This window comes from Bacillota bacterium (assembly GCA_012842395.1).
In the GTDB taxonomy this organism is placed as follows: domain Bacteria; phylum Bacillota; class SHA-98; order UBA4971; family UBA4971; genus UBA6256.
Map to the genome: position 1 here is coordinate 1 of DUSX01000034.1, position 57,671 is coordinate 57,671.

The window sequence follows — 57,671 nt, forward strand, 5'->3', positions numbered from 1 at the left end:
CGGGACTTTGGATGGCAAACACTTTGGGGCGTCATATCCTGTGCGAGGCGTACGAGTGTGACCCTGAGGTGCTTGACAACATCGAAGCCGTTCGGGAGATCATGGTAGACGCTGCTTTGCGGGCAGGAGCTGAGATCCGCGAGGTGGCGTTTCATAAATTCAGCCCTCAGGGCGTGAGTGGTGTGGTGGTCATATCCGAGTCACACCTGGCCATCCACACCTGGCCCGAGCACAGGTATGCTGCAGTCGATGTGTTTACGTGTGGGGAGAAGGTGGACCCCATGGTCGCGTGCCGCTACATTCGTGACCAGTTCAAGGCCCGCCGAATCATAGCTTCCGAGGTGAAAAGGGGGATCTTCGACGAGCACGACGTGACGAAGATCTCCCCAGGGTAGCATCGTTCGAGGGCATCAAGCAGGCACATCGGATGTGCCGAAAGGAGTCCCGTCGGGGAACGAGCGGTTCGTTCCCCGTTTTTTTTGCCAGGGTGGCGTGCCAAGAACGTGTCCTGCCGTATAGGCCATGGGCAAAGCAGGATAGGACTGAGAGGTGGCGAACTAACCAGGAGAAACGGCATGCGGCGGGCACGCCCCGCCAGCTTGCGGAGGAGGGTTTGCGCCGATGGATGCAATTGCGAAGATGCTCAAAGAGCTCTCAGAGGCCCCCGGTGTGTCAGGCTATGAGAGAGAGGTACGGAAGATCATCAGAAGGTATGTTGAGCCGTACGCTGCGATCGAGCAGGACCGGCTGGGGAGCCTCGTGGCGCGCCGCACGGGAACGGGAGACCGGCCCAGGGTGATGCTGGCCGCCCACATGGACGAGATCGGGTTCATGGTCAAGTCCATTACCCCCGAGGGCTTTTTGCGGTTCCTGCCTCTCGGCGGGTGGTTCGACCAAGTCATGCTAGCGCAGAGGGTCGTTGTCAAGACCGCGTCCGGTGACGTGCCCGGCATCATCGGCTCGAAGCCGCCTCACCTTCTCACCGAAGAGGAGCGTAAGAAGGTCGTTGAGAAAAAGGAGATGTTCATAGACGTAGGGGCCACGAGCTTCGATCAAGCCACGAACGAGTTCGGCATCCGTCCGGGAGATCCCGTGATCCCGGAGAGCGGTTTTCAGATCCTCAAGAATGAGAAAGTATACATGGGCAAAGCGTGGGACGACAGGGTCGGTTGCGCAATCCTCATTGACGTGCTCAGGAATCTCCATGCCGCGACCCATCCCAACACGGTCTACGCCGTGGCCACAGTGCAGGAAGAGGTAGGGCTGCGTGGCGCCGAGACCAGCTCAGACGTGGTCGACCCCGATGTCGCGTTCGCACTCGAGGTTGGCATCGCCAACGATACTCCGGGAGGCGACAAGGAGAAGGTCCAGGAGCGGATGGGCGCGGGTCCCGTCATCCTCATATATGACCGGTCTCTAGTCCCCAACATCAAGCTTCGCGACCTCGTCATCGATACCGCAAAAGCCCACGACATCCCGTACCAGATAGACTTCATGGAGGGAGGAGCGGCCGATACCGGCAGGATCCACCTACACGGTCGCGGTGTTCCGTCCGTGGTCATCGGCGTCCCGTCGCGCTACATACACAGCCACGCTTCCCTCATAAACCGAGACGACTACGATCGCACCGTGGCCCTTGTCACGGAGGTCATAAAGCGGCTCGATGCCGCAACAGTGGCTGAGCTCGTGAGCTAGGCCTACGTCCGCGCCGGACGTCGCATTCCGAGTCTTGGAGTCTGAGTCTTGGAGTCTCGAGGGGGGATCAACGTGAGGGGTCGAAGGCGCATTTCCATTCTCCCGCTCCTTGCGGCCGCAGCACTTGTGTTCCTCGCGCTTGGAGGGCCTTGCGCCGCAGGCGCCCAGAGCCCGGCGCCCGTTGCCAAGGATGCGGGCGCGAGCGTAGAGGTCGGTCCTGAGCAGCAAAGAAACGTGTCCCTCACCATCTACGATAACCTCGCCCTCGTGCGCGACGAGCGTCTCGTGCCGCTGAACCAGGGTACGAGCGCAGTGAGGTTTTCCCAGGTCGCGCGGGAACTGGACCCATCCTCGGTCCGCTTGGTTTCACTGACTGCGCCCGGCGACCTCAAGGTGCTCGAGCAAAGTTTCGAGTACGACCTGGCGAGCAGAGATAGGGTCCTCAAGAAGTACATCGGGAAAGAAATCGAGGTCAACCAGGACGGTGTCATTCTTCCGGCACGCCTCCTTGCCGTGGACTCCCAGGGCCAGCTCACCGTGGAGATGTACGATGACCGGATCGTATTCGTGCCACCGAGCAATGTCAGGCTTCCCGAGTTGCCATCGGGCCTCGTCCTTCAGCCCACCCTCGTGTGGTACGTGGACGCGCGTTCGACGGCCGACCACATTGTTGAGGCCGACTATCTCACAGGCGGGATAAGCTGGCGCGCGGACTACATCTGCGTGCTGGACGCGAAGGAAAAGTTCGCGTCCGTCGACGGGTGGGTTACGCTTGATAACAAAAGCGGGGCCACATACCCGAACGCTTCGCTGAAGCTCGTAGCGGGCGAAGTGCGCACTACGCAGGATCAGGCCGCCTTCAAGGCTGTGCAGATGCGCGCGCCCACCGTGCTCGCGGAGGCTGGCGTCGAGGAGCAGCCCGTTTTCGAATACCACTCGTACGAGCTCGCACGCCGGACCACGCTTGCCGACAATGAGCAGAAACAGATCGGCCTCCTCTCGGCAGCGAGCGTGCCCATAAGCAAGTCATACGTCTTCGAGGTTGCAGACGGGCATTATGGGTACGAAACATACGCCGGAAAGAAGGAAACCGGGGACGTCAAGATCATCGTAGAGTTCCAGAACAAGGCCGCCGCGGGGCTGGGCATCCCGCTTCCAGCGGGAAAGGTGCGTGTGTACAAAGCCTCGGCCGACAAGAGAGTCGACTTCGTAGGAGAGGATACCATCGAACACACCCCTCGCGACGAAACCGTGCGCCTGTACGTGGGGAACGCTTTCGACCTCGTGGGGGAACGCACGGTCACAGATTACAAGAAAACTGGGACCAATTCATACGAGGAGGCGTGCTGCATCAGACTTCGGAACCACAAGGACGAGGACGTCGAGATCACGGCCCTCGAGCGGTTTGCGGGGGAATGGACGATCCTGAGCTGCGTTCCGTCCTCGTACCAGAAACTGGACGCGAGCACTGCCGCGTTCAAGGTCAAGGTGCCCAAAGGGAAGGAAGTCGAGATCCTCTACCGGGTCCGGGTCATCGGCGGCTAGCCCGCGAAATAGGATAGTAGCGGGAGCAGCGCTTCGAGGTCCAGGCGCGAAACCGCTGGTCGGTGGACGCCAGACGCTGGGAATGAGATCAATCAGGGAGGGATGGCCATGACCTACTATCTGATTGACGATGTCGAGGGATTTCGGCAAAGCGTCGTGGGCACCGTCATCGTGGACGTGGATGTCCGGACAAGCGAGGCAGGGCCGCAGGACCCAGGTTATTGGGAAGAAGTTCTCATTACCCTCGACTCCGGTTACGTGATCCACTTCTCCAGCACGTTCTCGGAGGAGTTCAAGCAGAAGCATCACATAGGGGGTTTTCCGCGCGGCGCGGATCACAATTACCATTGAGAGAGCCACCCTCGGGCTTCATAGAACGGACATGGGCGGCGCCGCACATGCGTCGCTCTGTGGAGCCGTCGGGCGGGGTCGGTCGCGTGGGGGCCGGCTCCGCCCGCGGGCTTTTCGGAGAAAGAGGGTTGTGGGCAGCGACCGCGAATGGCTTGCCCGGTGAGCTGGCGTTGTTGTGCGGCCGCGCTTGTATGAGTAATGAGTGACACGCTTGGGAGACAGGCGCGTGTGGATGGAAAGGGGAGATTGCCGGGGTGAAGACCACGCCGAGACCTGCCGACGAGCTTCTTGGGGAGGGAGATTACTACGTCGCAGAGCGCGCGTTTCCCCCAGCGCGCGTTTCTGTGGACGACGTGCGGGACAGGCTCCGTCGCAATCTCAAGCTTGTGCGGGGAATCGGGCCGAAGACCGAGGAGAAACTGAAGGCTCACGGGTACGAGGATCTTGCGTGCTTGTCGGGGCACCGGCGCTTCGGCGAGGCGGCGCGCGGTGTGCTTGCGGCGATCGAGAGACGCGACTGCGAGTTCCTTGCTAGGTGCGGCGCCTCGGAGCTCGATCTCCTCGGGTTCTACCCCGTGACAGACATCGCGCTTGTTGACATCGAGACAACCGGCCTCTACAGCACGCAGCCGCTCTTCCTTGTGGGCGTCATGCGCTTTGTGGACGACGGAAACCTTCTGCTGCGCCAGTACCTTGCAAGATCGTACGAAGAGGAAGCCCATGTGCTCGTGGTGGTCCGTGAGGAGCTTGGGAGGCTCCCCGTGATCACGACCTACAACGGGCGCAGGTTCGACATCCCGTACATGCGCGACCGCATGGCCTTCCACGGAATCGAGTACGGGCCGTGCCAGCTGCACCTGGACCTGCTCAGAATCGTTCGGCGTCTCTACCGCCAGGCGCTGCCCGACTGCAGGCTCGTGACCGTAGCGGAACACCTCGTTGGCCACGTGCGCCACGGCGACATCCCGGGCTACATGATCCCCGAGGTCTACCACGAGTTCGTGAGGACCAGGAATCCCATCCTGATACGCCCGATCCTCGAGCACAACGCAATGGACCTTCGCGCGCTTGCGCTCATCCTCGGGAGCATCATAGCTGACCGCGCGCAGGCGGGAGGATGAGCGCCGGCATCGGAGGGCGCCCCGGCGCCGGCCGGGGTGGCGCGGATGCTCAAAGGGAAGCTGATATGAGGGGGTACGCGCAATTGGACGAAGCAAGGATTATGAGGGCGGTACGGGACATTCTCGAGGCGATCGGAGAGGACCCGGACCGCGAGGGCCTGCGGGAGACTCCGCGACGGATCGCGAAAATGTGTGAGGAGATATTCTGCGGGGTCGGCAAGGACCCGCGCGAGCTTCTCACGCCGGTGTTCAACGAGCACCACGAGGAAATGGTCATCATCAAGGACATCCCGTTCTATTCCGTGTGCGAACACCATCTCCTGCCATTCCATGGCAAGGCCCACGTGGCGTATTTGCCGAAGGGGGGACGTGTCGTCGGCCTGAGCAAGCTCGCGAGGGTGGTCGAGACCGTCGCGAGACGGCCGCAGCTCCAGGAAAGGCTCACGAGCGAGGTCGCTGACATGATCGACGACGCGCTCAAGCCCCACGGTGTGGTGGTGGTGATCGAGGCCGAGCACATGTGCATGTCGATGCGCGGCGTGACCAAGCCGGGCAGCATCGCAGTGACATCCGCGGTGCGCGGCCTGTTCCGCAAGGACGTCGCCGCGAGAGCCGAGGCCTTCTCCTTGATCAAGGGCCAGGCGTAAGTGCGGGCGCAGGAGACCGTCGAGCTTCTCCAGGGGCCTCGCGGGCCAGGTCGTGCCGAGGCATCGCGCTCGGGGCCCCGTTTCTGAGCGCGCCACCGACCGGCAGCAGACGGCGTTGCGGGTTCGTCCGCCGTTTTCGAAGCCTGGGTAATAATCATCTCCTCCGGTCATATACATTATTCTGAAAGCCGGGTGCGACCCGGTGCCGGGGGAGGGAGCCGGTATGGAGACGTTCGATATCTTCCAGGACATCGCGACACGTACAGGCGGCGACATCTACATTGGAGTGGTCGGGCCGGTCAGAACGGGGAAGTCCACATTCATCAAGCGTTTCATGGACCTCCTGGTCCTCCCGAGGATCGCCGACGTGTACGACAAACAACGCTCGGTGGACGAACTGCCGCAAAGCGGGGGCGGCAGGACCATCATGACGACCGAGCCGAAATTCGTGCCGAGCGAGGCCGTGGAAGTCGAGATCGAGGACAACGTCAAGGTCCGGGTGAGGCTCGTTGACTGCGTCGGTTATACTGTGAGGGGAGCGCTCGGATACGAGGATGAGGCCGGCCCCAGGATGGTCGTCACGCCCTGGTTTGACCATGAGATCCCGTTCGAGGAGGCGGCGGAGTTCGGGACGCGGAAGGTCATAACTGACCACTCAACAATCGGCCTCGTAGTGCTCACAGACGGATCGATCACGGAGATCCCGAGAGAGAATTACGTCCCCGCGGAGCAACGAGTCATCGCCGAGCTTCGCGACCTTCACAAACCTTTCGTGGCAGTCCTCAACTCGGCGGCGCCATGGTCGAGAGAGGTCCAGAACCTTGCGTCGGAGCTGGCCGACAAGTATCAGGTACCGGTCATCCCCCTCGATTGCATGCGGATGGACGTCGAGGACGTCAAAGGGGTCCTGCGTGAAGTGCTATACGAATTCCCCGTCCGCGAGGTAAACGTGAGGCTGCCCGTATGGCTCAGCGAGCTTGCGGAGGACCATTGGCTCAGGCAGAGGTTCCAGCAGGCTGTGGTGGGCACGGTGAAGGAGGTCAAGAGAATACGCGACATACACGCGGTTGTCGATAAGCTGTCCCAGGAAGAATTCGTCTCAGAGGCGAATCTCACCACCATGGAGCTTGGCACGGGCACCGTGGTCATCGACCTTGAGGCCCCGAGAAGCCTCTTCTTCCAGGTAGTGCAGGAGGTGAGCGGCCTCGAGGTGGAGGGCGATCACCACCTCCTGCGCCTCATGAAGGAGCTCTCGGTTGCGAAGAGGGAATACGACAAGGTGGCGGACGGTCTGCGAGACGCGCGCGAGCTGGGGTACGGCATAGTGATGCCGCTCCTCGACGAGCTCACGTTCGAAGAGCCGGAGCTCATCAGGCAGGGGAGCCGATTCGGCGTGAGGCTCAAGGCGTCGGCCCCGTCCATCCACATGATCCGGGCGAACATCGAGACGGAGGTCACGACGAACGTAGGCACCGAAAGGCAAGGAGAGGAGCTTGTCAGGCGACTGTCAGAGGAATTCGAGAAAGACCCCGACCGCATCTGGAACACCGACTTCCTCGGCAAGTCCCTGCATGAGCTGGTGAAGGAAGGCATCGAGAGCAAGCTTTATCGGATGCCCGAGAACGCCCAGCAAAAGCTGCAGGAAACCCTCCAGAAGATCGTGAACGAGGGCAGTGGAGGACTCATCTGCATAATCCTGTGAGGCCTGCTGAAGCTCACGTGAGGCCGGGCAAATGGCACGCTTCGGGCAGAGAGAGCCAAGGCCGCCGCGGAGACGACTGCGGGCTTGCCAAATCCTCGACGCCCGGCTGTTGTGCGAGCACCGACAATCCCGGTGCGCTCACGTAAAGGGATGAAAACTCGTGTCACCATCCCTGGGACTGGGATGAGAAGGCCGGCACGAACGGCGAAGGCGGGCCGCATGAGGCGGCCCGCCTTTATAAATCCTGCTTGAAGTGGGCAACATACCTGCGAAAGGAGGTTTCCGGAATGACCAAGACTGAGCTGGTTGACAAAGTTGCAGCCAAAACCGGTTTCACAAAGAAGGACTCCGGGCGAGTGGTCGACGCGGTGTTTGAATCCATCTCGGAAGCCCTTGCCGCAGGGGAAAAGGTGTCTCTCGTGGGCTTCGGGAGCTTTGAAACACGAAAGAGGGCGGCCAGGGCAGGCAGAGACCCAAGAACTGGCAAGACCATCCGAATCGCGGCGAGGACGGTGCCGGTTTTCAAGGCCGGCAAGACTCTCAAAGACGCCGTCGCCAAATGAGGCCGGCTTGAGCCTGCCTCATCCCGATCGAGCTCGACCCGCCCCGAGCCCCATGGTCAAACTCGGGGTTGCGGCCACGCCATCGATCTGGTATAATTCTCTTGGACCGTGAAGACGCGGGCAAGCTAGAGTTTGGTCGGGGCGTGGCGCAGTTTGGCTAGCGCGCCTGAATGGGGTTCAGGAGGTCGCGAGTTCAAGTCTCGCCGCTCCGACCAGTTTTATGTACCCAATAGCCCTCACGGGTCGGGGACCGGCGTGTGGGCGAAGGGGCACTGAGGCACGTCGAGAGCCGCCGTGGCAGGGTTGCCAGGCGGCTCTGTTTTTCCGAGGCCGGCTCGCGCCCCGCCGGCCCCGTGTTCACGCTCGGACGAAACGAGGGCCGACGGTGACGGCTGAGTTGAGGTGGGAGAGGCAAGTTCACAACATGGTGAGAAATGGCTCTCTCCTTCAGAATATGGCCTTTGCCATAATCCCCTCGCATCAACCGTGGGACCGTCGGCAGTTATAGTCATGCCCGGGGCTTGAAGGTTTTACTCACGTCCGTGCAGAATTCCACGCTGAACATTATGGGATTACAACCATTAAAAGGCAGAGACGGCGACATATGGTAGGGATGGGTAGAGGTCAGGACAACGGTACGAGCCGGGGCAACGAGCCGAACGGCAATGACTGGCAATGGCTGGGGGACGCCATGAGGGTAGAGGTGACGCTCACCGGGAGGGTCCAGGGAGTCGGATTCCGGGGGTTCGCTCAAAGACATGCGATGTCCCTCGGCCTCCGCGGGTGGGTAAGAAACCGGTATGACGGGGCGGTGGAGGTCGTGGCTGAGGGAGAGCGATACAAGCTCGAACGCTTCATCGCGCTCCTCCGGGAGGGACCGCCTTGGGCAAGGGTCGACGACGTGGAAGTCCGGTGGTCTGAATACCGGGGAGAGTTCGCGTCCTTCGGGGTGCGGGGATGACGCGGAAGGCAGGCGGACGGGGACCGACGGGGACAGCGGTGGTCAGCCGTCTGCATTCGACCAGGGGGCCCGCGCGGCACACGTGACGTGATGAGAGGTTGCGCAAGGAGGACAGAAGACTGATGTCGGTCGGCGAAGATGCCGGGTCCAGATGTTTGTGCAAGCGCGGCGTAGGTCTCGCCCTTGGTTCCGGAGCAGCAAGAGGGCTCGCCCACATAGGCGTGCTGAAGGTGCTGGAGCGCGAGGGAATCGAGGTCAAAGCTATCTCCGGGGCCAGTATGGGCGCCCTCGTCGGCGGGCTCTATGCAGCGGGGATGCCCCTGTCTGAGATGGAAAGATATGCGCTCGCCGTGACGAGGCGGTCCGTGCTTGCATGGATAGATCCAATACCCCCGAAGCAAGGGTTCATCATGGGCAAGAAGATCGAGGAGCTCCTGCGCTCGTTCATTGGGGACGTGGATTTCTCCGAGCTCAGAATCCCGCTGGCCGTGGCTGCGGCGGACATCCTCACGGGTGAGGAGGTCATCCTCCGCGAAGGAGATGTTGTTGACGCCATACGCGCCAGCATCTCCATCCCGGTGGTGTTCGTGCCCGTCCAGTTGGGCCGCAGGATGCTCGTGGACGGCGGGGTCGTCAATCCTGTGCCAGTCGACTACATCCGCATGCTCGACAGATCCGCCGTCTCGGTTGCCGTGAGCGTGCTTCCCAAGCTCGAGCGCAAGCAGGTGGAGAAGCCCGGCACGGTCGACATAATCCTCAACACCCTCGACATCATGCAGATTCGGCTGTTCGAGGCAAGGCGGGGAGAGGCGAAGGTGGTGATCGAGCCGGACGTCGCGTTTGCCACGGGCGTGGAGTTTTGGGAAGCCCGCCAGATCATCGCAAGGGGCGAGGAGGCAGCTCTCGACGCGCTGCCTAGCATCAGGAAAGCTCTCGGCGGGCTCCCGTGGTAGAGCTAGGACTCTCACCGGCACCGCCAGGGCGGGGGCGGTGGCGGGCGCGGGCACGGCGGGCATCTCACGTCGACCGTCCAGGCGCCCGTTCGGCGCCCGGCATCATTGACCTTGCCCCAGTCATCTGCTAGAATACGTTGTGAAGGCAGCGACGGGGCGCGGAGGAGCCCGCCCAACCGGGTACGCCGCGCAACACAACAACCCAGGAGAGTCACAGGTTTACGGTGCGAGAGTGGCGGAACGGCAGACGCGCCAGACTTAGGATCTGGTGGGTAATCCCCGTACGGGTTCAAATCCCGTCTCTCGCACCAACATTTGTCAACCCACAGCTATCCGGCAGTTTCAGCCCTTCCTGCCCAATCTTTCCGCAGCGGGTTTTCCATCTCGAAAAGGCGGATGTTGTGGGCCAAACCAAGTGTGCAAAACCACGTCAGGGAAGAATCCACCGGGCCCGCCAAGTGGGCCCCCAAGTCTCCTCCTTTCGCGTGCAACCTCAAAGGCGAGGAGCGGCCGGACGAAGGCGCAACGCAGCGGCCGTCCGCTCCTGGCGTTCACTCCGCACCCACGAAGTAAAGCTCCTGCCACCTCGTTTCCCTGATGGGATTGAGGGAGCTTGCAATTACGATCCTGAACGTGGTGACATTGGCGATCGCGCTCGCATCAAACGCAAGAGCGTATGCCTGGGTCTGGCCTGGACGGATCACGAAACCGACCGGCTCGATCGCTCGGATCGAGACGCTCGTCGACGTGGCCAACTCATCTCCGTCAGGACCGTACGCGTGGCCGACGATCCCGGCATAATGCACGTCGGCGCCCCCGATGTTCGTGATCTTGCCCTTGAGAACGGCGCTGCCGCTCCCGTCGTTCGGGATGTACGTGACCTGAGTCCACAGAATGCTGGGCCCCGTGTTCACGGTACAGCCGGCCACAAGGGCAATCGTGCAGAACGCCACTGACGCAAGTGCGCAAATCCTTGTCGAGGGTCTCCATCGCATGAGTCGCATGAAACGTGTCCTCCTTTTCTGGTCTGTCTGGGAGAAATGCGCTTCCTTAGAGTATTCTGCATGCATGTGCTCGGCCCTCCCGATAGGCGGGCGGGGTTCTCGCAGATGTCACTCGCCAACATAGTGCAATGCGCCCGGGCTGTCCCCCGCGCGGGGGCGCCTTCTTGGCACGACACGTCTAAGTATGTCGCCAAACGCTCGGGCTACTCTTCGGCGGTGGGCCTGGCTAGGGCCATCGGCCTCGCCCTCCGGGGACGGCGCGCTTGCGGTGTGCCTCGCTCGAATTCGGCGCGGGAGACATCCGAATTCTCCACGTCTCGTCGTGCAACCACCCGCAACCCTGACTCCGTCGAGAAAGGAGACGAAGACTCATGGCGCCATGCTTAGACCAGGCATGTGCTCCATGCAGCGTGCCACCACTCACCGCTCGCAGACGCCGCGCGGCCCGAATGGCCGCCCACCACGGCTGCCGGCACACGCGCCATGCCGAGAGACAGACGCCTGGGCGTGCCCACCGCGGCTATTCGCTTGAATGTGTCCGGCACCCTCCTGGATGGTAGAAAAGCCTCGGTGGCAGAAAAGCCGGTATAGAAGGATTCCGGGGTGACGTGGCGAAATACCTGACTTGTTTAAGGCGACGCAGCAGGCGGTCACGGGCCGCACGCTGGCAAAAGGCTCCCGGGGAGTGCGCTACGTCCCCTTTCCCGCAGCGGCAAGAGGGCAATGCCTCGGAAGCAAGAGGCCGCGCCCAGCGGCTCCCGCCCAAGACGCGTAAGGCAGGGGGTGAAAAGAGCCTGAGAGATACAACAGCAAAAGCCTGACTTGCCTGATGGAGAGTGTGTCCCGAGCAAGAGAAGGTCCGAGAAGAGATGGGCCCGGCCCGGACAGCTCGCGTGCCGGTCCCGGAGCAAAGGAGGAGCCATCACCGTGAGAAGGTCGATTCAGGCAGTCTTGGGAGTAACCCTCTTGGTCCTCTTGACTTCCATCGCAGCGTTCGCACAGAGCACCGAGCCCATCAAGATCGGCGTTTACGAGCCGATGACCGGTGCGATGGCCGCCGGTGGTCAGATGACCTGGGAAGGCATCGCGCTCGCCCAGGAGATGCAACCGACTGTCCTCGGGAGACAGATCAAGCTGATTCTCGTGGACAACAAGAGCGACAAAGTTGAATCCGCGAACGCGGTAGCCCGCCTCGTCGAGCAGGAAAAGGTCGTCGCAATCATAGGGAGCTACGGGAGCTCCAACTCCATCGCCGGCGGTGATGTCGCTGAGAAGGCCGGCATCCCAATGGTGACCGACTCCGCCACGAACCCCCTCGTGACGCAGGGCAAGAAGTACGTGTTCCGCGCATGTTTCATCGACCCGTTCCAGGGCGAAGTGATGGCCAAGTACGTGTTCAACAACCTCAAGCTAAAGAAAGTGGCCATCCTGAAGGACGTTGCCCAGGATTACTCAGTAGGGCTCGCCAACTACTTCAAGAAGACGTTCACGGCACTGACGGGTGACCCGAAGAGCATAGTCGCCGAGGTCGCATACCAAACGGGTGACCAGGACTTTACGGCCCAGCTCACCCAGGTGATATCGGCCAAGGCCGAGGCTCTCTTCGTCCCGGGTTACTTCGGTGACGCGGCGCTCATAGCCAAGCAGCTCCGACAGCTCGGCAGCAACATTCCCATCCTTGGCGGCGACGCTCTCGATGCACCGGAGCTCATGAGCATCGGCGGTAAGGCGGTGGAGGGCCTCACGATAAGTTCCTTCTACAGCGCCGAGGCACCTGCCAACGAGGTCGCGAAGAATTTCGTGGCAGCTTACAAGAAGAAGTATGGGAAAGAGCCCAACGCCAACGCGGCCCTGGGCTTCGACACGTACAACATGGTGGTCGACGCCATCCGCCGGGCAGGCTCCACGAACCCGAAAGCGATCAGGGACGCCCTCGCCACCACAAAGGGCTTTGTGGGCGTGACCGGAACCATTACGATCGATGAGAACGGCAACGCCACCAAGGACGCTGTCATCCTCAGGGTTCAGAACGGCGTCTTCCGTTACGTGACTACGATCCATCCGTAGCGCCACGGCACGCAGGCCGTTGGCATCACCGCGTTCTGGAATGTGGAATGCGTTCTCTGACGGGCTGCCGGCAATCCCTTGAAATCCGCCGAGAGGGGTCAGGATCAGGCCGCTTGCTGCACGGGCCGAGCCCCGACAAAGCACGGCCAGCCTGGGGCGTCGGGCGCCCCCTCCCCGGGCCCGACATCGGTGAGCCGGCAACCGCTCGAAATGTGGCAAGGACGAACGCGGCCTTGCACGGTGCTCCGGGGGCGGCGGCCTCCGCCCCCGGGTGGCATCGCCCATCGTCCGGTAGCGAGGTCGCCCGTCGTCTGTTCGGGAGGTGGAGCTTTGACCTGGGTCGTGTTTCTTCAAAACGTGGCTAACGGCCTTTCACTTGGCAGCCTTTACGCGCTCGTGGCCATCGGGTACACTATGGTCTACGGTATCCTGCGGCTGATCAACTTTGCTCACGGCGACATCTTCATGCTGGGCGCGTACGCCCTTTTCTATCTCGTGCTCGTGTTCACCCTCCCTTGGTGGGTGTCGTTTGCAGCCGCCATCGTGATAACCGCGATAATGGGCGTCCTGGTGGAACGGGCGGCGTACCGTCCCCTCCGGAACGCGCCTCGCATCTCGGCTCTCATTTCAGCCATAGGCGTGTCGTTTTTCCTGGAGAACGTGGGCCTCGTAGTTTTCGGCGGCCGCCCGAAGCCGTTTGCCGTGCCGCAGTTCTTCACTCAAGACCACAGCATAGGCGCGGTGCGCGTCATGAACCTGACGTGGGTCATCCCGCTTCTCTCAATGGTTCTTCTACTGGGCCTCATGTACCTTGTGTACCGCACCAAGGCCGGGCTTGCGATGAGGGCCATATCCTACGACATGGAGACGTCCAGGCTCATGGCCATCGACGTGAACAAGACGATCTCCCTGACGTTCGCGGTGGGCTCAGCGCTTGCGGCAGCGGGCGGGATCATGTGGGCGCTCAAGTACCCCCAGATCAACCCACTGATGGGCATCATCCCTGGCCTGAAGGCGTTTATCGCGGCGGTGCTTGGCGGCATTGGCAGCATCCCCGGTGCGATGCTCGGCGGGTTTCTCCTCGGGATGATGGAGATTATGCTGGTCGCGTTCCTGCCGGCTTTATCAGGTTTTCGCGACGCGTTCGCGTTTCTCGTCCTCATAGTGATTCTGCTGGTGAAGCCCTCAGGGCTGATGGGCCAGGAAGTAAAGGAAAAGGTGTGAGCAATGGTAGGAGATGTGGAACACGCCTTCTCGTATCGTGACCCTTCAGTCGTCGCCAGGCGCGCCCGTCTGAAGCTCGCTTGCAACCTGGTCAGCCTGGCGCTGGCGGCGGCGCTCATCCACTGGCTGCAGCGCAACCTTGGCGACTACCCCCTCCGGATCCTCAACCTTGCCGCCATCAACGTGATCCTCGCAGTGAGCCTCAACCTCATCTACGGCTTCACCGGGATGTTCTCTCTCGGTCACGCCGGGTTCATGGCTGTGGGCGCGTACGTCGCCGCTCTCCTGACACTGCCGCAGGCGACCAAGGACGTCATCTTCCTCATGGCCCCCCTGGCATGGCCGTTCAACGTGCTGTCGGCGCCGCCACTCGTCGCCGTGATTGCAGGGGGGCTTGTGGCAGGCGTTGCCGCTTTTCTCATCGGGCTCCCGGTCCTCAGGCTTCGCGGCGATTATCTGGGCATAGCCACCCTCGGATTCGCTGAGATAATCCGGGTGGTAGCCAACAACATCCCCTCGGTCACCAACGGTGCGCTCGGCCTCAAGGGTATCCCGGGCTTCGCCAACAACCTTTGGTGGACGTGGGGATGGGCGGCCTTTACCGTCTGGTTCATTTCAAGGCTCGTCAGCTCCGCGCACGGCAAGGCCTTCCTCGCGATCCGCGAGGACGAGGTGGCTGCCGAGATAATGGGCGTTAGGGTCACCTATCACAAGACTGTTTCCTTCGTCACCGGCGCCGTGTTCGCGGGCATCGGCGGAGCCCTCCTCGGGAGTCTTACGAGCACCATAGACCCGAAGACATTCGGCTTCATGCTCACGTTCAACATCCTCATAATCGTGGTGGCCGGCGGGCTCGGGAGCATAACCGGGTCGATAGTGACCGCCTTGCTGTACACGGTTCTCCTTGAGGCTCTCCGGCCGATCGAGGCCGGGTGGAGGCTGGGTCCTCTTGTGGTCCCGGAGATCCCCGGCTTGCGCATGGTAGTGTTTTCGTTGGTTTTGCTCGTCATAATCCTCTTTTATCAAAGAGGCCTTTTCGGCGGCAGGGAGTTTTCGTGGGACTGGCTGGTGAACAGGCTGGAACGACGGGCCCGAGCCACCACCCGCGGGGAAACGCCGTCCGCCCTGCGTGCCCGGCAGCCAGAACCGTACAGGCCGAGCACTCGTGCCGACACGCGCGATAAGTCGATGTCCCATGGCATGGGGCAGGCAGCAAGCGGGCAGGGCGGCACGAACGACGACCGTGATGCGCTGACTGACGAGGCCGGGAGAGACGCCTCCGGGCAGCAGTCGAAACTGACTTGAGGGAGGGACGTGAGAGCTTTGGCGGCCACTGACGTGCTTCGTCTAGACCACGTAACGATGAGGTTCGGGGGCCTTGTCGCCGTCAGCGATTGCAATCTAGCCCTGACCCGCGGCGAGTTGGTGGGGCTCATAGGTCCAAACGGCGCCGGAAAGACCACGGTGTTCAACGTCATCACTGGGGTTTATAGGCCGACGCAAGGGCACGTGTTCTTCGAAGGCCGGGACATCACGGGGATGAGGCCGGACCTCGTGTGCGCGCTGGGGATCGCGCGCACTTTCCAGAACATCCGTCTCATGAAGTCGCTGAGCGTTGTGGACAATGTGCTCATCGGGCATAGGTGCCATCTGAGATCCTCGCTTGCCGCCGCGGTCCTCCGCTTGCCAGGATACGTGCGCGAGGAGAACCTGCTCTACGAGGAGTCCCTCAGGCTCCTCGATGACCTCGGTTTGCTCAGATACAAAGACGCTCCGGCAGGGAGCCTTCCATACGGGGAACAGCGCAGGGTGGAGATCGCCCGCGCGCTCGCGACCAGACCGCGCCTGCTCCTGCTCGACGAGCCAGCGGCGGGCATGAATCCAAATGAGAGCCAGGCGCTCGTGAGGTTCATCAGGGACGTGCTCGCGAGGTTCGACCTCACCATTCTCCTCATCGAGCACGACATGAGCGTCATCATGGAGGTGTGCGACCGTATCATGGTCCTCGACCACGGCGAGACCATCGCCGAGGGCACATCGGCGGAGATCCAGGCGAACCCGCGCGTTATCGAGGCCTACCTGGGGGTCGGGTACAAACATGCTGGAAATTACTGATCTGAACGTGTTTTACGGTGGTATACACGCGGTGAAGGACGTTTCCATGCGCGTGGAGCCTGGGCAGATCGTGACGCTCATCGGCGCGAACGGAGCCGGCAAGAGCAGCACGCTCCGGGCAATCGCCGGGCTCGTCCAGCCGCGAAGCGGGAGCATTCGGTTCCGGGGCAAGGAGATCGTCGGCCGCCCCACGGAAGCGATCATCAAGTCTGGCCTCACCCTTGTGCCGGAGGGAAGGAGGGTGTTTCCCAACCTAACGGTGCGCGAGAACCTCGATCTCGGTGCGTTCGGGCGCAGCGACCGGGCCGGGATCGCGAAGGACATCGAATGGGTATTCCACCTCTTCCCACGCCTCGAGGAGAGACAACAGCAGAAGGCCGGCACGTTATCTGGTGGCGAGCAACAGATGCTTGCGCTCGGTCGCGCGCTCATGTCGCGGCCGGCGTTGCTCATGATGGACGAACCTTCGCTCGGGCTCGCGCCTGTCCTCATAGAGAGCATTTTCCAAGTGATTCAAAAGATACGGGCCGAGGGCACGACCATTCTGCTTATCGAGCAAAACGCGTTCGCGGCTTTAAACACTGCTGATACGGGTTACGTCCTTGAAAACGGGAGGATCGTCATGGCCGGCACGGGCGCCGAGTTGCTGGCCAACGAGGACATCCAAGCCGCTTACCTGGGCAGAAAGAAAACATGAGCGTAGAGGTCGAAGTCGAGCAGTCATGCATATTCAGTAAAGGACGGTGGAAATGGACGTGCACACGCTCGGTTACATCGATCCCGAACTTGCGGCCGCGATCAATGGTGAGCTTCAGCGTCAAGACAACACCATCGAGCTCATAGCCTCAGAGAACATAGTGCCCCCCGCGATCCTCGAGGTCCAGGGCTCGGTCCTCACCAACAAGTATGCAGAAGGGTACCCCGGGCACCGCTACCACGGGGGCTGCAAGTACATGGATGAGGTAGAGACGCTCGCCATCGAACGGGCAAAGCGCCTCTTCGGCGCGGAGCACGCCAACGTTCAGCCCCATTCGGGCGTCAACGCGAACCTTGCGGTCTTCGTGGCAACCCTGAAGCCGGGCGACGCGATCCTGGGGATGGATCTCAAGCAGGGTGGGCACCTATCCCACGGGAGCGCCGTGAATGTGTCTGGCAAGTACTACCGCACCTTCGCGTACGGGCTCGACCCCGAAAGCGAGCGCATCGACTATGACCAGGTCCGCGATCTCGCCATTCGTCACCGGCCTCGGCTTCTCATAGCGGGGGCGAGTGCCTATCCGAGGGTCATAGATTTCGAGCGCTTCCGCCAGATCGCCGATGAGTCAGGGAGCCTCCTCCTCGTCGACATGGCTCACATCGCGGGGCTTGTCGCGGGCGGTGTGCATCCTAGCCCCGTCCCGTACGCGGACTTCGTTACGTCCACGACCACGAAAACCATGCGAGGAGCTCGGGGCGGGTTCATTCTATGCCGTGCTGAGCACGCGAAGGCGATCGATAGCGCTATCTTCCCTGGTATTCAGGGCGGGCCGATCATGCAGAACGTAGCGGCGAAGGCTCTCACGTTCAAGCTCGCCGCCACAGCCGAATTTCGGGCGTATGCAGCCCAGATCGTGAGGAACGCCCAGGCGATGGCGGCCCGCTTCCAGGAGCGTGGGCTGAAGCTCGTCACGGACGGGACGGACAACCATTTGATGCTCCTGGACCTGCGTAACCTCGCCGGCAGGGGCGTGACAGGCCACAGCGCTGAGCAGGCGCTCGCCGAGGTGGGGATCGCCGTGAACAAGAACCTCATACCGGGCGACCCGCAGAAGCCCACCGTGACGAGCGGGGTACGTATCGGCACGGCGGCCATAACCTCGCGGGGATTCAAAGAGGACGAGGCCGCGGTCGTGGCGGACCTCATTGCGGACATCTTGCTTAACCCGTCTTGCGCCGTGGGCGAACGCGCTCGCCGATTGGTCCAGGATCTCTGCAGGAAACATCCGATATATCAGTGCTAAGTGGAGGTGCAAGACGCTTCAGATTAGTGGAAGGGGTTGCCGGTGATTGCGCGGCGCGTGTCAAAACCCGGCCTGTCAGGCCAGCGGCCGGGCTTTGTCAGGGCGTCCCGCTCGGGGTGCCATCCCCGAGTGCAGCATTCGCCACCCTGCAACTGCTGGCGACGAGGCCAAAGCTAACGCACCCCCGCTTCGCCCGGGCTCGACCCGCGCCTGCCCGCCTGCAATTCTTCTGCCAAATGGTCAACCGAAAGGAGGACTCTCCCGGAACGGGACGAATAAGTATGCTTAATATCGTCCCCACGTAGGGAACATGCGTGTCCGAGGGGTACCCGGAGAAGGAGCACGTCGAAGACGAGGAAACCTTGCGGGGCGGACGGGCGCATGCTGACGCCGGCGGGGGAGGAGATCGACAGGAGGTGCTTGAGAAGTGAGAGGTCGTCGGTCACATGTGTGTTTATTCCTTCTAGCGATGATTCTCGGACTGGGGTTAGGGTACGGGAGCCTTGCGTTTGCCGCGAAGGAACCCATCCGAATAGGCCTCCAGGCGCCCATCACCGGCCAGTGGGCATATGAGGGCGAAATGGCGTTGAATTGCGTGCAGATCGTCGCGGACGAGATCAACGCCAGGGGCGGCATCCTTGGACGTCCCATCGAGATCGTTCCGGGCGACGACCAGTGCAGCCCAAAGCAGAGCGCGCTGGTCGCTCAGCGGATGTTGAGCGAGAAGGTCGTCGCGGTGATAGGCACGTACGGCTCGTCCGTGACCGAGCCTGCGGCGACGATCTACGAGCGTGCTGGGCTGCTTAACATCGCGTACGGTTCTACGGCCGAGCAGCTCACGTCCCACGGTTGGAAGTTTTTCTTCCGCACGTGTTTCCGTGACGATCGCCAGGGCGCCTTCTTCGCGCAGTTTGTAAACAACACGCTCAAGCTCAAGAGGGTCGCGATCCTTCATGACAACACCACGTTCGCAAAGGGGCTCGCCGAGGCGGCCCGCCGCTCGCTCGAGCAGGCGAAGAAGGCCGAGATCGTGTTTTACGACGCCGTGACGCCGGGCGAGAGGGATTTCACGCCTGTGCTCAGCCGCATGCAGACCGCAAGGCCCGAGGTGGTGTACTACACGGGGTACTACCCGGAGGCAGGCCTCATCATCAGGCAGATGAGAGATCTCGGCAGCAAGGCGGTTTTCGTGGGCGGCAACGCCGCGATCAACGACGAGTTCATCAGCATCGCCGGGATCGAGATAGCGAAAGGCGCGCTCATGACGCAGGAGCCTATGCCGACAGACCTGCGGTACCCCGAGGCAAAGCCGTTCCTGGATGAGTACGTGCGCCGTCACAAGGCCCCGCCGAGCAGTCCGTGGCCTGTGTACGCCGCGGACGCCCTCAAGGTGATCGCCGCTGCGATCGAGGCGACCGGTTCCACGGATTCCAAGGTGCTCGCGGATTATATTCGGAAGGACATGAAGGATCTTCCCGGCATCACCGGCCCCATCTCGTTTGACGACGCGGGAGACAGGGAAGGGGCCATCTACCTGGCGTACGAAGTAACCGCTGATGGGAAGTTCAAGCCATACCAGCCGTAGCCAGCAACGCGCAGGGGCTGCACACAAAGGTTGCGCGCGGCAGGCAGGCGCCCTGCCCGCAACCTGAGACTCGCACTGGGACTCGCATTTGAAACGGAGGTGACGGCACGGAGACCCGCGTCTTGGACGGGTCCTCCGTGCCGATGGTATGGCTTTGTTCATAGAGCAACTCGTCAACGGCCTCACTGTAGGCGCGGTGTACGCGTTGGTGGCCCTGGGGTACACCATGGTGTACGGCGTCATGCGGCTCATCAACTTCGCCCATGGTGACCTCTTCATGCTTGGGTCATACCTTGGATTCACCTTGCTCGTAAGCACGTTTGTCGGCAGTTCTCTGCCTTTGTGGGCCGCTCTTGTCGTGACCGTGGTCGTGTCCGCTGTCGGCATAGCTGCACTCGGGGTGCTGGTGGAACGGGCCGCCTACCGGCCGCTGCGCAGGTCAAACCGCTTGACCGCCGTCGTCTCCGCCATGGGGGTTTCGATCTTCCTCCAAAATGCGGCGATGCTCATTTGGGGGCCGCGCTACCGCGCATATCCATCGTGGGCCGTCCCTGATCTGCGGTGGGAAATCGGAGCCTTCCACATAAGTCTCATGCAGGTGTTGATTCTCGCCGTGTCCCTTGTCCTGATGGCAGGGTTGTATCTATTCGTACAGCGCACAACGGTCGGAGCGGCCATCCGCGCCACGGCCATCGACCATGACACCGCAAGGCTCATGGGCATCGACGTGGACCAGATCATCCGGCTCATCTTCATTATCGGGCCTGGTCTCGGCGCAGTGGCAGGGGTGTTGCTGGGCTTGTACTACCGCCAGATCCACTTCACCGTGGGATGGTCGTACGGATTGAAGGCTTTCACCGCGGCGATCCTCGGAGGCATCGGAAACATACCAGGAGCCATGGTGGGCGGGTTGCTGCTCGGGATCTTGGAGATGCTTGGCGCAGGCTACATCTCGGCAGCATGGAAAGATGTCTTCGTGTTTCTCATCCTGATCATGCTCCTCATCTTCCGTCCCACGGGGCTCCTAGGCGAACGTGTCGCGGAGAAGGTCTAGCTCAGGACCCAGACTGTGAGGTGGTATCGTTGCGTCTCGGACCAGGCCTTTCCATAAGGCACCGCAGGACCGCGCCCAAGGCGCCGGCATTTCCCAGGCGCACCCCGGCTTTGGTCACTGCGGCCATCGCCGCAGCCGCCGTGCTCTTTCCGATGGTCGCAAGCGACTACTGGATAGACGTCGCCGTTTTCTGGGGTATCTACGTGCTCCTCGGCCTGAGCCTCAACATCATCGTCGGCGAGGTCGGGCTGTTCGATATGGGTCACATGGCGTTTTTCGCCATTGGGGCGTACACCACGGCCATACTAAGCGCACGCTTTGGCATCTCGCTGTGGCTCCTCCTCCCGTTGAGCGGGATCGTTGCAGGGCTCGCAGGCCATGTTTTGGCGCGGCCCATCATTCATCTTCGGGGAGACTACCTCCTCATAGCTACCATAGGCCTTAACGAGATGGTGCGCATCAGCCTCCTCAACAATCCCTGGGGACTCACCGGGGGTCCGAACGGCATAATCATGCTCGACCAGTTCCGTATATTCGGGCTCGCAGTGCAGAGGCCCACGCACTTTTACTACCTTGTGTGGACGTGCGTGGCGGCAAGCATGCTCGCTCTGGTTAGGCTGCAGCGCTCGCGAATAGGCCGCGCGTGGAACTTCATCCGGGAGGATGAGGTGGCTGCCGAGGCCATGGGCGTCGACGTCAGGCGGGCCAAACTCCTGGCGTTCACGCTGGGGGCGGGCCTCGCGGGCGCCGCGGGCACGATCTTCGCTGCCAAATTGGTGGTGATCTCGCCAGAGAGCTTTACGTTCATGGAGTCGGTGATACTCTTCTGCATCGTGATTCTCGGGGGGATGGGCTCGATCCCCGGAGTGGTCCTGGGGTCCGCGGCCATGCTGGTGCTCCCCGAGATCCTGCGCAACTTCGCCCAATACCGCATGTTGTTCTTCGGAGCTGCCATGGCCCTCATGATGATCTTCCGCCCCCAGGGGCTCTGGCCCAGCAAGCGGTGGTCGACGAAGTTGCAGGAGGGTGAAGGTGAGTGATGGACGGCGCACGCGGTGAGAACCGGGAGCGGGGTGCGGCAAACCAAGGGACGGGCAATGGCATCATCCTCAAGCTTAAGGGCGTGAGCAAGCGGTTCGGCGGTCTCCGCGCCGTGGACGGCTTCGATCTCGACGTCCGCGAGGGCAGCATCACGAGCCTCATAGGGCCGAACGGAGCTGGCAAGACAACCGTCTTCAACCTCGTAACAGGCATCTACCGGCCCGACGAGGGAAGCATCTCGTTTGCTGGACGCGAGCTTGTCGGCAAGCTGCCCCACGAGGTCGCGGAGGCAGGCATCGCACGCACGTTTCAGACGCTGCGCCTTTTCGAGAACCTGACGTGTTTCGAGAACGTGCTCGCGGGCCAGCATTGCAGGGGCAGGGCAGGGGTGATCGCGTCCATCCTCAGAACTCCGGCCCAGCGTAAGGAGGAGGACCGCATGCGAGGTGAGGCCGAGCGATGCCTTCGTCAGATGGGCCTGTGGGGATGTCGCGACGAGCTTGCGCGCAACCTCCCTTACGGCAACCGCAGGCGGCTCGAAATAGCACGGGCGTTGGCCACGCGGCCGCGCCTGCTCATCCTCGATGAGCCCGCGGGAGGTCTGAACGAGGAAGAGACAGCCGGGCTCATGGACCTCATCGAGGAGATCAGGGCCTCGGGGATCACCGTTTTCCTTATCGAGCACGACATGCAGGTGGTTATGGGAGTATCGGACCTGGTGGCCGTAATGGACAACGGGCAAAAGATCAGCGAGGGGACCCCGGAGGAGGTCCAGCACGATCCCCGCGTGATCGAGGCGTACCTGGGCACGGGGGACGACCTCGAAGAGCCCGACACGAGCGAAGGCGACAATGACGCCGGAGCCACCGGCGAAGGCACCGGCCGCGTAAGCGTGAAGGTGGATTGACATGAGCCTGCTTGAGCTTGAGGACGTTCGCGTATCATATGGAAACGTTGAAGCGGTGAAGGGCATCACCCTGAGCGTCGACGAGGGAGAGACCGTGACCCTGCTCGGCGCAAACGGGGCGGGCAAGACCACGACCCTTCGGGCTGTCTCCGGGCTTCTGCGGCCGCGCGGCGGGCAGATCCGCCTGGACGGCCGGGAGATCAACGCTCTGCCTGCTCACAAGATAGTAGAGCTGGGCGTCGCGCACGTGCCCGAGGGGCGCCGGGTGTTCGCCACGCTTACCGTCGAGGAGAACCTTAACCTTGGAGCCTATAAGCACCGCCGCGACCGCGCTCGGGTCGAGGCAGGGAGGGATCGAGCGTACCGGCTTTTCCCGAGGCTTGCCGAGCGCCGGAACCAACTCGCGGGCACCCTGTCCGGAGGCGAACAGCAGATGCTCGCCATCGCTCGGGGGCTCATGGCGAATCCGAGGGTGCTCCTCTTGGACGAACCCTCACTCGGGCTCGCACCCAAGCTCGTGCAGGAAATATTCCGCACGATCCGGGAGATCAATCGCGAGGGCGTGACCATTCTCCTCGTCGAGCAGAACGCTAGGATCGCGCTCCACGTGGCGCACAGGGCCTACGTGCTCGAGACCGGTCGCATCGTGCTTGCCGGGCCATCGCGGGAACTCCGCGAAGACCCCAGGGTCCAGCAGGCGTACCTGGGAGTGGGCAAGAGGATCGCTGCAGCTCGCCGGGCAACGCGCGAAGGAGCCGGAAGCGGCATCGAGCAACCGGCACCGGACGCGAGAAGTCGCGTCTGATGCGGCCGACTACTCCCGTTCGGAAAGCCATTTCCGCTCGATTGCCGCTTTGATTGAAACGAACGTCCGGAGCCGCGGCAAGACCTTGAAGTCCCCCGAGCGAGCCAGGAAATTGCCGACAGCCGTGATGGGCGCGAGATCGCCCATCTCTATCACACACATCGCGGTACCCGAGAAGCGTCTCGCAGGACTTTTCCCGCGCACCAGCGCGGAGATATTGCCTACGACCACGAGAGACTGGAGGTGAGCGATGGCGCCCGACTTGGGAACGAACCCGCCGCGCGGCATGGGGATGCTAGTGACATCCCCGATTGCGAAAACGCGGTCCTTGCCGCCTGCCGAGTCGGGTGCGGCGGGCCCCGAGACCGAGAGATAGTGCGGGTCCACGCTCACGAACCCGTCGTTTCCGGAGGAGAGGCCGGCACGCCTCACGAAGTCGGGAACCCGGATCGGCGGGATAAAAACGAGTATGTCGTATGCTACGCGGCCCTCGGCGAACACCGCGACCCGGCGGTCCCGCTCCACAGCCTCGAGGTGCCAGTTCCCGTGGTATGACACCCCGCGACGCGCCATCGCTTGCACCGCTGTCCTGCCCACGGCGGCGCCTGCAGCCTCGAAAGGCAGCGTCTCTGGCGAGAACACCCTTATCGAGAACCTCTTTCGCTTGCCCGCCCTGCGCAGGACGCGGTCGAGGATCATGGCGGTCTCGACGGGCACTGGCGGGCACTTGTGCGGACCGGTCGGCGCAACTACGAGGATGTCTCCGCGTTCGGCCGCTTCCAGAGCCCCGCGTAGACCGAGGATCCCCTCAATGGAGAAAAGGTTGAAGACCGGCCCCGAGGTCCGAGCCGATCCCGATGCCATCGGGTGCGTCGGCCCGTCCACGAGGCCCGGGACAAGTTCAGGAGCGTGGTCCGCCCCCGGCGCCAGCACCAGGAAGTCATAGGGCACCTGCTCTCGCTCGCATTTCACGACGCGATGCGCCATGTCGATGTCCTGAACGGTGTCGTGGATGAGGGTGATGCCTCGCCGACTGAGGGCGTCCAGGCTCCTCGTGATGTCCTTCGGCGTCCGCCGGCCCTCGAGTATCCAGAGGAGGGACGGGTAGAACCCCTGAACCATCTCGCGCTCCACCACCGCCACCTCATGCTCCCGCGCAAGCCCCTTGCGCAGGGTCGTCGCTGCTGTGAGCCCCCCAATTCCGGCGCCCACGACCACTACGGTTGCCATATGTTCACCAACTCCATTCCGTCGCCCAACATCACGCCGCGTTGCATCTTTCTTCACCTCTTACGGCTCCCTCAGTCATGGCATGCAGCCGTCGGGCTGACCCTGAACAGACCCTGATGTAGTCTCACTGGGGACTACCGCCAAGCACCCGGAAGACGCCACGAACCGCTATCTCACTCGCGATCGCTCCCATGGAGAGTATTCCCCCATGCGGCCGTGATCCCCAAACGAAAATCCTCGACTGGCGAAGAGGAACTTAATAGAAAATGTAGAATCATTGCGGGAAAAGGGTAGGTCACACTCGCGGTCCCATAATGTGCATACAGGCCCGCACATGCTGGGAGAGGGGGGTGGGCCATGGGGGAGCGTCCACGGGTCTTTGGCGGTCAGGAGCACAAACGCCCTGTACGGTTGGACAAGCCGCGCCCTGGTAACTGCATGCCCAACGCACGGAGCGCACGGGCTGAAAGAGGCGTTGCCCTCATCACGGTCCTCATCGCCGTCTCATTCGTATCCATCATAGTCATCGCGTGCATAACCATGGTCACTATGGCCGCGCGTACAACATCGTGGTCGTTGGAGCGAACGAAGGCTCTCTACGCCGCGGAGGCAGGCATCAACCATTGGCTCTTTGAGGCGTCTATCCAAGAGAGCGGGGCTCCTCATCAACACGGCCGTCGGCATGGCGATGGCCGTGCTGACCGCGGCTACGGGCATACGCATGGCGCAGGTCACGGAGGCGCTCCGGGTAGCGGGCAGGGGGGCGCGCAGGGGCCGTCTGAAATCGAGACCATTGAAGTCAGCGGCGAGGTGAACGGCATTCCGTACGTTGCAAGCGTTGCCGCGCCTGCTGGCACGGCGGCGTATCGCATCGTGTCCACAGCAGAGGGTTCTTCACGCAGTACAGTAGTGTCCGTTGAGGCGGGAATGGTCGCCGAGGCGTGGAGACATGTGGTTTATGCATCAAGTACGCCTGGATGGATTGACAGTAAGCTGCGCGGTTTCCTCGGGTTGTTCGGCATTCCAGTCTACGACATGTCTGGGGTAAGCCCCGCACCGGGCCAGCTCTACGGGCCCGTGCTATTCCCATGGGAGGACAGAAACAGCTACCCTCCGAACCTTGGCGACCGCAACGCGGGCTGGGAAAGCTATCGGAGCGCAGTTGCTCCTGCCATCGCCCAGTGGAACCCCCCGCGGCCCCCGCAGAAAGTGACGCTGGATGTCCTGAGACCAGTGGGCACGGGACCGTTTTACTACAAAGATAGCACAATAGGGACGATTGAGGGCCCGGTGAACGGAGATCTCTATCTCGAGAATTGCGTGGTCGAAACGATCTCAGGGCCTGTGAACGGCGGCATCTTCGTCAAGACCGGGCGGAATGGAAGCGTAACGAGGATCGTCGGCACGATAGCGGGGTCCATATGCATTGACTCCTCGCAGAGAGAGTTGAATAAGGAAGGATACCGATCCACCGCAATTGGGGACCCGAGCGCTCGATGTGTCGTGGGGGGCTCTGTGTACCTCAGGGGGAGGGTCGAGAAGCAATGGTTCTTCTGGCGGAACTGGGATGCGAAGCCGGACGTGCTCGCGATCTATGGTCCGTCGACGGCCACATCGGAGCCAACGCAGATCGCCGGAGGCGTATTCTCTGAAGATGCATCCGTCTATGTCGAAGGAAATACGTACGTGTCACGCAAGTCAGGCACCGCCTGGCCGGCGGTGCTCTCCAACGGTTCGGTGGTGCTGAACGGAGGCCGGGGCCCCGTCCGTGTGTCGGGATTAGTCTACTCCGAAGCTGCAGTGTCAGGCTCCTTGGGCAACCTTGTCGTCTCTGCCCTTGTCGGCACCGGCTTCCCTGAGGCTTTCGCACACGCGATCGGGGCTCTGACGGCCTTTGTGTCGGACTCGCTGGGGCTCGACTTTGGTCTGATAGTGGCGGGCGAGCCCAGCGGAGAGGACCGGGCTAGCGTAACCGTTTCGGGGAACCTGGTCACCCCCGGAATCCCGCTCCTGCTCGGCAAGCTTGTGGCTAACTATGATAGGTCTCTCCTCCAGCAAGGCAACCAGCCCCTCTACTTTGAGGGCGGGCGGCAAGTTCTCGCACCCATACGGGGGACCTGGACTGCAGCGCGAAACTGAGCTCGGGTCGCGATACCATCCTGTTACCTGCCTCGCGATTGTACGATGGGTCGTGAGGCAGCGGAGGAATCCGGTGTGTTTGGGCACAGTGCTTCACATAAACCAGTCAGGCGGGCGGAAAGCCTCGAGCAACTCCTCGTCGGCAGCAATGGGTTCACGCTCGTTGAGGTCCTCGTGGCCCTTCTCCTCGCGGCCATTCTCCTGGTGCCGGCGATGTCAAGCATCGCAGGCATGCTTACAACTAAGGCGAGGGAGGATGTAAAGGCCCAGGCACTTGAGCTTGCCCGAAGCACCCTCGAGGCGATTAAGGCGCTTGATTCCTCTTCCTTTTCGGAGGACCCCGTCTCCCCGCTCACAGTGACAACACCTGATGGCCGCGCGTCTTTCGATATCGAGCGTGTCATGCGGGTCTACGATTGGGATCCAAGTGACCCCAGTAACAAACTGTGGGAAGTGACCGTGTCCGTTTACGAGCACCCCATGACGGATGATGCAACGCCGTTGTGTTCCTTGACGACACTGATATATCCCCAATAGGAGGTTCCGGAGGGACGTCAAGCTCGTGGAAATAGGCAGTACACCTGGGGTTCGAAAGCCACATCGAGACCGGGGCTTTACGCTGGTTGAGGTCCTCGTCGTGCTCACCATAGTCCCGCTCGTGCTCGGGATCGCCTTCAGTGCGGTCTCGGTCGCTCTTCGCTCATACAGGCTCGTCGAAGCCAGAGCCGACCTTTGCTCTGCCGGAACGCTGGTCATGGAGACGCTGGGACAAGACATACGGGGCGTAAGAAGGATCTACGAGGACTCGTCGGAAGCGCGGTTTCACGGGCTTGTACAAGACAACATGACAGACGTTTCTTATGAGTTTGTTCCGTCGGAAGGGTCCTTGCCAGGCACCCTGCGTCGAAACGGCAAAGATCTCTTTGGGCCCGACACGTCCGTCACGTCGTGTGAGTTCACCTACCTTGCGCCAGGCCCTGATCCGGACGCTCCCCTTGAGGAGGTCGCTCCTCAAAACGCCTCGTCCGTGAAAGTGCGGCTCACGATCGCGAACAAGTCGACCTCGATGACCTACGAATCCATCTTCGACGCACGGAATCTCTGAAAGTTAGAGAAGTCTAACCCTGGATTAACCGATATCTCACCTCGCCGGGATAGATTCAAATTGGCTGGAGGGAGCAGCACTGGTGACGCTGCCCCGCCTGCCGGATCTGACCCGGAAGGAGGTGACACTACGATGTCGCGCTCTGCAAAGATCCTCGCTGTGGTTTTCGCGATAAGCCTAGCAGTTGCAACCTCCATCTACGCCTACGCGCAGTCCGCGAGCGGCGCCGGCAACACGGTCGCTGCTTCGCAGGAAACGACGCAGGTGAACGCCCAGGATACGTCTGGCAACGTCGCCCAGGTTCAAGCTGATGACGAGGCTGCCGAGTCCCAGGAGGCAGTCGAGTCTGAGGCTGAGACCGAGGGCGCTGAATCAGAGGAGTCCGAGGCTGCTGAGTCTGCAAATGACCCGGTGGAGGCGCCCGGCACCCCCGGCTATGAGGAAGGCAACTTCGACGGACAGCACGAGTTCAAGTAAGCCTGGGAGCCTGTGGTGGTGACCCAACGAACGGGCAACGTGCGCAGGTCACGGCGGGTTCGTGCTGGAGAGGTTCTGGCAACATGGTGCGGTGCTCTGATGTCCCCCAAGGGGACCGGAGCACCGCATCGTCTGGACATGAGGCTAGAGCGCTACCACCCTTGCATCAGCGTTCGAGTAGTGGGATAATGGCGGAGGTCAGAGGTCTCGAGCGGGGGAGTGGACGCGACCGGGTCCGCGCTGGCTGGTGTAGCTCCTGTGGATATCCGTCAGGCACGCCAGCCGAAGCAGAGTCCTATGTCACAGACCGGCAGGAGGGAATGGCCTCTGCTTCTATCACCAAGTGCGGGACGGGCTGCGTTCGCCCCAGGATAATGGTTGCGCAAGAGGGGTTGAAGCTTGAGGGTTCTCGTGGTGGAAGACGAGGACAAGATCGCGGCGTTCATAAAGAAAGGCCTCGAGGAGGAAGGGTACGCCGTGGACGTGGTGGGAGACGGCGAGTCCGCGCTCGACTACGTCTTCTCTGTGGACTACGATGTCATCATCCTCGATATCATGCTCCCGCGAAAAGACGGCATCTCGGTGTGCCAGAAGCTAAGGGAGCGCGGCTGCAACGCACCCATCCTCATGCTGACCGCAAGAGACGCTGTGGACGACCGCGTCCGAGGCCTGGACGCGGGTGCCGATGACTACCTTGTCAAGCCGTTCGCCTTCAGGGAGCTCGTGGCACGGATCCGTGCTCTCCTGAGACGTCCCAGAGACGTCATCTCTTCGCAGCTTCAAGTGGGCGACCTCGTCCTGGATACCAGGACCCGCGTGGCCCAGCGGGGCGGTCGGAGAATAGAGCTCTCCGCGCGGGAATACGCCCTCCTCGAGTTCCTCATGCGCAACAAAAACCAGGTGTTGACCCGTACCCAGATATCGGAGCATGTTTGGGATTACGATTTCTTCAGCGAATCCAACGTCGTCGACGTGTACATCAGGTACCTGCGTGTCAAGGTGGACGAGGGATTCGAGCCAAAGCTCATACAAACGGTCAGGGGCGTAGGCTACAAGATCTCCGACCAGGCCTGAGAAGGCGCGCGCCAGGGTTCGCTTTGGAGGAATGCGACGCGAATGTTCGACAAGACTGTCCCTATACGGGTGCGGCTCACCGCATGGTATATGCTCCTCGTGGCCCTTACATTGGCCGCGTTCGGCGGGTTCGTCTACCTAAACCTGGCGCGAGGCCTGTACGCCGAGGTAGACGCCGGACTGCGCACGCTCGCGCAGGAAGCGGCGCGCGGGATCGACAGTGAGAACGGAGTCCTGCGCTTTCAGAACACAGACACCGGCCATTTGGTCGTCTCCGCCACTTTACCCGTGCTTCGTCGCTGGGAGGATAACGTCATCATGCGCCTCCTCGACGAAGCCGGCAACACAGTCGACGGCGTCGGAGAGCACGCCCAGCTGCCCCCGCCGCGCGACCGCGACCTGCGTGCCGGCTTTTCCACTGTCCGAGTCGCCGGAGAGCCTTGGCGGGTGTACACCATCCGCATAGACCTGCCGCCGAACCGTTCGCCGTACCTATTGCAGGTCGCGCGGCCACTTAGCGCCGTGGACGAAACCCTCGAACGGGTAGCGGGCGTCCTCATGCTCGGGATCCCGCTCGTCTTGTTTGTGGCGGCACTTGGCGGCATCTTCATCTCGGGACGTGCCCTCGGTCCCATAGCCCACGTGACGCGGCTCGCGAAGGAGATCGGCGCGGACGACCTCTCCCGGAGGCTCAACCTCACGCTCCCCGACGACGAAGTCGGGAGGCTGGCAAGCACCTTCGATAACATGCTATCGCGCCTCGAGGCCGCGTTCGAGCGGGAAAAGCAGTTCACGCAGGATGCGGCGCACGAGCTTCGAACGCCCCTCACTGTGATGAAGGGGACAATTGACGTGGCGCTCTCCAGGCCGAGGGACGCCGCAGAGTATAGGTCCGCGCTCGTGGAGGTGGGGGCCCAGGTGGACCGCCTCATCCATCTGGCGGAAGGACTCCTTTTCCTCGCACGGGCGGAGCGCAGGGATTCGAAGCTCAACGTGGAGTCGCTCGACCTCGCCATCCTCGTGGCCGGACTCGTCGACGAATTGCGACCCGTCGCTGAAGCGAAGGGCGTCTCCATCAGCTACGATGGCCCGGCCAGCTTGCCGTTGAAGGGTGACCAGGACCGCCTCATTCGCCTCTTCCTGAACCTTCTCGACAACGCGGTCAAATACACGCCAGCCGGGGGAAACGTGACTGCCGTGGTCTCCCGGCGAGGGTGCGGCGTCGAGGTAGCTGTGATGGACACTGGGTCAGGCATACCGCCCGAGCACCTGCCTCACATCTTCGAGCGCTTTTACCGCGTGGACAAAGCCCGCTCGCGGAGCGAGGGCGGGGTCGGCCTCGGCCTTGCCATCGCCGAACACATCGCCGAGCTGCACGGGGGGAGCATTCGAGTGGCGTCCGAGCTCGGTAAGGGCACCATCTTCACGGTGAGTCTTCCCGCAATCTAACAGGCCGCGGCTTGCGCCCGGCCTCTTCCCGGCCCCTTGCTTCGGGTTAGAACTATCTCACCCCGCTCTAATCGTCCTCTAATCCTGCTCTGTGATACTTGGATGTGACCCCGGTGCACGGGAGGGCTTCAGGGGGGAATGACTGTGGCGGTCCTCCACGTCTGGGCGAGCACGGTGATCGTCCTCGACGCGAGGCTGGCCCACGCGATCCACCACATCTGTCATCAAGACACCTTGGGCTTCCTGATGGTGGCGGTTACAGACCTTGGTAACGGATTCGTGCTCCTCGGGACGGCCTTGGCTCTGTACATTGCGGGCGACGATGACACCAAGCGATATGCCCGGCTCGCGGCAACCGCCTTCATCGTTCTCGGCCTCGTGGTTCAGTCCTGCAAGCACATGGTCGGACGTGAGCGGCCGCTCGGAGGGTCTTTCGACTCGTTTCCGTCGGGACACACGAGCGAGGCGTTCTGCATGTCCTGGGTCTGGGGGGCAAGGTGGCCCAGGCTCCGGACGGCTCTTCTCTTCGTGGCTGCGCTCGTAGGGTTGTCACGAGTCTACCTGATGGCGCATTACCCGCTCGATGTGATGGCAGGTGCAGCGCTCGGGTTAGCAGGCGGGGCCATTGCCCTCAGCGCGGCCCGCCGGGCCGGGTGCAATCGGGAAGGTGCCCGGGCAACAAACCGACGAAGGCACCTTGGGGCGGGCGCCTCCGCCACACGACCAGTCCAATGCCCCCTGCGGAAGGCAATAAGGCGATGAGCACGCTTGCAGCACTCTCAGCGGTCCTCACAGAAGCTCTCATGGCGCACGGGGTAGTGGGCATGGTTGCGGTCGCGTTCGTGGAGGCATGGATCTTCCCGATACCTCCCGATGTGTTGCTAGTAGGCATCGCAATGCTGAGCCCTGGGAAGGCGTTAGTGTACGCCTTCTTCTGCACACTGGCGTCGTCGGCGGGCGGGGTGTTCGGGTGGCTGATCGGCCGGAAGCTCGGACGCGCAGTCTTCACATGGCGCCCGCTGAGAAGCGTCCTGCCGCAGCGCTACGTCGCGAGGGCTGAGGGCATGTTCCGGCGGCATGGCGGGCTCGCGGTGGCCTTCGCGGCCCTCACGCCTATTCCCTACAAGGTCTTCACCATAGCGGCGGGCCTCTTCCGCGTCCGGCCGGACCTCGTCTTCGTCGCCTCGCTCGCCGGGCGAGGAGCGCGGTTCTTCTTCGAAGCAGGCGTAGTGATGCTCATGGGAGAGCATGCCACCGCCTTCCTCGGTCGAGGCCTGAGCCCCATCACCCTCGCAGCGGGGACACTCGCCGTGCTGGTGGCCGTGGTCTCGAGTCGCGCGCGACCACGACGAGACAGCGAGCAGCCCTGCCCTGTGAAAAGGCGGCGCGTGGCCGGTTCCCGGCACCGACCGGACCATAGGCCCGCGGTGTGATGGGCCCGCGGCGCGGCGACGGGCGAAATGCCGACAACCCGTGGTAGCCACAGTCTGTCGTGCATTGCATGGGGCGACACACGAAATGGTAAAGATCCGCTGTTGACAACGGGCGGAATATGTTGCTAGAATAGGGGCAACCGGATGTGACATCGCCAGCACGTGCATGGCAGCGTCCATAACCACAAACACGCGAGAGACGTTGAAGGGGAGGTCGCCGCAGAAGATCCTTATCCAGAGCGAGCGGGGGATGGTGCAAGCCCCGCGGAGATGGATGTGGCGAGTGGGCCCCAGAGTCGCAGGCTGAAAGGTTGGCGAAGGCACCGCGCCGGCGGGCTGCGGTCTACCGGAGACGGAGCACCGGGCAGGTGCGACAGGACTCTAGCGCACGCGGAACAAGCCGCCGAGTAGGCTGAGCCGGGAGCCTCCGTTACAAGGCAGGGATATCGCTGGAGGCGTCGTGTCGTATTGTGGCGCCGAACGCCGTATCCTGGTAACGAGTGGGGTAGGTTCGGTCTATCTCACGAGGGTGGCACCACGGGTTTTCAAGCTCGTCCCTTACGGGGCGAGCTTATTTGTTTATGTTGAGCGTTTGTAGTTTGCAGCCAGTATCCGAAGGATGACACACGGAGTCTTGGTCCGGAGGCGGCGTCTGACATGTACGATCTCAAAATCGTGGTTGACGAGATCAAGGGATTCTGCGATCTTCCAATGAAAGTCGGGGATTACTTCGAGGTAAGCGGGGGCCGGATCACGATCCCTGACGGCAAGTTCATGTGTCTGTGGGCCCTTCAGAGCCTGCTGCCGATGCTCCCGGCGAAGCAGCGCAACATCGTCGAGGACAACGACTGGCTTGCGGACACCGTCCGGGTGATGTGCCCCGACCCCAACGGCATGGTCGTGTTTCGCATCGAACGCGTCGGGGAGCCCGCCCCCAGCGGCAAAGGAAAGCCGTGCTGCTGGCCAGAGCGCGGCGGTGGCACGCGGGGCGCGCCGGGGCCACGTCCCAGGATGCTAGTGAACGAGAAAGTGTGCGCTGGTTGTCGCGCCTGCGAGCTCATCTGCAGTTTTGTACACGAGCGAAGGTTCTCCGACCTGCTTTCAAGGATACACGTGTACAAGGTGGATGAGGACGGGATCGATCGTCCGATAGTGTGCAGGCAGTGCGGCAACGCGAGGTGCGTGGACGCCTGTCCGAACGCGGCGCTCTCCCGCGACCCCAACACGAGACACATCATCGTGGACGAGGCGCGATGCACGAAATGCGGGTCTTGCGCGCAAGCCTGCCCCTTCGACGCCATCGCGTTCCATCCCGAAAGCGGGACGCCGCTCATATGCGATCTCTGCGGCGGCGATCCCGAGTGCGTCAAGAGGTGCCCCACCGGGGCGATCTCGTACGGCCTCGCGGGCGCTGCTGCGCGCGCCGCAGCAGCCCCGCCCCATGCCGGCTCGGGGCATTCGACACGCCCGGCAGGCCCGGCAGGCGGGGTCGGAGACCAGGGCGGCTCCGGTCGTGCGGCACGGTGAGATAAGCTCTAGTGGGGGGCAAGAACCTGTGAAGAAGCTCTTCGGATATGCGGGAAGGATACTCGACATCAATCTCGGCGCACGCAACGGTGCCGGTGGAATGACGGGTGCGGCCTCCGTAGAGCCGCTCGACCCGCAAGATGCGATGCGCTACATCGGCGGGCGCGGCCTCAACGTCGCGCGGCTCGTCCGCGAGATCGACCTGGACGTCGACCCGCTCTCTCCCGAGAACGTCCTTCTCGTCGGGGTGGGGCCCCTCGACGGGACGCTCTTCCCGGGTGCGGCACGGGTGAACTTTACCTCGAAATCGCCGCAGACGGGAATACTCGGTGACTCCAACGCGGGTGGTTTCTTCGGCCCGGAACTCAAGTTCGCAGGGTACGACCAAGTCATCATACGCGGACGCGCCGCGAGACTGTCGTATCTCTTCATATCCGACGACGGGGTCCAGCTTTTACCTGCCGAGGACCTGGCGGGCCTGGACGTGTGGGAGACGCAAAGCGCGCTCCTTGCACGGCACGGGCGCCGCGCACAGGTCGCGTGCGTGGGTCCAGCCGCCGAGCGCGGGGTGAAGTTCTCAGGGATCTTCTGCAACCTCGTGCGGGCCGCGGCGCGCACGGGCATGGGCGCGGTGATGGCGTCCAAGGGGCTCAAGGCCATCGTGGTCCGCGGGACGAGGCCGCTGGAGGTGGCGAGCCCGGAAGAGTTCCTCGCCTTGGTGAAGGCGCTGGATGCGAGGATCCTCAGCCACCCAGAGTACAAACCCAGAGTCGCGCTCGGCACGACCAGGCTGGTCTCGGCCCTCAACGCTGCAGGGTGTCTTGCCACGCGTCACTTCAAGACCGGGAGGTTCGAGCATGCGGCCGAGGTGAGCGGGGAGGCCCTTGCGGCACGCCTCAGGGTGAAGGGCAAGGCGTGTTTCTCATGCACCATCCCGTGCAGCAGGTTCTTTGAGGTAAAGTCCGGGCCGCACGCCGGCCTCAAGAGCGAGGGACCGGAGTTCGAGGGGCTCGCGGCCTTCACCTCCCGGGTCGGCGCGGGAGACCTGGAAGCGGGCCTTGCAACCCTCGACATATGTAACCGCGCGGGGATGGATGCCATCGCCACTGCGGAGTGCGTGTCCTTCGCCATGGAGTGCTTTGAGCGCGGGATCATCTCACGCGAAGAGGCCGATGGGCTCGACCTGACGTGGGGGAACAGTGACGCTGTTAGGACCTTGGTCCGCAAGATCGCGTCGCGTGAAGGCTTCGGGGACGTGCTTGCGGACGGCGTGCGGGAGGCGGCGCGGAGGATAGGCCGGGGCAGCGAAGACCTGGCGATGCATGTGAAAGGGCTTGAGCTCTTCATGGCCGACCTCAGGGGGCTGAAGGGCTACGCCCTGGGCAACGCGGTGGCGAGCAGAGGCGGCGATCATTTGCGGTCGGAACCCTCCTTCGAGTTGACCGGGGACGCCGAGGCGGCCGAGAGAAGGTTCGGGGCGAGGGAGGCGGCCTTTAGGCTCGAGCACAAAGGCAAGGGGCGAGTGGTGAAACACTTCGAGGAGCTGTGCGCCCTCGCTGACTCGCTCGACGCCTGCAAGAACACCATCGCGAACATGGAGGTCCTGCCGTTCGACGATGCGGCAAACATTCTCCGGGCTGCAACGGGTCTCGAGTTCGACGGTGCCGGGGTGCAGGCCGCGTGCGAGCGCATCGTGAACGTCGAGCGGTGTTTCCTCGTGGCCCTCGGGATCCGCAGAAAGGACGACACGCTTCCCAAGCGCTTCCGTGAGGAGCCCATGCCGGCCGGGTGTGGAGCCACGAGCGGGAGCACCGTCGCCCTGGACGAGATGCTCGACGAGTACTACGAAGCCAGGGGGTGGGACGTGGCCACAGGGGTTCCAACCGCGTCCACACTGAGGCGACTCGGCCTCGATGACTGGCTGGGACGTCTCGAAGACCGGGGCGTGCCGCAAATCCGTCAATGAGCCGCGTTCGAAAACCCGATTTGAAAGTAAAGCAAAGCAAAGCAGGAGGTAGAGAAGAGATGAGAGTCGTGCTGTCACGTGTCAAGTGCACCGATGAGGGCCGCACACCAGGGAAAGACGCCACGGGCCCCGCGGGTCCCGGACGCCCCGCAGGGCCTGCAAAGGATGGTTCGGCGAGGCTTGGGACCGCCCGCATCCGCGCAAGAGCGCTCGTAGCGGGGATCGCGATGGTGCTAGTGCTCGGTTCCGGGACCGGCCTCGTGTTCAGCAAGGATCTGCCGCCGGTCAAGATCGGCGCGGCGGGGCCGTTCACGGGGGACCTCTCCAAGATCGGCCTGGATTCCCTAAACGCTATCCGGATGGCGGTTGAGGAGGCGAACGCCGAGGGCGGAGTAGGCGGGAGGAAGATCGAGATAGTAGTCGGCGACGACGCCGGCGACCCCGCGCGGGCAGTTACAGTTGCCGACAAGTTCGCGATGGACCCGAGCGTGCTCGGCGTGGTCGGGCCCATGAACAGCGGCACCGTGAACGCAGCTCTTCCAACGTACCAGCGGGCGGGGCTCGTGCTAATCAGCCAATCAGCCACGAACCCGTCCCTCACTGAGCTTGGCTACAAGGTCATGCACAGGATATGTCCGAGAGACGACGCGCAGGGACCCGCGGCGGCGAGGTTCATAGCGGAGGAGCTCGGTGCGAAACACGTATACATCATCGACGACAAGGGAGCCTACGGGCAAGGCCTCGCGGACCAGGTCGCAGCGGCGCTCCAGAAGGCCGGCGTCAAGCTCACGCGCGGGCAAGTCACCCCCGAGGACAGGGACTTCTCGCCCATCCTGACCAAAGTCAAGGCGGCGTCCCCTGACCTCCTGTACCTCGCGCTCCCCAACCCGGCTCAGGCCGCGGCCTTGATCAAGCAGGCCGTGGGTCTCGGGCTCCGGCCAAAGCTCATGGGAGGAGACGGCCTCAAGGAGAGGGACCAGCTCATCGTGGGCGCAGGCGGAGCGGCGGAGGGCATGTACGTCACGGCCATAGGTCGGGATATCAAGGACGTGCCTGAAGCGCAGGGCTTCATCAAGAAGTTCGAGAGCAGGTACGGGGCGATGAGCATCTTCTCAGGCCAAAGCTACGAGGCAACGAAGATCCTGATAGAAGCCATGAGGAAGGCGGCTGCCGGGAACCCGGCCAGGCTCACACGCGCGGCCGTGTTGGAGGCGGTCCACAACACCCGGGGTTACAAAGGCATACTCGGATTCCCCGTGGGCTTCACGAGCAAAGGCGACGTGCTGGGCGCGAGCATCTACGTGTTCCAGGTGAAAGGCGGCGATTTCGTCCAGGTCAAGGAGTATCCCGCCGAGGTCAAGTGACCGCGCCGACGAGTGACAAGCAGAAGGCAGGACGCGCGGAAGCGGCGACCGAAACAATCATGTCCGCGTCACGAGCGATGAAAGCTGAGGAGAGAGGGCTGCCATGGGACAGGTGCTGGCACAGCTGCCGCAACAGATCGTGAACGGCCTCACGCTGGGCAGTGTTTACGCCTTGCTCGCGTTGGGTTACTCCATGGTCTACGGCATTCTCAAGATGCTGAACTTCGCGCACGGCGACGTCTTCATGGTCGGCGCGTTCGCGGGATGGGGGGTGCTCACGCTATTCACCCTGAACGGCACGCTCAGCACAAACCCTCTCGCCGTCCTCCTCCTCATGCTCGCGGCTGCGACCGCGGCCACAAGCATCCTGGGTGGGCTCATCGAGCGCTTCGCGTACCGCCCCTTGAGCGGGAGTTCGCGCCTTGCTCCGCTCATCTCCGCTCTCGGCGTCTCCATCATCCTCGAGAACGCGGCGATGCTGCTGACAGCGGGGCGCGCCAAGGCTTACCAAACGGAGGCGTTGATCCCGCCGTCGTGGACTGTGTATCTCGGGAGCACAGCCATCTCGGCGACACGCCTCGCGATAATCGCGACGTCCTGCGTGGTCATGCTCGCGCTTGACTTCGCAGTATCCCGCACGATGCTCGGCAAAGCCATGCGCGCCACGAGCGAGGATCCCGAAGCCGCCGAGTACATGGGCGTCCGTACGTCAAAGGTCATCGCAGCGACCTTCGTGATAGGGTCGGGGCTCGCGGGCGTCGCGGGAGTCATGATCGGGCTTTATTACATGCAGGTGGATTTCATCATGGGATTCTCTGCGGGCCTCAAAGCCTTCACCGCGGCCGTGCTCGGGGGCATCGGAAGCATAAGAGGAGCCATGGCCGGTGGGATCGTGCTGGGCCTGGCCGAAAGCCTCGGGGTGCTGTTCGTAGCGCCCGTGTACAAGGACGCCATCGTTTTCACGGTGCTGATCGCCACGCTTATACTCAAGCCCGCCGGGATCCTCGGCGAGCGTGTACACGACAAGGTCTGAGAACGACCGTCGCGAGGGCGACCGTCCAGGAAGTCTAAGTGGGGTGCAAAAGTGCTCCCAACTCTTGGGAGGGGCTGCCGCTGATTGCACGAGGGGTGTCAAAATCCGGTCACTGGCCGGAGAGACTGAATTCTGGCGAAGCGCGCCCCGCTTGGGGCGCCGTCCCCGAGTGCAACACCGGCAACCCGCCAACTACCGGAAGACGGACGAGGATTAATGCACCCTCACTTAGTCGAGGGGATATGAAAAAGATGAGGAGTCTCGATAGCACAAGGCTGGTATACCTCGGCGTCGCGCTTCTCGCCATAGCGCCGCTCGTCACGCACAACTTCTATTACCTTCGCGTGGTCGGCACAGTCGGGCTGTATCTCATCCTGGCCATCGGCCTCAATGTCGTGGCCGGGGAGGCCGGCCTTCTCGACCTCGGATATGTCGCATTCTACGGGATCGGCGCATACGTTTACGCGCTCCTCTCGTCGCCCCACTTCGGAATCCATGCGCCCTTTCTCTTGAGCGCGGCGTGCTCGGTGGTGGCGGCGACGCTGGCGGCGCTTGCTGTGAGCCTTCCCACGCTTCACCTTCGCGGGGATTACTTGGCCATGGTGACCCTCGGATTCGGGCAGATCGTCCGGATCCTCCTCAATAACCTGGACCGACCGGTGAACATCACAAACGGGCCCAACGGCATAGTAGGCATCGATCCCCCGAGGTTCTTCGGTTTGAGTCCAGCGTCGCTCGAGGCCTCATACTGCCTGATATGGGCATTCGCTCTCGGCGCAGCAGTAGTGACTGGTCGCGTGCTTCGTTCAGGGATCGGACGGGCGTGGGCTGCCGTGCGTGAAGACGAGGTGGCGGCCGGATGCATGGGCGTGGACGTGGCGCGTTACAGAGTGACAGCATTCATGTGGGGTGCGGGCCTTGCCGGGCTCGCCGGGGCGCTCTTCGCGTCGTGGCAGGGGGCGGTGTTTCCCCAGAACTTCACCATGACTGAAACTATCACGGTGTACTGCATGATAATCCTGGGCGGGCTGAGGAGCCTACCGGGGCTGGTGGCAGGCACCGCGGCGCTGGTGCTGCTTCCGGAGCTACTGCGGGCCTACAGCGTATATAGGATGCTGATCTACGGCGTCGCCCTCGTGCTTCTGGTGGTTTACCGTCCTCAGGGGCTCATCCCGGCACCGCCCACGTCCGCGGCGACCTTGGCCCTAGCAGCAGATGCAAGCCGCAAGCAGCGGCATGACGACCGCGGCCGCCTTGCCGGGCTCACCCCGGCCGACGAGGAGCCGCCGGCTCTTGAGATCCTCGACGCGAGGTGTGCCTTCGGCGGGCTCGCGGCGCTCGCGGGGGTAAACCTCACGGTGCATCGCGGTGAGGTCGTCGGCATCATCGGACCGAACGGGGCGGGGAAGACCACCCTCTTCAATTTGATCACGGGTGTGACCAGGCCGTCCTCAGGGGACATCAGGGTGTTCGGAAAGAGCATCGTAGGGCTGCCGTCCCACAGGATATCAGCGCTCGGCGTCGCCCGCACGTTCCAGAACATCAGGCTCTTCGAGGGCCAGAGCGTGCTCGAGAACGTGCTTGCCGGGTGCCACCTGCGGGTGAGGCGCGATTTCGCAAGCGTGACCCTCCGCACGCGATCCTTCCGCACCCGTGAGGCGGCTGAGGTCCTGGCTGCCCGCGACGCACTGCAACTCGTAGGCCGTTCCCTCTCGCAGCGTGAGGCGGAGTGTGTGCGCGGCCTGGCGTACCCCGACAGGCGGCGGGTTGAGCTTGCGCGGGCGCTCGCGGCGAAGCCTCGCATCCTCCTGCTTGACGAGCCTACAGCGGGGATGACGCCAGACGAGATCGCCGAAATGGTTGACACCATAAGGCTGCTGAGGGACCGCGGATACACCGTGGTCGTGATAGAGCACCACATGGACGTGGTCGCGGAAACGTGCGACCGCGTGATCGTCCTCGACCACGGGGAGAAGATCGCCGAGGGCACGCCGGCTGAGGTGGCCTCCAACCCTGACGTCATGCGCGCATACCTTGGCTCGGAGCAGGCTCGCGGCGCAGGCGAGGGCGGTCGACGTGCTGAACCGCAAGCTGAACCGCGAGTGGAGGTCAAGGCAGCGCGAGCGCGAAGGCCCGAGGGCACCGCGACGTCGCGCGCGCCGCTCGACCCAGTGCTTGAAGTGAAGAACGTCCACTCGTCATACGGTGCGGTGAAGGTCCTACAGGGAGTAGATTTGTACGTTGCGAGAGGCGAGATCGTGGCACTGCTCGGAAGCAACGCCGCAGGCAAGTCCACGCTGCTCAAGACGGTGCTCGGCCGAGTCCGTCCGTCGGAGGGCGAGATCTGGTTCCTGGGCAGGCGGATAGACGGCCTCCCGACATCAGAGGTGGCGAGGGCGGGGATTGCGGTGGTGGCCGAGGGGCGGAGGATCTTTCCAGGCCTCTCGGTCCTCGAAAACCTCGAGCTGGGCAGCTACGTGCTCGCGAGCCGCCGGGAGGCTGCCGAGCGCATCGAACTGATCCTCGATCTCTTTCCGGTGCTCGCGGAGAGGCGCAATCAGAAGGCGGGCACGCTTTCCGGAGGCGAGCAGCAGATGCTCGCGATCTCGCGCGCTCTTGTCTCGAACCCCAAGCTCATTTGCATGGATGAACCTTCGATGGGCCTAGCTCCTGTGCTCGTCGACAAGGTGATGCAGACGATCGAAGGGATCAGACAGGCGGGAACGACCGTGCTGCTCGTGGAACAGAACGCCCGCGCCGCCCTCGCCATCGCTGACCGGGCCTACGTGCTGCGTGCCGGGAGGATCGTGGGGTCAGGAGCCGCCGAGGACTTCCTAGCCGGTGAAGCGCTCGCGCGGGCGTACCTTGCCTAAGTATGGCGCCATAAGTTTTTGTCTCCTTCCTTGACGGCGTTAGGGTTGCCGGTGCTTGCGCGACGGGGCGTGGAGAATTCGGCGGTCTTAAGCGCCGAATTCGAACGAGGCGCGCCGCAAGCGCGCCGTCCCCGGAGGGCAACACCGGCAACCCTCGGCAGGACCGCCCCGCCGGAAAGTAGCGCGGACTCTTGGCGACATACTTGGGCAAGCTCCCCGCGCTGCCACGCGCCTCGGCGAGACATCCCCGGCTCACGTCTGTTCCAACGGGCGCGGGGGCTTGGCCGGGAGTCGCGGGGAATGGACGACGGTGATGCTCTCCAGCACCATCTCGGTCTCCTGGAAACCGCGGCTCTTGCGGATCCGCACCTCGGCGTGGGGGATGAAGACCGAAACCTCATGCGGCAGGTCCGACGTGAACCACCGCCGCATCGACATGTCGAGCTCGCCGAGGGACACACCGATCTCGTCGAGCGTCACCGGGCGACGCGAGCCTTCGGAGCCGGGGGCAAAGTGCACCTCCTGCGATGACCCCTCGTCGGGCTTCGCGGGCCACCCGGGCTCGGCTGGAGGCGACCGTCTCATCGTAACGCGGACGGGTCCTTGAGGGGCAGCTCGTCCGGAGCACGCGCGGGTGTCGCAGGTGCGCCCCCCGAGGCCGTCCTCCGCGGCCCCGGTAGCACGCGGCCGCCGTCTGGAAGCGGTTCTTCCGACCCAGGCGGTAGGCCCCTTCAGGAGTCTCGCGAGTTGGCCCAGCACCAGCACCATGTCCACCTCCATCCTGTACCAGGATATGCGGGAAAACAGGGCGCTGGAACGGGCCGTGGCGAGCCGTGCGCTCGCGGCCTCTACGTCGTCTGGAATTCCTGCCGAAGGGTTGATCTTGCCGCGGATACAGGATAGAATGTATGTGAAAAGACGCACAAACGCAAGACCCTGACGGCGAGGGCAGCGGGGGCGTGACCGGGAAACCTCGGGCTGCACGAAGCGCGAGCCCGGGCCGGAGGGGAGTCCTTCAGCAGTGCGTCGAGTCTCTCGGGGTACAACGAGTGCACAACCTAGGCTTTTTCGTCATCCCTGAGTGGAGGGGCTGCCTGAGCGCAAGGGGAGGCTTTTAGGTGCGGGCACCTGTCGTGATGCGCGCCTGGTCTTGATAGCCCGCCTCCAAATGGGAGGCGGGCTTCTTGTGTTGTTTCGCTGATACGCCATGCCATCTCGGCAACGCGAAGGGAGGGAAGGGAAACGGGCGAGAGTGACTTCGTGGACGCGATCCGCAAGGCCCGGGAGGCGCTGGACCTAGCGTGCCACCGCTCTTCCGGGACGAACGGCCAACCCGCGGCGTCGCCACCGCCGCCCGCGGCGCGAAGGGCGGACCTCACTGTCGCCGATATGGTGGCGCTCCTCGGCGCGGGCCCGGACGAGCAGGACATTCTTTTCAAGCTCGCAGATGAGGCCCGACGGCGCTTCGTGGGGGACGCCGTGCATGTCCGAGGCATCATCGAGTTCTCCAACTACTGCGTGCGAAACTGCGCCTATTGCGGGCTGCGCCGGGACAACAGGAGCCTAGTCCGCTACCGGATGACCAGCGAAGAGGTGGTGAGGGCCGCAACCAAGGCCGCAGTTGCGGGATACAGGACCATCGTGCTCCAGTCAGGCGACGACCTTCACTACCGCGCTGACGACATCGCTCGGATGGTGGAGGCGATCAAGAAGGAGGCGCCGGTCGCGGTGACACTCTCCATAGGTGAGCGCTCGCGGCAGGAATACGCCGTGATGAGGCGGGCAGGGGCGGACAGGTTCCTGCTGAAACACGAGACCGCCGACCCGGAGCTCTATAGCAGGCTCCACCCAGGGATGACCCTGGACGGCCGCATCGAGTGCCTCGTCCACCTTCGCGACCTCGGGTTTCAAGTGGGCTCGGGGAACATAGTCGGCCTTCCTGGGCAAACCCTGGACACCCTAGCGAGGGACATCGCCCTCCTTCGCGCGCTCGACGTGGAGATGGCTGGGATCGGGCCGTTCATTCCTCATCCGAACACGCCGCTCGCGTCGTGCCCGCCGGGCGACCTGGCCATGTCCCTGAAGGTCCTGGCCGTGGCACGGCTCGCGTTGCCCCTCGCGCACCTTCCCGCGACGACGGCCCTGGCGACCCTCCACCCGGATGGCAGGCGCCTGGGGCTCTCGTGCGGCGCGAACGTGGTCATGCCGAACGTCACCCCGCTGAACTTTCGGCGCCTCTACGAGATATACCCGGGCAGCATCGCGCAACGGACGCCCGAGGACGGCGGGATAGCCGAGCTTCGGGCGCTGCTTCGCGAGCTCGGAAGGCCCATCTCGAACACCCGCGGCGACAGCCCAAAGCCACCGTGGACCGCTCGTGCGGCCGCGTCATCCGACGCGGTGCCGATATCCCGGCACGGCGGAGCGGAGTGTGTGCGCATACGCAAATAGACCAAAGGAAAAGGAAGAGGTGATCGTCCAATGAAGACGGCAGAAAGGCGCGACTTCATTCCCCATGACGTGATCGAGAAGCTCCTAGCCGACACGAGCGAGCCGGACATCCGTGAGGTGCAGGACATCGCGGGGAAGGCGCGCGAGGCGAAGGGAATATCCCCGCGCGAGGTTGCGAGGCTTCTTCAGGTGACGCGCGAGGACTCCCTCGCAATACTGTACGAGGCCGCACACGAGGTCAAGGAGAGGATCTACGGGAAACGCCTCGTGCTCTTCGCGCCGCTCTACTTCTCCAATTACTGCGTGAACAACTGCAAGTACTGTGGCTACCGGCGTGACAACGACTTCGTCCGCCGCAGGCTCTCGAGGGACGAGGTCGTAGAGGAGGTCAAGATCCTCGAGTCCATGGGGCACAAACGGCTGGCGCTGGAGTGCGGCGAGGACCCGGTCAACTGCCCCATGGATTACATCGAGGAAGTCATCGAGACGATATACGCGACGAAGGTCGGGAACGGGAGCATTCGCCGGGTCAACGTAAACATCGCCGCCACGACTGTGGAAGATTACAAGCGGCTCAAGGCCGCCAAGATCGGCACCTACGTGCTCTTTCAGGAGACATACCACCGGCCCACGTACACGGCGATGCATCCCTCTGGGCCGAAAGCGGATTACGACTGGCACCTCGGCGCCATGGACCGCGCCATGAAGGCGGGGATCGACGACGTCGGCATCGGCGTCCTCTTCGGCCTGTACGATTACAAGTTCGAGGTCCTCGGCCTGGTGTACCACGCGCTTCATCTCGATTCAACGTTCGGGGTCGGACCGCACACCATATCCGTGCCGAGGCTCCGGCCGGCACGGGGGATCACGCTCGAGAGGTTCCCGCACCTGGTGAGCGACCGAGACTTCAAGAAACTCGTGGCGATCCTGCGGCTCGCGGTCCCGTATACGGGAATGATCCTCTCCACGCGCGAGCGGCCGGGGTTCCGCGACGAGGTCTTCGCGGTAGGCATATCCCAGATCAGCGCCGGGTCGCGCACAGGCGTCGGCGCATACAAGAAGGACGCCCCGGACGACAGCGATCGTGCGGCGACGGCGTCCGCGGCATCCCGGCCGACAACGGATGACGACGACAGCGCCCAGTTCGCGGTGGACGATCATCGGACCCCGGACGAGATCGTCGCGAGCCTTGCCCGGTCGGGGTACATCCCGAGCTACTGCACGGCGTGCTATAGGAAGGGTCGCACAGGCGACAGGTTCATGGAATTCGCGAAGACCGGGCAGATCCAGAACATGTGCCAGCCCAACGCCATCCTGACGTTCAAGGAGTACCTGCTCGACTATGCCTCGGACGAGACTAGGAAAGTCGGGGAGGAGGCCATAAGAAAGCACCTGGACATGATCCCTTCGCCCAAAATCCGGCAGGAGACCATCGCCCGCCTCGCCAGGCTTGAGGGTGGCGAGCGCGACTTGTACTTCTGAGAGTCGGCCGCCCCGACCCGCGCATCGGCGGGACGGGATGGGACGGGACGACATGGGATGAGATGCGATGAAGTGAAATGAGGCGAGGTCAGACGACGCGTCAAGGGGAGGGGTACGCGTGGAATCGACGCCCCGCAGCAACAGGCTGCACATCGCCATACTGGGCCGCCGTAACGCAGGTAAGTCGAGCCTTATAAACGCCCTTGCGGGCCAGGACGTGGCCATCGTGTCCGACGTGCCCGGCACCACAACGGACCCTGTGTACAAGGCCATGGAGATCCTTCCGATCGGTCCGGTCGTCCTCATAGATACCGCCGGGATAGACGATGTCGGCCCTCTCGGGGGCATGCGCGTGCAGAGGACGAGGCAGGTCCTGGCGAAGTCGGACGTGGCGATCGTTGTAGTCGACGCAACGCGTGGCGTGGGCGAATACGAGCGGTCCGCGGCAGCCGAGGTACGCGAACGCGGCATTCCTCTCGTCGCGGTCGCGAGCAAGATGGACATCGCGGCTGCACAGTCCGCCGGTGCCCCCGAATGGAAGGAGACGCTTGATCGCTGGGGCGCCGGTCTCGGCGCGAGCCTTGTCCCGGTGAGCGCCAAGACAGGGCAGGGGATAAACGTCCTTAAGGAGCGCATCATCGAAGCCGCTCCGAAGGACTGGGAGGGCCCGCCCATAGTCGGTGACCTCGTGTCGCCCGGGGACACTGTGGTGCTGGTGGTACCCGTGGACATCGAGGCTCCCAAGGGGAGGCTCATCCTGCCGCAGGTGCAGACGATCCGCGACCTCCTCGACCACGGCGTCCGCACGGTCGTTGTGAAGGAGGACGCGGTGCGCTCCGCCATAGAGAACCTCAAACACGGCCCGTCGCTCGTCGTGACCGACTCGCAGGTTTTCGGGACCGTGTCGCGGCAGGTCCCGGACGGCGTGCCGCTCACATCGTTCTCCATCCTCTTCGCGCGTCACAAGGGAGACCTCTGCACACTCGTGGAGGGAGCACGCCACGTCGCTGACCTCCACCCGGGCGCGAGGATCCTCGTGGCAGAGGCGTGCACACATCACCCAATCGGCGACGACATAGGCAGGGTCAAGATACCCGCCTGGCTCGAGCGAAGAGTAGGCGGCAAACTTGATTTCGTCTGGGCGGCTGGAGCCGGCTTCCCAGAGGACCTCGGCAAGTTCGACCTCGTGGTCCACTGCGGGGGATGCATGATCAACCGGAAGGAGATGCTGCACCGACTCGCAAAAGTGAGGTCTGCCGGGGTGCCTGTGGTCAACTACGGCGTGCTCATCGCGTACCTGCACGGGATCCTCGAAAGGACGCTCGAGCCATTCAAGGCCGCGGGCGTGCTCCACGCCGGGCCGCCCCACGGTCTTGAAAGGTCTTGAAACTTGAAACGGGCGTCGCACGCGCCGGCGCGATGAGCGGCATGAGCAGTATGAGCGGCATACCGGTGCAGGGAGCCGCGCAAGCTAAGGGCCGGAGAGGTGTTTCGGGGTTGACAGAAAAGATTCGGGTCTTGCACGTGACCGGACCGTCCGAGGGCGGCATGAGAACGCACCTTACGAGCCTCGTGGAGCGGCTCGACCGCGACAGGTTCGAGGTAGTCGTGGCGTCGCCCGAGGATGCGTGCGTTAAAGCGTGCCTCGAGCGGTGCGGTGGGAGACACGAGGCTATCATTATTCCCGACGGCCTGGCCCTCAGCAGGGACATGGCTGGGGTCGTCGCCCTTGCCCGCCTCATCCGCGCGACGCGACCCGACGTATGCCACTTCCACGGGTTCAAAGCCGCGGCGCTGGGCCGGGCGGCCGCGCGTCTCCTTGAGCGGACCCGCAGCCTCTCCTGGCCGGCAGCAAGCCACGGGCCAAGCCCGGGACTGGCGCGAAGGCCCGCCATAGTCTACACGGTCCACAACTCGGTCCTCCAAAGGACCCGAGGCACCCCTGAAGGACGCCTCTGCGCCCATGTCGAGCGGGCGCTGGCCCGCCTAACCGACCGCGTCATCGCCGTATCGCGGGCGCTTTGGGAGGAGTACTCGTCCATCCCCGGCCTCGGGCCTCGTAAGGTCAGGCACGTCCCGAACGGTGTGGCGCTCGAGCGCTTCCCGGATAACGGAGAGCCGTCGCTGGGGCGGACTCCGGAGAGAGCTGCCCGGGCCAGAGCGGCTCTCGGGTGCCGTAGGGACGCGGTCCTGGTCGGGACGGTCGCTCGGCTCGTCCCAGAAAAGGGCATCGCGCTGCTTCTTCATGCCCTCGCCTACCTGAGAAAACTGGGGCTGCGCCCCGAGGTCATCGTGGCCGGGGACGGCCCCGCGCGAGCCGACCTCGAGGCGCTCGCCGGCACCTTGGGCGTGTCGGAGCAGGTACGATTCTTGGGATTCGTGGACGACATCGCATCTTTTTACGCAGCCCTGGATGGGTTTGTGCTTCCGAGCCTCTCCGAGGGCCTGCCGCTATCGCTCATCGAGGCAATGGTCGCCGGGGTCCCGGTCGTCGCCTCGCGGACGGCGGGCACGGAGGAGGTAGTGGGGCCTGGAATGGGGTTCCTCGCTGCACCTGGAGACCACGTGGCGCTAGCGATGTGCCTCAAAGAATTGATCCTTCGCCCGAACGAGGCCGGCCGCATGGCCGAGAATGCGCGGGAAGAAGCGCGCCGGAGGTTCTCCATCGAAGGAATGGTCCGGGCAACCCAGGAAGTATACGTTGAGGCGATGTCGGAACGAGAGAAGCCAGGGAGGTAGGGGAGAGAGGTGAGTCCGGTCTTCCCCCGGTCGGGTCGCTCGCCGCGGGCTCGTCACGTTCTGCCCGCTAGGCCTGAGCGCACCTCCTTTGGGGCGTCAGCTTGGCATCGCGGTCTTGCGGGCGTTCTCGTCGCCCTGGGAGTTGGCCTGGCGGCTGCGACGCTCCTGGCCATGACGCCAAGCACACCAGGGCCGAGGTGGGCAGAAGGAGAAGAAGGAGAGGGAGCAGCGGCACCGGCTGCCGCCGCAGCCGCGGCTGCGCCCGGCATCCCCGGCGCTTCGCGCGTAGTCCTTGTGCTTGTCGACGCCATTCCGCTCGGGAACATAGATCCCGCGTTGGCTCCGCATCTCTGGAGGCTCGCTTCGAGCGGTGCGGTCGGCCTCATGAACGTCCGGACCGCGAAGACTCTGCAGGACGACCACACGTACGTGACCCTCGGTGCGGGCACCAGGGCGCAGGGCCCGCCGGAGACGGGGCACGCGTTCAATTCCGACGAGACCGTGGAGGGCGTCCCGGCCGCCGTCGCCTTTGCACGGAACACGGGCGCCACCGCGCCGCCCCGCGGAGCCGTGGTACATCCGTACATCGCTCTCATAAACGAGGTGAACTCCGGTCTAAGCTACCACGTCGTTCCAGGCGCCCTCGGCGAGGCGCTGAAGCTTGCCGGAAAGAGGACCGCGGTCTTCGGGAACTCCGACACACCGGGCCATCCCGGCCGCCACGCCGTGGCGATCGCCATGGATTCCAGCGGCCTCGTGGACCTTGGCGACGTGGGCCAGGACACCGTCAAGCACGTGGATGACTTCCCGGGGGGCATGATGACCGATATAGAGGTCGTGGCGCGCCTCGTGAAGGACACGATGACCGCGGGCAGGGCAGACTTCGTCGTGGTTGAATCGGGTGACATGTCCCGAGTGGAGCGCTACCTTGGCGCCGGGCTCCTCACCGACGCAGCGTATGAGAAGGCCAGCAGGTCAGCGCTGGCGTCAGCGGACGCCCTCGTAGGGCGCCTACTGGAGTTCGTGGATCTCACCGACACGGTGTTCGTGGTCCTATCGCCTTCGCCTGCAGCACGCGAGATAGCACGCGGCCGGAGCCTGGCCCCGGTCATCGCGGCTGGGCCCGCTGTATCCACCAAGTCCGGCGGGCTCCTGACGTCCGCAACCACAAGGCGAGACGGGCTCATCACAAACACCGACGTGGCCGCGTCAGTCATGGCGTGGCTGGGTGTTACACCGCCGCCGTGGGTGCTCGGCGCGCCGGTGCGCGCCGTGGCCGACCCGGCAGCGTTGCGTAGGCTTCGCGCCTTGCACGACGAGATCGCATCCACCTACCTCGTGAGGGCGCCGATCCTCAAGACTTTCGTCGGCTTTCAGATCATAGTGGCCCTCGTTTCGCTGGGGCTCATCGCGTTCTTTGCAGCGCGAAGCAAACCCCTTCTCAGACAGCGGGGCGGCGCCGCGCCAGAAACCCCTCTCCCACCACCGGACGACTCACGCCCCAACCACGCCTCTCCCGGCCGGGGCGCTATACGCACCGCGGGACGCTGGGCTCACGCCACCGCCGGGGCTACGCAGGCACTCCTTCTGTGCCTCGGCACGGTCCCGCTCGCGATGCTATTCTTGCCTTCCGCCGTGCATACGGGCGGCGGCGCGTCCGCGGGTGCGCTCGTCGCAGCAGCCGCGCTCGCCATGTACGTTTTCGCAAGGGCGGTCCGTGGCCGCGGCGCGCCTCCCGGGCTGTTCGCTTTCGCTGTGGTTTACCTCCTCACCGGGCTTGCGGTGACCTGTGACGCCTTGCTGGGATCGCCTCTCATGCAGCGGTCGGTGCTAGGATACGACCCGGTCGCAGGCGCAAGGTTCTATGGGATAGGGAACGAGTACATGGGCGTTTTGGTCGGCTCGCTCATAACCGGAACAGGGCTTGCCGTAGACAGGGCGGGTTCTCCCGAGGCCCCGTCATCGGCGACGCGTGCGCGTCGCGCCCCGGTCCTCGCCTGCACCGCGGTCCTGTTCGCGCTGGGACTCGTCGTGCTCGCATCTCCGTCGTTCGGCGCGAACATGGGAGGCACGCTCACGGCTGTGGCGGGGTTCGGGGTGGCCTATGCTCTCTATTCGGGCAGAAGGGTAACGGGCCGGCGAATAGCCGCTCTAGCCGGACTCGGGGCGGCGCTCGTCGCGGGAATAGCCATCGCCGACGCCTTGAGGGCCGGTGGCCCCACGTCCCATTGGGGTCGCGCGATCCTTGCCGTGTCGGCGGAGGGCCCTGGAGCGCTCGCCGATATAGTGCGGCGCAAGGCGGCGATGAACCTGAAGCTCATCAGGTACACCGTCTGGACGCGCGCTCTGCTCGCGTTCCTTGCGGCTGTCGCGCTCCTTTGGGTACGCCCGGTGGGCCTCGCGAAGAAGCTCATGAAGGCGAACCCCGGGTTCGCCTCGGCTCTCGGCGCGAGCCTGTTCTCGGCAGGCGTGGCCATCGTGACCAACGACTCGGGAGTGGTGGCCGCGGCGCTGCTGATGATGTACCCGTCCCTCGTGCTCTTGTACCTGGCCTGCCGTGAGGCGGCTGACGGCGCCTAGGCCCGGCGGCGGAGCGGGCTTCCCGCATGTTCCCAAGGACAGGATGTCCCCGGTCGCCCTTCCATTTCCTGCAGACGTGTGGTATCGTGTGAATGGATGCTATCCCGGCGGGGTGATGGGGGTGATGGAGCGTGCTCAGGTGTCTCCACCTTGCGGACCTGCACCTCGGTTGGTCTCCGTCCGAGCTCCCGGCCGAAAAGGCGACGATCCGGCAGCGCGAGCGAGACCTCCTATTGAAAAGGGCGGTTGACTTCGCTCTCGCACCTGAGAACCGCATCGACCTGGTCATCATCGCAGGCGATCTCTTCGAATCGCATAGGCCTGAGCCCGCTGTGGCCGATGAGGCCGTGCGGCAGCTCGAGCGGCTGGCCCGGGCGGCACTGCCTTTGGTGACTGTCCCGGGGAATCACGACGAGATAACCTACCATGACTCCATATACAGGCAGCGAAGCACTTCCTGGCCTGGCTTGCTCGTGCGCAATCCCATGCCTCAGAGGGTAGCCTCGTGGAACGTCAACGGCACGCCAGTGTCCGTGTATTCGCTAGCATACACCGGCGGGCTCACCCGGGTCGAGGACCTCACAAACCTTCCGCGGGCCGAGGGGCCAGGAATACACATCGGTGCGTTCCATGGCTCTCTCGACTGGCAAGCTGGTGACAGAAGCCTCCCGATAGCATCGGAGGCGCTCGCAGCCGCAGGATATCATTATGTGGCCCTCGGGCACATTCACAGGTATGCGGAATCCAAGACCGGGACGGGCGTCGCAGTGTATCCGGGCATGGTTGAAGCGAAGGGATTCGACGACCCCGGCACGGGCAAGCTCACGGTAGTACAGCTGACCGACACAGCGGGCGCGGGCTCCCCCCGCGTGACCGTCGAGACGTTCCCCCTCCCGGTAAGGCGCCATGCCTCGGTGGAGATAGATGTATCAGCTGTTCCGTCCCGCGACGCGCTGGCGGAGGCGTGCCGCGCCGCCGCGGGAGACGACAGGGACGCGTGCGTCAAGATAACGTTGCGGGGCACGCCGTCTTTCCCCGTGGACACCACCTCGCTCGCCCGGTCTTTGCAGGAGGATTTCTTCTACGTCGAGATAGCGGACGAGACGACTTTCACGAATGAGGACCTCGTGAGCCGACTTGCGGCCCAGCCCACCATCCAAGGGTATTTCGTAAGGAGGCTCGCGGCACGGCTCGAGAGCACGAGTGACGCGCGCGAGCGGAAGGTATTGGAACTCGCCATTCGAAAGGGCCTTGCCGCATTCCGAGAGGGTGGTGGAGCACGATGAGGCGGGTGTCCTTCAGGAGGCTCGCTCTCACAGGCTTCGGGCCGTACCGCGAGAGAGTCGAGGTCTCTTTCACCAAGGGTATCAACGCGTACGTGGCGCCGAACGAACGCGGCAAGTCGTCGCTGGTCATGGGGATGCTTGCCACCATATTCGGCCTTCCTACCAAGGCTGACCCGTCCGCCTTCGGGCACGCCCGCTTCAGAAACTGGGACAATCCCCAGCGGTTCGAGGGGGAGGTGGAATTCGAGGCCGACGGTGTAGTCTATAGAATCCGGCGCGACTTCGACACTCACAGGGTGTCCCTGGCGAAGCTGGAGAACGGGCAGTACATAGGCCTCGTGACAGGCGAGCACAACCCCGAGGCGAGGAGAAAGCCCAATACGCTTTATGAAGAGAAGCTGGCCGATATCTTCGGCATGACATCGCGTGAGCTCTTCGAGTCCACCTTCTGCATCACCCAGCCTATCCCGGAGGCAAAACGCCTGGATGAGAAGGTCCAAGAGCTCCTTTCGGGGGCTGGAACGGGTTTCGCGCGCGCATTGGCAGTGCTCGTCTCCGAGCTCTCGGATCAGACCAAGAACACGGGCGATCGGGGCGTGACGCCACGAAACCAGAGGAACAACCGCACGCTCGAGGATCTCGAGTCCCGCATCCAGGCTCTCGAAGCAGAGATCGATTCGGCGCGCCACACAGTTGATTCCCTTGAAACGGTCCGGAAGGACCTTGCAAAGATCGAAGGGGAGTTGAACGAAAAGAGGGCTGCGCTGGCGTCCAAGGAAGCCATCCTCAGCGCATGGTCCGAGTGGAAGCGACTCGCTGCTGAGTTCCGGCGAGCCACGAAGGACCAGGCGGGCCTAGAAGCCGCGCTAGATCAGGCCAGGGATCTGTCTGCCGAGATCGAGAGCGGCGTCCGAGCCATTCAGGAGGCTTATCCCGAGTTCGAGGGCGCGCCTCCGGATGTCGACGCGCAGCTCGGAAAGCTCGTCTCACTGAAAGAGAAGCTTGCTGAGATAGCACAGGGGATCTCTGAGGCGGAAAGGGCGGCAAAGGCCAGGCAGTCGGACCTCGACCGGCTCGAAACGGAGCTGCGAGCCATGCGCGACTGGGGCACGCTCGGGCCTGGGGCCGAGGCGATCGTGCACAGGGCCAGGCGTAACGGCACCGTGTTACTTCAGAAGTGGCACGACTTCGTCGGGCGGCTCGAGGAGCTCCGTGAGTGTGACGCACACCTCGCCGGAAGGTTCCGGGCGTTCACCGAGGCCAGTCCCGACGAGCTGCGGCTTCTCGAGGGGTACTCGGCGAGGCGCTCTGAGCTCACACGGAAGCTCGAGGCCGCTAAGCGCGAAGTGGAGATCGTCGAGGAGCGGATCAAAGCGCACGCGAGGCGTCGGGAGGAGCACGCGCGGCGCTACGCAGCGATCGCGTCCCTCGGACCGGGCGCAGGGGCCATGATACGGCAGAAGATCGAGGCGCTCCGCAAGGAGCGTGAGCTCCGCGCGGCACTTGCGGAGCGCGAGCGAGCGCTCGTCATGCCGCGCAGTCTCCGGCTCGTGGCAGGGCTCGTCCCGGGTTTGGTGGCCGCGGGCATCGCCGCGTGGCTTGTGTCAGACAGGCCCATTGGCTCTGCAGCCTCTGCGGCGGCGTGGCCCGGAGTAGCGTTGGCAGGGGTCGTGGCGGCACTCCTCTTCGGGGCTGCCGGATACCTCCTTGCCGGCGCGGTGCACGCCCGCAAGGTGGGCGCCGCGAAGCTGAAGCTCGAGATGAGGACGCTCGAGGCGGAGCTTGCGCGGTGCAGACAAGAGATGGCAGGCGTTGACCAAGCGCTCGGGGCGGTCGTTGCCACGGACGAGGCCGAGCTCGGCGCGCTCCAAGCGAAGGTGGAGCAGCGCGACGAAGAGGCGAGAGAGCTTGACGCCGAGCAGGCGCTCATCGCCGGCGAGAGCGACGTGCTATCCGCCCGGCGAGCCTTCGAACAAGCTCGCGAAGAGTGCGAGGCATTCGCGGAAGCGACAAGAAGGTTCGCCGAGCTCTTCGGAGACGTCGACGCGGCGTTCTCTGAATGGAAGGCCCTGCTCGACAAGAAGCAGCGTCTCGAGACCCTCACGCGAGAGTTCGCCCGGGAGGCGTTTGGCTGCGACCCTTCCGACGCTCATGCGGCGATGTTGTCTTCCCCCAGCACGAGCGACGTATGGAAGGAGGTCGCGCGTGTCGTGGCAGTGGGGTCGTCCACGGATGACTCGCGCACCGTCAATGACCTCGCAGCCTTCCTCGAGCGGTGCGACCCGTCGTGGTGGGACGAGGCCGCGGCGGAAGCCCGCCGCCATGAGAGCATCTCTAGCGACATCCAAGCTGCGAAAGCCGCCATTGATGCCGGGAAACAACACGTGGAGGCGTTGACGGCGCGGGCCAAGGAATTCGAGGAGGCGTATGCGATGGAATCAGCGTCGCTCGGCGCCATACTCGCGGCGTCGGGCGGCGAACCGGCCGTGGCTCGACAGAGATGGGCGGACAGGCGGTCGCGCTTGGAGAAGGTGGCGCGGGCGCGTGCTTCCCTCGATACGCTGCTTGGTCAGTACAGCGCGGCCACCGTTGACGAGCTGCGTGAGAAGAGAATAGGCGCCTCGAACAGGGCCGCGCAGGCGCTTGCGGACTGGAAACATCTCATAACCCGCAATCCCGGACTCCCCGAAGTCGACGAGGCGGACGACGCTGAGTTAATCGAGGGCAGGTTGAAGACGCTCGCCCGCGACACCGAGGCCTTGCGCGGGCAGGTGACCGAGCTTGAGAAGAGGAGGGGAGACCTCATTGCCGAGCAACGCTCGCTTGAAGGAAGCACGCCGGTGAACATCGCCCAATCCCTCGAGCGGCTCGCACGGCTCAAGCGCCAACGTGAGGACGTGGAGCTGCTCGCCGACGCCCTAACGGTCGCTTGTCTCGAACTTACGGCTGCCATAGCGGACTTTCAAAGGTCATACCGCGGGCGATTAGAAAACGCGGCGACGGAACACTTTCAACGCATAACGGGCGTGGAGCGGCGCGCGGTCGTGATCGACGAGGATTTCAAGGTCCACGTGCACCAGGCGGGCGTCCCTTGCGATCTCGGCCAGCTCAGCAAGGGCGCGCAGGATCAGTTGTACATTGCGTTACGGCTTGCCATCGCAGACCTCCTCGCGCAGGACTATCTGCTTCCGCTCATTTTCGACGACCCGTTCCCGACGTGCGACAGCGCGAGGCTCGCCAACCTGGGCGCGACCTTGCGGCAGATCGCCCTCGACCGCCAGGTCCTGGTCATGTCCCACATCGAATCCCTGCGGACCTGGGGGACGCCGGTAGAGGTGCGGCGCTAGCTCGGACACTGCCCGCCTCCTGGTGTGAGCGTGCTCCTCGTGGAGCAGAACCCACGAAGGGCCTTCGCCGCGGTGACAAGGAGCCACGTGCTTGAGACAGGCCGGATCCGGATCACCCTCGGAGGCGCAGCTTCTGAGCTTGCGGCGAACCCTGACGTGCGAAGGGCCTACCTAGGAGCCTAGGCGCAGGAAGCGTGGGTACAAAAAGAAAATGGTCGGGGCAGGCGGACTTGAACCGCCGACCTCTTAGTCCCGAACCAAGCGCGCTACCAACCTGCGCCATGCCCCGACCAAACCTCGTGACCGTTCGTTTCATGCATAGTATACTCGAACGGTGGCAACATGTCAAACGTGGACTTCGGAGGTGCAAGACAAGTGCCTGAAACCGAGCGGCAGGTGCCGCTTCCCATCTTCGACGCTGCTGACGACACGCCTCCCCCCGCTCGAACGCCCGCGTCCGTTGGAGAAACCCCGGCCCCCCAGACGCCCTCCGGCCAGGTTTCCTGTGGCCGCAGCGCCGCATCATGTCTCAAGGAGCTTGAACAGAAATGCAGGGCCTGTACGAAGTGCGATCTCCGTGCTGGGTGCACCCAGGTCGTCTTTGGGGAGGGGAACCCCCACGCCAAGCTCATGTTTGTGGGTGAGGGCCCGGGACAACAGGAGGACATTCAAGGCAGGCCCTTCGTGGGAGCGGCTGGACAGCTTCTGGACAGGATCCTCAATGCCGTGGGCATCAGGCGAGATGAGGTGTACATCGCCAACGTGGTGAAGTGCCGCCCGCCGGGAAACCGGCTGCCCACCCCAGATGAGGCCGAGGCGTGCCTGCCTCATCTCCGGGCCCAGATCGAGGCGATAAGGCCGAAGATAATCGTGTGTCTCGGGGCGCTCGCGACGCAGACGCTCATCGACAAGCGGGCGCGCATAACGAGGGCGAGGGGAAACTGGTTTGAAAAGGACGGCATCATGTACATGCCCACGTTTCATCCGGCTGCCCTCCTGCGCGACGAGACCAAAAAGCGCCCTGTGTGGGAGGACATGAAAAAGGTGAGAGCGATGCTCGACCAGATTGGGCGCACGTGACTGCTCCGTCCGAAGCATCCACAGAATAGTGGGTCCCCTGGTCATCATCAGTCACTGAGGCGAATAACCTAGTTGTGAAGCAACGCGTCGTTTCACGCGTCGCGCTCCTAGTGAGGGTGAACAGGCCCGGGCGCCACCCCCCGCCCCCGATAGGGCGCCGGCAAACCGTCGCCAGCTAGGACATGAGGCAGGGATCTGCGCACCCTCGCTCTGGGGGGTCGTCTCATGACTCCGGACAAGACCAGTAGGAGCAGACCTGACAAGACCAGGCCCGATCGGACGAAGCCCGAGAGGAACGTCGGAAGCTCCGAGGGGACCGAGTGTGGGTGGTTTCTCGCCATCGTGACGGGGCTCGTGGCGTCGGTCGTTGCGCTGCTTGCTGTATTCCTCGCCATTGCGGTGTACGACTACTCCGTTCCTCTTCAGCCCTCTCTCCTCGGCAAGCTAGCGTCGGTGGGGAGCTACCTCGCCACCGGCGTGGGCGGTTTCGTCGCGGGGAAGAAGGCTAGGAGACGCGGGCTTGTGTACGGCAGCTTGGTTGGGCTCGTGTTCGCCGCGGCCATCCTCATCACAGGCGCAGGAAACCCTGCGGCAGTGCCGTTGACGAGCTCGACATTCAAGAGGCTTCTTCTCTCCGTGATGGCCGGTGGTCTCGGGGGTATGTTCGGCGTCGCGTCAACTTGACCAACTTGGTCCGAGGCCGACTACTGGGCAGGCGCGCGCAGCAAGGGGGCGGCGGGCGGCCGCTGGCAGGTGTCGCCGTGCATCGCGTACGTCGCGCGCCGTGCCTGGACTGGGCTGGACCGTGTGTCCCGAAGAGTAGTTAGCGAAAGCCTAGAATCAAAATCAAAACGTTGCGAGGTAGTGATACACGACTGGAAGATGTGTTATAATATAACCAGAGAACGAACCGCCGCGCAGAGGGGGAGTCCGTCTTGAGCCAGCTTGGCGCAAAGCCCCGGGGAAGCGCCTTCGTCGCGGCGCCCGGGCTCAGGGTCGGCACGATTGCCGAGCCTGTTGCGCGCTTCTGGCACGGCGAGCTCCTGAAGGGCGGCAGCCGCCTCTTCAGGAACGTGAACGGTGACAACTGCAAAGCTGGCGCATACGGCTTCAGGGTTTTTGGCGACGGAGCGGTCGCTGTGGTGGTAACTGCGAGAAGAACGGGCCGGGGCAACGGATCAACGGTGCCTCGGCCGTCGTGTTTTCTTGCGGCTTGAACTCAAGGGCCCGAGCTGCGCCTGCGGCCCGCCGCGGGAGGCAACTTCGAGGCAGCCTGCGTAATCATTGTCGGCTGGCCTGTTGGCCCAGCGGAGCCTCAACAAATCAAACAGGAGGGGACTCGGGTGATTCAATTGAATGCGGAGGACGTTATCAGGGGTCTGAAGAGACTCAAGAGCCTGGCCAAGCAGGACATCCTCATCAGCAGCCTTGCCCCCAATCCGGAAGAGTGGATGAAGATGGCGACCGCCAGGAAGCAAAAGTACGAAACCCTGATGTCTCTTGTGGAGCAGTACGGCGTGCCGGGGGCGTGCGAGATAGCGCTCGAGCAATACGCGAGCCTGCCTGCTTCGAACGGAGACCCCGCAAGCGTCGATCCGCACACAAAGGGCGAGGAACAGGCGCTCGAGGTCTTCTTCAAGACGATAGGCGTGGACGGGAGGGCCCTGAAGGACGCTAGAGCGCGTCGAAAGGGTGT

General features: G+C 63.5%; 48 protein-coding genes and 3 tRNA genes (1 of these 51 running past the window's edge). 47 read left to right on the forward strand and 4 right to left on the reverse strand.

Features of this window, described 5'->3' with window-relative positions:
• Positions 1-11: 11 nt before the first annotated feature.
• The 12 genes from GX515_09785 (at position 12) to GX515_09840 (ending at position 9,849) form a co-directional block, all read left to right on the forward strand.
• Entirely contained in the window at positions 12-395 is a 384-nt protein-coding gene (locus GX515_09785; protein HHY33281.1) for an S-adenosylmethionine decarboxylase proenzyme, read from the forward strand.
• Positions 396-621: 226 nt separating this feature from the next.
• On the forward strand, positions 622-1,695 hold the full coding sequence (locus GX515_09790; GenBank protein ID HHY33282.1) for a M42 family metallopeptidase: 1,074 nt from the start codon (positions 622-624) through the stop codon (positions 1,693-1,695).
• A 48-nt stretch (positions 1,696-1,743) separates the two neighbouring features.
• The gene (locus GX515_09795; GenBank protein HHY33283.1) at positions 1,744-3,240 is read left to right on the forward strand and encodes a DUF4139 domain-containing protein; all 1,497 of its coding nucleotides are present in this window, start codon (positions 1,744-1,746) and stop codon (positions 3,238-3,240) included.
• Between the two features lie 108 nt (positions 3,241-3,348).
• Positions 3,349-3,591: a hypothetical protein gene (locus GX515_09800; GenBank protein ID HHY33284.1), complete on the forward strand. Its 243-nt coding sequence runs from the start codon at positions 3,349-3,351 to the stop codon at positions 3,589-3,591.
• 254 nt (positions 3,592-3,845) lie between these two features.
• The gene (locus GX515_09805; protein HHY33285.1) at positions 3,846-4,712 is read left to right on the forward strand and encodes a hypothetical protein; all 867 of its coding nucleotides are present in this window, start codon (positions 3,846-3,848) and stop codon (positions 4,710-4,712) included.
• 65 nt (positions 4,713-4,777) lie between these two features.
• Positions 4,778-5,359, forward strand: coding sequence for a GTP cyclohydrolase I FolE (folE, locus tag GX515_09810; GenBank protein HHY33286.1), 582 nt, complete (start codon positions 4,778-4,780; stop codon positions 5,357-5,359).
• Between the two features lie 223 nt (positions 5,360-5,582).
• A complete protein-coding gene (gene spoIVA, locus GX515_09815) occupies positions 5,583-7,061 on the forward strand; it encodes a stage IV sporulation protein A (protein HHY33287.1) in 1,479 nt (492 codons plus the stop codon).
• A 287-nt stretch (positions 7,062-7,348) separates the two neighbouring features.
• A complete protein-coding gene (locus GX515_09820) occupies positions 7,349-7,624 on the forward strand; it encodes an HU family DNA-binding protein (protein HHY33288.1) in 276 nt (91 codons plus the stop codon).
• A 137-nt stretch (positions 7,625-7,761) separates the two neighbouring features.
• Positions 7,762-7,839: transfer RNA gene (locus GX515_09825), tRNA-Pro, on the forward strand.
• A 398-nt stretch (positions 7,840-8,237) separates the two neighbouring features.
• Positions 8,238-8,585: an acylphosphatase gene (locus GX515_09830; protein HHY33289.1), complete on the forward strand. Its 348-nt coding sequence runs from the start codon at positions 8,238-8,240 to the stop codon at positions 8,583-8,585.
• A gap of 122 nt (positions 8,586-8,707) precedes the next feature.
• The gene (locus tag GX515_09835; GenBank protein HHY33290.1) at positions 8,708-9,538 is read left to right on the forward strand and encodes a patatin family protein; all 831 of its coding nucleotides are present in this window, start codon (positions 8,708-8,710) and stop codon (positions 9,536-9,538) included.
• Between the two features lie 226 nt (positions 9,539-9,764).
• A tRNA-Leu gene (locus GX515_09840) sits at positions 9,765-9,849 on the forward strand.
• A gap of 240 nt (positions 9,850-10,089) precedes the next feature.
• Here GX515_09840 and GX515_09845 read toward each other — a convergent pair.
• Positions 10,090-10,542, reverse strand: coding sequence for a hypothetical protein (locus GX515_09845; GenBank protein ID HHY33291.1), 453 nt, complete (start codon positions 10,540-10,542; stop codon positions 10,090-10,092).
• 927 nt (positions 10,543-11,469) lie between these two features.
• Here GX515_09845 and GX515_09850 point away from each other — a divergent pair.
• The 11 genes from GX515_09850 (at position 11,470) to GX515_09900 (ending at position 23,340) form a co-directional block, all read left to right on the forward strand.
• The gene (locus tag GX515_09850; GenBank protein HHY33292.1) at positions 11,470-12,609 is read left to right on the forward strand and encodes an ABC transporter substrate-binding protein; all 1,140 of its coding nucleotides are present in this window, start codon (positions 11,470-11,472) and stop codon (positions 12,607-12,609) included.
• A 330-nt stretch (positions 12,610-12,939) separates the two neighbouring features.
• Positions 12,940-13,833, forward strand: coding sequence for a branched-chain amino acid ABC transporter permease (locus tag GX515_09855; protein ID HHY33293.1), 894 nt, complete (start codon positions 12,940-12,942; stop codon positions 13,831-13,833).
• 3 nt (positions 13,834-13,836) lie between these two features.
• Positions 13,837-15,138 carry a branched-chain amino acid ABC transporter permease gene (locus GX515_09860; GenBank protein ID HHY33294.1) on the forward strand — a complete coding sequence of 434 codons (1,302 nt, stop codon included), beginning with the start codon at positions 13,837-13,839 and terminating at the stop codon, positions 15,136-15,138.
• A 57-nt stretch (positions 15,139-15,195) separates the two neighbouring features.
• Complete coding sequence (locus tag GX515_09865; GenBank protein ID HHY33295.1) at positions 15,196-15,948, forward strand: ABC transporter ATP-binding protein; 753 nt, start codon at positions 15,196-15,198, stop codon at positions 15,946-15,948.
• A complete protein-coding gene (locus GX515_09870) occupies positions 15,932-16,645 on the forward strand; it encodes an ABC transporter ATP-binding protein (GenBank protein ID HHY33296.1) in 714 nt (237 codons plus the stop codon). Before GX515_09865 ends, GX515_09870 begins: the two co-directional genes overlap by 17 nt.
• Before the next feature lie 52 nt (positions 16,646-16,697).
• Entirely contained in the window at positions 16,698-17,948 is a 1,251-nt protein-coding gene (locus GX515_09875; protein HHY33297.1) for a serine hydroxymethyltransferase, read from the forward strand.
• A 469-nt stretch (positions 17,949-18,417) separates the two neighbouring features.
• Positions 18,418-19,533: a branched-chain amino acid ABC transporter substrate-binding protein gene (locus tag GX515_09880; protein HHY33298.1), complete on the forward strand. Its 1,116-nt coding sequence runs from the start codon at positions 18,418-18,420 to the stop codon at positions 19,531-19,533.
• A 148-nt stretch (positions 19,534-19,681) separates the two neighbouring features.
• Positions 19,682-20,587, forward strand: coding sequence for a branched-chain amino acid ABC transporter permease (locus GX515_09885; protein HHY33299.1), 906 nt, complete (start codon positions 19,682-19,684; stop codon positions 20,585-20,587).
• Between the two features lie 152 nt (positions 20,588-20,739).
• Positions 20,740-21,627 carry a branched-chain amino acid ABC transporter permease gene (locus GX515_09890; protein ID HHY33300.1) on the forward strand — a complete coding sequence of 296 codons (888 nt, stop codon included), beginning with the start codon at positions 20,740-20,742 and terminating at the stop codon, positions 21,625-21,627.
• On the forward strand, positions 21,627-22,535 hold the full coding sequence (locus GX515_09895; protein ID HHY33301.1) for an ABC transporter ATP-binding protein: 909 nt from the start codon (positions 21,627-21,629) through the stop codon (positions 22,533-22,535). Before GX515_09890 ends, GX515_09895 begins: the two co-directional genes overlap by 1 nt.
• 1 nt (position 22,536) lies before the next feature.
• On the forward strand, positions 22,537-23,340 hold the full coding sequence (locus GX515_09900) for an ABC transporter ATP-binding protein (GenBank protein HHY33302.1): 804 nt from the start codon (positions 22,537-22,539) through the stop codon (positions 23,338-23,340).
• 9 nt (positions 23,341-23,349) lie between these two features.
• Here the strand turns inward: GX515_09900 and GX515_09905 are convergent, their stop codons facing one another.
• Positions 23,350-24,570 carry an NAD(P)/FAD-dependent oxidoreductase gene (locus GX515_09905; protein ID HHY33303.1) on the reverse strand — a complete coding sequence of 407 codons (1,221 nt, stop codon included), beginning with the start codon at positions 24,568-24,570 and terminating at the stop codon, positions 23,350-23,352.
• Positions 24,571-24,927: 357 nt separating this feature from the next.
• Here GX515_09905 and GX515_09910 point away from each other — a divergent pair, with 357 nt between their 5' ends.
• The 13 genes from GX515_09910 (at position 24,928) to GX515_09970 (ending at position 41,010) form a co-directional block, all read left to right on the forward strand.
• Positions 24,928-26,709, forward strand: coding sequence for a hypothetical protein (locus tag GX515_09910; protein HHY33304.1), 1,782 nt, complete (start codon positions 24,928-24,930; stop codon positions 26,707-26,709).
• Positions 26,710-26,784: 75 nt separating this feature from the next.
• Positions 26,785-27,246: a prepilin-type N-terminal cleavage/methylation domain-containing protein gene (locus GX515_09915; protein HHY33305.1), complete on the forward strand. Its 462-nt coding sequence runs from the start codon at positions 26,785-26,787 to the stop codon at positions 27,244-27,246.
• Between the two features lie 25 nt (positions 27,247-27,271).
• Positions 27,272-27,814 carry a prepilin-type N-terminal cleavage/methylation domain-containing protein gene (locus GX515_09920; protein HHY33306.1) on the forward strand — a complete coding sequence of 181 codons (543 nt, stop codon included), beginning with the start codon at positions 27,272-27,274 and terminating at the stop codon, positions 27,812-27,814.
• A gap of 132 nt (positions 27,815-27,946) precedes the next feature.
• Positions 27,947-28,291, forward strand: a complete 345-nt coding sequence (locus GX515_09925) for a hypothetical protein (GenBank protein ID HHY33307.1) — start codon at positions 27,947-27,949, stop codon at positions 28,289-28,291.
• A gap of 399 nt (positions 28,292-28,690) precedes the next feature.
• The gene (locus tag GX515_09930; GenBank protein HHY33308.1) at positions 28,691-29,365 is read left to right on the forward strand and encodes a response regulator transcription factor; all 675 of its coding nucleotides are present in this window, start codon (positions 28,691-28,693) and stop codon (positions 29,363-29,365) included.
• Positions 29,366-29,407: 42 nt separating this feature from the next.
• The gene (locus GX515_09935) at positions 29,408-30,814 is read left to right on the forward strand and encodes a HAMP domain-containing protein (GenBank protein HHY33309.1); all 1,407 of its coding nucleotides are present in this window, start codon (positions 29,408-29,410) and stop codon (positions 30,812-30,814) included.
• A 138-nt stretch (positions 30,815-30,952) separates the two neighbouring features.
• Positions 30,953-31,576, forward strand: a complete 624-nt coding sequence (locus GX515_09940; protein ID HHY33310.1) for a phosphatase PAP2 family protein — start codon at positions 30,953-30,955, stop codon at positions 31,574-31,576.
• Positions 31,573-32,247 carry a DedA family protein gene (locus GX515_09945; protein HHY33311.1) on the forward strand — a complete coding sequence of 225 codons (675 nt, stop codon included), beginning with the start codon at positions 31,573-31,575 and terminating at the stop codon, positions 32,245-32,247. Before GX515_09940 ends, GX515_09945 begins: the two co-directional genes overlap by 4 nt.
• A gap of 657 nt (positions 32,248-32,904) precedes the next feature.
• Positions 32,905-33,774, forward strand: coding sequence for a TIGR04076 family protein (locus GX515_09950; protein HHY33312.1), 870 nt, complete (start codon positions 32,905-32,907; stop codon positions 33,772-33,774).
• Positions 33,775-33,874: 100 nt separating this feature from the next.
• The gene (locus GX515_09955; GenBank protein HHY33313.1) at positions 33,875-35,740 is read left to right on the forward strand and encodes an aldehyde ferredoxin oxidoreductase family protein; all 1,866 of its coding nucleotides are present in this window, start codon (positions 33,875-33,877) and stop codon (positions 35,738-35,740) included.
• A gap of 59 nt (positions 35,741-35,799) precedes the next feature.
• Positions 35,800-37,104 carry a branched-chain amino acid ABC transporter substrate-binding protein gene (locus GX515_09960; GenBank protein ID HHY33314.1) on the forward strand — a complete coding sequence of 435 codons (1,305 nt, stop codon included), beginning with the start codon at positions 35,800-35,802 and terminating at the stop codon, positions 37,102-37,104.
• 103 nt (positions 37,105-37,207) lie between these two features.
• Entirely contained in the window at positions 37,208-38,137 is a 930-nt protein-coding gene (locus GX515_09965) for a branched-chain amino acid ABC transporter permease (GenBank protein HHY33315.1), read from the forward strand.
• A 251-nt stretch (positions 38,138-38,388) separates the two neighbouring features.
• Positions 38,389-41,010, forward strand: a complete 2,622-nt coding sequence (locus GX515_09970) for an ATP-binding cassette domain-containing protein (protein HHY33316.1) — start codon at positions 38,389-38,391, stop codon at positions 41,008-41,010.
• Positions 41,011-41,262: 252 nt separating this feature from the next.
• On the opposite strand, the gene GX515_09975 is transcribed toward GX515_09970, so the two are convergent.
• Positions 41,263-41,934 (reverse strand): hypothetical protein, encoded by a 672-nt coding sequence (locus GX515_09975; GenBank protein ID HHY33317.1) that lies wholly within the window; start codon positions 41,932-41,934, stop codon positions 41,263-41,265.
• Positions 41,935-42,399: 465 nt separating this feature from the next.
• On the opposite strand from GX515_09975, the gene hydE reads away from it, so the two are divergent.
• From hydE to GX515_10010, 7 genes are all read left to right on the forward strand, one after another.
• Positions 42,400-43,461 (forward strand): [FeFe] hydrogenase H-cluster radical SAM maturase HydE, encoded by a 1,062-nt coding sequence (gene hydE, locus GX515_09980; GenBank protein ID HHY33318.1) that lies wholly within the window; start codon positions 42,400-42,402, stop codon positions 43,459-43,461.
• Positions 43,462-43,491: 30 nt separating this feature from the next.
• Positions 43,492-44,943 carry a [FeFe] hydrogenase H-cluster radical SAM maturase HydG gene (gene hydG, locus GX515_09985; GenBank protein ID HHY33319.1) on the forward strand — a complete coding sequence of 484 codons (1,452 nt, stop codon included), beginning with the start codon at positions 43,492-43,494 and terminating at the stop codon, positions 44,941-44,943.
• 118 nt (positions 44,944-45,061) lie between these two features.
• Positions 45,062-46,330, forward strand: a complete 1,269-nt coding sequence (hydF, locus tag GX515_09990) for a [FeFe] hydrogenase H-cluster maturation GTPase HydF (GenBank protein HHY33320.1) — start codon at positions 45,062-45,064, stop codon at positions 46,328-46,330.
• A gap of 110 nt (positions 46,331-46,440) precedes the next feature.
• Positions 46,441-47,682: a glycosyltransferase family 4 protein gene (locus GX515_09995; GenBank protein HHY33321.1), complete on the forward strand. Its 1,242-nt coding sequence runs from the start codon at positions 46,441-46,443 to the stop codon at positions 47,680-47,682.
• A gap of 9 nt (positions 47,683-47,691) precedes the next feature.
• Positions 47,692-50,262, forward strand: a complete 2,571-nt coding sequence (locus GX515_10000; protein HHY33322.1) for a hypothetical protein — start codon at positions 47,692-47,694, stop codon at positions 50,260-50,262.
• A 131-nt stretch (positions 50,263-50,393) separates the two neighbouring features.
• Entirely contained in the window at positions 50,394-51,548 is a 1,155-nt protein-coding gene (locus tag GX515_10005) for a DNA repair exonuclease (protein HHY33323.1), read from the forward strand.
• Complete coding sequence (locus GX515_10010; GenBank protein ID HHY33324.1) at positions 51,545-54,895, forward strand: AAA family ATPase; 3,351 nt, start codon at positions 51,545-51,547, stop codon at positions 54,893-54,895. Before GX515_10005 ends, GX515_10010 begins: the two co-directional genes overlap by 4 nt.
• A 212-nt stretch (positions 54,896-55,107) precedes the next feature.
• Here the strand turns inward: GX515_10010 and GX515_10015 are convergent.
• Positions 55,108-55,184, reverse strand: a tRNA-Pro gene (locus GX515_10015).
• 53 nt (positions 55,185-55,237) lie between these two features.
• Between GX515_10015 and GX515_10020 the strand changes: the two genes are divergently transcribed.
• From GX515_10020 to GX515_10035, 4 genes are all read left to right on the forward strand, one after another.
• Positions 55,238-55,975 (forward strand): uracil-DNA glycosylase, encoded by a 738-nt coding sequence (locus GX515_10020; GenBank protein ID HHY33325.1) that lies wholly within the window; start codon positions 55,238-55,240, stop codon positions 55,973-55,975.
• Positions 55,976-56,200: 225 nt separating this feature from the next.
• On the forward strand, positions 56,201-56,659 hold the full coding sequence (locus tag GX515_10025; protein HHY33326.1) for a TIGR04086 family membrane protein: 459 nt from the start codon (positions 56,201-56,203) through the stop codon (positions 56,657-56,659).
• Positions 56,660-56,910: 251 nt separating this feature from the next.
• Positions 56,911-57,192, forward strand: a complete 282-nt coding sequence (locus GX515_10030; protein ID HHY33327.1) for a hypothetical protein — start codon at positions 56,911-56,913, stop codon at positions 57,190-57,192.
• Positions 57,193-57,318: 126 nt separating this feature from the next.
• On the forward strand, positions 57,319-57,671 hold the 5' portion of the coding sequence (locus tag GX515_10035) for a hypothetical protein (protein HHY33328.1). 16 nt of this gene lie beyond the right edge of the window; only the first 353 of its 369 coding nucleotides appear in the window; its start codon is at positions 57,319-57,321; its stop codon lies off the right edge, out of view.

Coding starts and splice junctions, on each gene's coding strand:
- GX515_09885 (HHY33299.1), top strand. CDS start 19,682: ATGGCTTTGTTCATAGAGCAACTCGTCAACGGCCTCACTGTAGGCGCG.
- GX515_09875 (HHY33297.1), top strand. CDS start 16,698: ATGGACGTGCACACGCTCGGTTACATCGATCCCGAACTTGCGGCCGCG.
- GX515_09925 (HHY33307.1), top strand. CDS start 27,947: ATGTCGCGCTCTGCAAAGATCCTCGCTGTGGTTTTCGCGATAAGCCTA.
- GX515_09905 (HHY33303.1), bottom strand. CDS start 24,570: ATGGCAACCGTAGTGGTCGTGGGCGCCGGAATTGGGGGGCTCACAGCA.
- GX515_09830 (HHY33289.1), top strand. CDS start 8,238: ATGGGTAGAGGTCAGGACAACGGTACGAGCCGGGGCAACGAGCCGAAC.
- GX515_09950 (HHY33312.1), top strand. CDS start 32,905: ATGTACGATCTCAAAATCGTGGTTGACGAGATCAAGGGATTCTGCGAT.
- hydG (HHY33319.1), top strand. CDS start 43,492: ATGAAGACGGCAGAAAGGCGCGACTTCATTCCCCATGACGTGATCGAG.
- GX515_09965 (HHY33315.1), top strand. CDS start 37,208: ATGGGACAGGTGCTGGCACAGCTGCCGCAACAGATCGTGAACGGCCTC.
- GX515_09845 (HHY33291.1), bottom strand. CDS start 10,542: ATGCGACTCATGCGATGGAGACCCTCGACAAGGATTTGCGCACTTGCG.
- spoIVA (HHY33287.1), top strand. CDS start 5,583: ATGGAGACGTTCGATATCTTCCAGGACATCGCGACACGTACAGGCGGC.
- GX515_09940 (HHY33310.1), top strand. CDS start 30,953: ATGACTGTGGCGGTCCTCCACGTCTGGGCGAGCACGGTGATCGTCCTC.
- GX515_09880 (HHY33298.1), top strand. CDS start 18,418: ATGATTCTCGGACTGGGGTTAGGGTACGGGAGCCTTGCGTTTGCCGCG.
- GX515_09970 (HHY33316.1), top strand. CDS start 38,389: ATGAGGAGTCTCGATAGCACAAGGCTGGTATACCTCGGCGTCGCGCTT.
- GX515_09895 (HHY33301.1), top strand. CDS start 21,627: ATGGACGGCGCACGCGGTGAGAACCGGGAGCGGGGTGCGGCAAACCAA.
- GX515_10025 (HHY33326.1), top strand. CDS start 56,201: ATGACTCCGGACAAGACCAGTAGGAGCAGACCTGACAAGACCAGGCCC.
- GX515_09870 (HHY33296.1), top strand. CDS start 15,932: ATGCTGGAAATTACTGATCTGAACGTGTTTTACGGTGGTATACACGCG.
- GX515_10020 (HHY33325.1), top strand. CDS start 55,238: ATGTCAAACGTGGACTTCGGAGGTGCAAGACAAGTGCCTGAAACCGAG.
- GX515_09790 (HHY33282.1), top strand. CDS start 622: ATGGATGCAATTGCGAAGATGCTCAAAGAGCTCTCAGAGGCCCCCGGT.
- GX515_09785 (HHY33281.1), top strand. CDS start 12: ATGGCAAACACTTTGGGGCGTCATATCCTGTGCGAGGCGTACGAGTGT.
- GX515_09890 (HHY33300.1), top strand. CDS start 20,740: ATGGTCGCAAGCGACTACTGGATAGACGTCGCCGTTTTCTGGGGTATC.
- GX515_10010 (HHY33324.1), top strand. CDS start 51,545: ATGAGGCGGGTGTCCTTCAGGAGGCTCGCTCTCACAGGCTTCGGGCCG.
- hydE (HHY33318.1), top strand. CDS start 42,400: ATGGTGGCGCTCCTCGGCGCGGGCCCGGACGAGCAGGACATTCTTTTC.
- GX515_09820 (HHY33288.1), top strand. CDS start 7,349: ATGACCAAGACTGAGCTGGTTGACAAAGTTGCAGCCAAAACCGGTTTC.
- GX515_09800 (HHY33284.1), top strand. CDS start 3,349: ATGACCTACTATCTGATTGACGATGTCGAGGGATTTCGGCAAAGCGTC.
- GX515_09910 (HHY33304.1), top strand. CDS start 24,928: ATGGGGGAGCGTCCACGGGTCTTTGGCGGTCAGGAGCACAAACGCCCT.
- GX515_09935 (HHY33309.1), top strand. CDS start 29,408: ATGTTCGACAAGACTGTCCCTATACGGGTGCGGCTCACCGCATGGTAT.
- GX515_09835 (HHY33290.1), top strand. CDS start 8,708: ATGTCGGTCGGCGAAGATGCCGGGTCCAGATGTTTGTGCAAGCGCGGC.
- GX515_09860 (HHY33294.1), top strand. CDS start 13,837: ATGGTAGGAGATGTGGAACACGCCTTCTCGTATCGTGACCCTTCAGTC.
- GX515_09960 (HHY33314.1), top strand. CDS start 35,800: ATGAGAGTCGTGCTGTCACGTGTCAAGTGCACCGATGAGGGCCGCACA.
- GX515_09955 (HHY33313.1), top strand. CDS start 33,875: ATGACGGGTGCGGCCTCCGTAGAGCCGCTCGACCCGCAAGATGCGATG.
- GX515_09945 (HHY33311.1), top strand. CDS start 31,573: ATGAGCACGCTTGCAGCACTCTCAGCGGTCCTCACAGAAGCTCTCATG.
- GX515_09865 (HHY33295.1), top strand. CDS start 15,196: ATGAGGTTCGGGGGCCTTGTCGCCGTCAGCGATTGCAATCTAGCCCTG.
- GX515_09900 (HHY33302.1), top strand. CDS start 22,537: ATGAGCCTGCTTGAGCTTGAGGACGTTCGCGTATCATATGGAAACGTT.
- folE (HHY33286.1), top strand. CDS start 4,778: ATGAGGGGGTACGCGCAATTGGACGAAGCAAGGATTATGAGGGCGGTA.